Origin of the sequence: Bacillus daqingensis, assembly GCF_042654445.1 — a bacterium.
In the GTDB taxonomy this organism is placed as follows: Bacteria; Bacillota; Bacilli; order Bacillales; family Salisediminibacteriaceae; genus Alkalicoccus; species Alkalicoccus luteus.
The window spans coordinates 1-57085 of sequence record NZ_JBHSGK010000021.1; the positions used below are offsets into that span (position 1 = coordinate 1).

The window sequence follows — 57085 nt, forward strand, 5'->3', positions numbered from 1 at the left end:
TGAGAACCCTTGTCTTAGTAGGGTTCCCAGGCATTTCGTTTACCTAGTAACTGTCGAACTCGGGTTTATCAAAGCCGCTCTTCGTAAATGAGCAGAGCGGACAGTTCAAAAAAACCGGCATGAGCTGGAAGCCCACACCGGAACCTTGTTCTCTTATTAGTTTTTATACTTTTTCAGCTGATCCCCGATCATGTCACCGAGTGAGAATCCGCCGTCATCTTCTTTCTTATACTCCTGCTTTCGCGCACTTTCTTCTTTTTCCTGCTTATCCTCATCAAGTACGCGAATACTGAGGGAGATTCGTTTTTCGCCAACGTTCACATCGAGAACTTTTGCCTGCACCGTATCGCCTTCCGTAAGCACTTCACCTGGAGTAGCGATGTGACGGTTTGCGATTTGAGAAATGTGAACAAGGCCTTCCACTCCTGGGGCGACTTCAATAAAGGCACCGAATGAAACGAGTCGCTTGACCGTGCCTTCGATGACATCATCCTGCTTAATCTCATTTGCAATGGACTCCCACGGTCCCGGCAGCGTATCTTTAATGGAAAGAGAGATTCGCTCATTGTCCGGGTCGACAGACAGCACTTTAACGTTTACTTGATCGCCTTCTGAAACGACATCAGACGGCTTTTCAACATGCTGATGCGCCATTTGTGAAATGTGAACCAGTCCATCCACTCCGCCTACATCGACAAAAGCGCCGAAATCAGTCAGCCTCTGAACAGTACCTGCAATCACATCGCCTTCCTTAATCTGTTCAAGTGTGTCTTTCTTACGTTCACTTGCTTCTTCATCCAGTACTGCTCGTTGGGAAAGAATCAGCTTATTGCGCTCGCGGTCCATTTCCACCGCTTTCAATCGAAGTGTACGTCCCTTGTAGTCAGAAAAGTCTTCTACATAGTGACGCTCTACCAGAGATGCGGGAATAAATCCGCGGACGCCTACATCCACGACAAGTCCGCCTTTTACGACATCTGCAACTTCAGCCTCAAAGATCTCTCCGCTTTCGAGGCGGCGTTCCATTTCTTCCCAAGCTTTTTCAGCTACGACTGCTTTTTTGGAAAGGACAAGTTCATCCTCTGTAAGCTTCGTTACTTTAAATTCGTACTCTTCACCCTCTTGGAGCACGTCTCCGACTTTCTCGACGTGGAGACTGGACAATTCGCTGATAGGCAGAACACCGTCCATCTTGTAGCCGACGTTTACATACGCCTGCTTGTCTTCCACTTTAGCGACAGTACCTTTGACAAGATCTCCGACCGATAACGACCGGAAATCTGTCATTTCATTGTTCATTTCTTCTACCATTGACAATTACCTCCCTATATCCCGTCAGAAAATCCGGGCCCTAAAACTTCTTCGTTACTAGCACTTCTCTGTCTCCGGTATAGATTCCTGCTTATTTTTTATTTTTATCTAAAAGTTCTTGAATAGATGCCATAATTTCTGCTGTTGCTTCTTCAGGTGATGCCTTTCGATCCCGAAGCGGCTGCATATCAATCGGCTTTCCATAAACCAGCTTGATTTTTGAAAACGGCTTATACGACCCGATAACCGCACATGGAACAATTGCTGCATCAGAGCGGAGAGCAAAGAATCCTACACCTGCGAGACCTTTCCCGAGCGTACCAGTCTTGCTCCGGGTACCTTCCGGAAATACACCTACCAATTCCCCTTCCTTCAGGAGCTTTAAACCTGCACGCATTGCCTGACGGTCGCTTGTCCCGCGTTTAATGGGGAATGCACCAAGGGCCGGAAGCAGTTTTTTTAATATTGGAAGCTGAAACAGCTCATACTTCGCCATAAACCGCGTCTGACGCTTTAAAAACGCCCCGACAAGCGGAGGATCAAGGTTGTTGATATGATTACTGCACATCAACACCCCTTTCTTCTTAGGAATATGTTCTCTCCCGACAATTTCCGGGCGGTAAAACAGCCTGAAAAACGTTCGGCAGACGAATTGGCCTGTCGCATACAGTTTACTCATTCGGTTCCACTCCCTTTACTCTGTCGAGCAGAAAAGCTACAACCTGATCGATCGTCATCGCAGTTGTATCCACTTCGATAGCGTCATCTGCTTTCTTAAGCGGAGCTGTCTCACGCTCTGAGTCAATCCTGTCCCTTTCAGCGATTTCATATCGGAGCTTTGTCAAGTCAGAGTCCATCCCTTTTGACAGCTGCTCAGCATGCCTTCTTTTTGCCCGTTCTTCTACAGTAGCATTAAGAAAAAATTTGTAGGAGGCATCGGGAAGTACAGCCGTCCCAATATCTCTGCCATCCATCACCGTTCCTCCAGATGCGGCAAGCTCTTTTTGTTTTTCCACCATTTCCGTTCGGATCCGGGCATGCCTTGCCGTGTAGGATACGAGGGAAGTTACATCCTGTTCACGAATCGCGTCGGTCACGTCCACACGATCAACCGTTACGAAAACGCTGCTGTTTTTCATATCCAGTCCCAGCTGCATATTTTGAAGAATATCCAGCACAGCCTGCTCATTTTCCGGGTCCGCCTGTTCTTGGAGCACTTTCCATGTAAGAGCTCTGTACATAGCCCCTGTATCGATATACGTGAAGCCTAACTCGGCTGCAAGCTTTTTCGCTACTGTACTTTTGCCAGCACCAGCTGGTCCATCAATTGCAATATTTGCTCTCGTCATCGTCCAAACCTCTTCCAGCACAAAATTTTATACGACGTTATTTTAACATATGCACCGATAAAGGAGAATGTTTCTTATTGTGAACCTGAGAAAGCTGGCCGCTTGACTGCCTCAGTCCAATCCACGCTCCCTCGCTTCCTGCTGCTGTTCAAAAATAAAGCGGATGAGCAGTTCGCGCAGGGTCTCCGGGGGTTCATGAAACTCGAACGACGCTTTTGTCTGGAAGTCAGAAGGGATAATGCGAACCGTTCTGACATGTGCCTCTACGTATTTAGTTTCCCCATTTTTAAATGGCAGCGAAATACAAATGTTAGATCGTGCGTTTTCTTTTAACGGATGCTTTGCTGGCAGCACACAGGACATTCCTCCTCCAGAAATATCCAGCGTCATCGTAGTAAACGGCTCGAATTCTTTTTCATCGCTCCAAAAAGCGCAGTCTAACGAACAATCGATTCGTACATACTGCCTCCGTTGAATTCTCCGGTACTCATCAGCAGGGGGATGTTTCAGGATTAGCATCGGAAGTGTCCGCTTTACCCGTCCTGCCACCGACGAATCAAACATATATACCGCTTCATCATGCCCGACAAACGACACGGTAAATTCCGTTCCCTCCAGAAAAAACTTAGGACGACCCGTCTCGATCGAAACTGGATAGTCGATAAAAATGTATCCTTTCTGCAGGTCCAGCACCTTGCTTCTTAGCTTACTGACATCTTCTGAAGCGGATCTCAGTTCCATTTCAACCGGCGTTCCCGCTTTGATCATGGTCCCATCTCCCTGGTTAAATAGTTTTATTTATTATACCAGAATATCCCTCAATCTCCTACTGCCATTCCTGTCAGGCGTAAGCTCGATGGAGAGCTTTTCTTATATGCGTGCAAGTTCAGCATTAAAAAACACTGGAAAGGCGAGGATCACCATTACCAGTGTTCTATCAAGGTTATTCTCATTCAACTGCATAACGCTAAACAAAACGATATAAACAAACGCCAGCTTTCAGCCTGTCTTTATTCCGGTGCTACGTCTATATCAAAGCGGTATTCATTTCCACAGACACACCGTTTAAACCCGGTGTCAAATCCTCCATTTTCATTAGGACGTCCTCGGAGGATATACTTTTCACCACAATCCTGACAACGAATCACGACTTTAAAGCGTTGTTTTGTATCAGGCAAAAAAACACGTCCCTTCCATCTCGGTTTAAGGTTCGACCATATCTGCTCCCTACTATACAATGCACGCGCTGTTTATTCAAGAAATGTGCAAAGCTGAATGCTGAAGCCGGTTTGCCTTTTTCACCTTCCAGATTGCAAGAATCCAAAGTCCGATCATAAATGGAACTGCTGCAGAAGCAGCTGTATCCCTGGAAATAACGAGGAAATTATAGCTGAAGTGTAGCAGAACCGGAATAAGCAAAGCGAGAAAAAGGTTGAGGTTCCTGTGTCCGCCAAACTTTGCTCTGCCAATATAATAGCCCATTACAACAGCAAACAACGCATGACCGGAGACGGGGAACACTGCTCGAATAAACGCATAATCCAGTCCATACTCCAGTAAGTAAAAGACGTTTTCTACGGAAGCAAAACCTAGTCCGACTGCGCAGGCATAAACAATTCCGTCATACCGCTGATTAAAGTGAATATGCGTATATACAGCAGCCATTACCGTAAACCATTTAAACAGTTCCTCAAGGAGTGCCGGAACTGCTGCAGTTCCGGCAAGTGTAGTAGTCCAAGCTGTTTCTGCACCAATGATGTACTGGGCAAACATGACAGGAAGGACTAAAAAAGCTCCAAAAAGGAAACAGCGGATGACCATGTGAACAGGCTCCTGCTCAAATTCATCTTTCAAATAAAAATAAAATAACAGCGCCAGTGCCGGAGCCACCGCAGCCGCCAGTAAACTGAGCATTTCCGACACCTCCTGCTTGTATCACGGTACCTGCTGCAGCTGTCAGAGCGCCGGATGATCAATTGGACCGAAATAATCGGCCGGGTTAAGTCCGGCTTTCAGGCAGGCAGTTAAGCGAATTCGGGCTTTTTTACTGTCGGCATCCCTTCCAAGAAGCACACCTTTCTTCACCAAGTCATACGCGCTTCCTTCATAGTCATACGTCGTATAGACGTGGCCTTCTTCAGAAGCTGTCGTAAGCACGATTGGTATCCCTGCTTTTACAGCACGTCCGCATGCTGAAGCCATCTTTTTTGTTACCTGACCTCTGCCAAGCCCTTCTAAAATGATGCCGTCTACCCCAGTATCGATACAGGCTTGCAGCAGCAGATCATCTGCCTCCAAGTGTGCTTTTATTAATATGACTCGCGGGGAAACATGGGGCTTCACCTTGAAATGCTCTCTGCGAAGCGGACGCTGATACACGTGCACCACATCGTTATCGATGATGCCAAGATATCCAAACCCAAATGCATTGAAGCCTTGAATGTTAGAGGCATGTTCTTTTTTTACGTATTCAGCAGAGAAAATTCTCTCATTAAAAACAACAACCGTTCCAACACCGGTTAGCTGAGAGGAAGCAGCGGTATAAACTGCATGCCGGAGGTTGATAAAGGCATCACTCCCCAGCTGATCCGGTGACCGCTGCGAGCCGGTAAATACGATCGGTCGTTCACCTTTATAAGTCAAATCAATGTAATAAGCAGACTCTTCCAATGTATCCGTTCCGTGGGTCACTACAAAGCCATCTGCCCACGAGTCTTCTTCCATGTGTTTTCTCAGCTGATCCATATCAGTGAGCGTCATATGTATACTTGCTTTTTGCAAGACAGAAACAACCCTTACTTCTATATCTTCCGGAAGCCTCAGCTTAACTGCCAGCTCTTCGCCGGTATATATTCCTGCTTCCAGTTTCCCTCTTTCATTACGACTGCTCGCGATCGTTCCGCCTGTCGTCAGTACCGTAACTTTTTTCAATCACATCAGCTCCATTTCCACCTGTAATCCAAGAAACGTTTCCATGATTCTTTGTATGGATGCAGCCGTCCTCAACCGCTATTCTGAACCCATCAGCGGCGTGCATGAAGGTGTTAGAAATCAGCAGCATCGCGAACAAGCTGCCCGCAGGCTGTTAAAAAATCATTTTTCTTGCTTGTTAAGTCGTTTACATGACGTTGTTCATCATTTAGCTGGTTTTTTTGGGTCTGTCTTCCGCTATTACTTAGATTCCCCTGCGTTTATTGAAGCAGCGCCCGAGAGCGGGGCAGGGCTTCATTTAAACTCAGGCTTCTTTTGCGAAGCCTGCCAGACCCGGTCCGGCTCCGCACATGCGTTCATAACGTTCACCGTTCCGAAAGCATAGCATTTTCAGACTGTTTATTGTGTTCCTCACGTATAGGGCCAAGCACTGGCATTACCGTTTGTAAAGGAGAGGTCTCACAAAGAAGATTAATCGGCAGTTCCAAGCTCATGTTAAACGTAACCGAACGTTCCACTGCTCCTGTCCCAACAGCCAGATGTGGAGGGGGCTCAAAACGTGGCAAATATCCGGCGAACAGCAGGAGGAAAGCATATGTCGCCCTCCCCCCCCCTCTGCAAACACAGGCAGATGCACGTATCCGCATCTATGAAGACACAAGTAGCACGTTGATGAAAGCGAAAATCTTTTCCGGCTAGCGACTCGGCTGCGCTTCTTTTTCAAGAACTGCTTTTGCTATGAGCTGCCCGTGCCAGCGACCGTTTTCAATAAATATTTCGTTTGCATTATTCCCTGCCGCTATGACTCCTGCAATATAAATGTCTGCTGCGTTTGTTTCCATCGTATCCGGATCATAGAAGGGTCTGCCAGTATCGTCATCAACGTTAACCCCCATATTGCGCAAAAAGCGATGATCCGGATGATAGCCTGTCATCGCAAAGACCGCATCGCTTGCAAGATGGCTCTTTACGCCGTCTTTTTGATATACAATGCTGTCTGAATCAATTTGACAGACCTCTGCCTCAAATATCATCTTTATTTTACCGTGTCGAACCAAACTCTCAAACTCGGGGAGAATCCATGGTTTTATACTTGTGGAATAATCACTGCCTCTGTAAAGCACTGTAACCTCCGCCCCGGCTTTCTCTAATTCCAGCGCTGCATCTACAGCAGAGTTTTTACCACCGATAATCGTTACTTTTTGTTTGAAGTACGGGTGTGCTTCATGAAAATAATGATGCACGTGCGCTTGATCTTCCCCCGGAATATGCATGAAATTAGGAGATCCGTAGTATCCGGTTGCAGCTATTACATACCGGCAGTGATAATGCTTTTTTCTTCCTTTATGCACGGAAGTCAGCGTAAAACCGTTTTCCGTTTTTTCTACTGATGTAACCTCTTCATATGGGCTAATTCGTAAATTAAACTCGTCTGCTGCTCTTCTGTAGTAAACAAGCGCCTCGTTTCGCTTCGGTTTCCGCTCAGTACTGTAAAAAGGCACTTGACCAATTTCCAATTTCTCGCTTGTACTGAAGAACTGCTGATGGGTAGGGTACTGGTAAATGGCATGAACGAGGTTTCCCTTCTCAATAATGAGCGCATCTATGCCCCGTTTCTGGAGCTCGATTGCTGCAGAAAGCCCGCATGGCCCCGCTCCGATAATGATGACTGTTTCGCTTTTCAAGCCGATCGGCTCCTTTCCTGCGTATGAACTGTTCCTTATTTTATATGATCCTGACGAGAAACTCAAAAATACGGCCGTATTCCATATAAAAAAGCTTCAGGACAAGTCCTGAAGCCTCCTCTTTTTATATCCAGCCCCTAAACCGGCTAGCCTCAGCCATTTTGCGAACGCCCACCATGTAGGCGGCCAGTCTCATATCTACATTGCGCATCTGCGCAACGCGATAGACATTATCAAAGCCTTTAATCATTACTTTCTCCAATCGATCCTCAACCTCTTCTTCCGTCCAGTAATAGCCTTGGTTATTCTGCACCCATTCAAAATAGGAAACAGTTACTCCGCCAGCACTTGCAAGTACATCTGGAACGAGCAGAATTCCTCTGTTATACAGGATTTCTGTCGCAGCCATCGTGGTTGGCCCGTTTGCAGCCTCAACAATAATACTTGCCTTAATGCGATTGGCGTTTGCTTCGGTTATTTGATTTTCAATCGCTGCGGGTACAAGAATATCACATTCAAGCTCCAGCAGTTCGTCATTCGTTATCGTATTTTTAAACAAATTGGAAACTGTACCAAAGCTGTCACGGCGGTCAAGTAAATAATCGATGTCCAGCCCTTCAGGGTCATAAAGGGCGCCTTGTACATCTGAGATACCCACAACCTTGGCACCTGCTTCATGCATAAATTTAGCGAGAAAGCTTCCTGCGTTCCCGAAACCTTGAATAACAATTCTTGCGCCTTCAAGATTGATTCCACGCCGTTTTGCGGCCTCTCGAATACAGATTGTCACGCCTTTAGCTGTGGCGGATTCTCTGCCCTGCGATCCTCCAAGCACGAGCGGTTTACCTGTAATAAACCCAGGGGAATCAAACTCTTTCATTCGGCTGTATTCGTCCATCATCCAGGCCATGATTTGAGAATTTGTCTGCACATCCGGCGCAGGGATGTCCTTTGTAGGACCTACAATTTGAGAAATCGCCCTGACATACCCTCGGCTCAACCTCTCTACTTCTGGAAAGGACATTTTACGCGGATCGCAAACGATCCCGCCTTTGCCGCCTCCATATGGCAGATCAACAATACCAGCTTTGAGACTCATCCAAATTGACAGCGCTTTCACTTCTGTCTCTGTAACATCCGGATGGAAACGTACTCCACCCTTTGTCGGTCCGACAGCATCATTGTGCTGTGCCCGAAAGCCGGTGAAAATTTGAATCGATCCATCATCCATGCGTACCGGTATTCGAACTGTCATCATGCGCATCGGTTCTTTAAGCAATTCAAAAACTTCTTCTGAGTAGCCAAGCTTCCCAAGTGCTTTGTGAATAACGGTCTGGGTCGAGTCCAGTACATTATCTTTTTTGTCAGCTGCTACTGGAGCTTTAGCTTTTTCATCCATTCATTTCACCCCTGCGTGTCGTCTCTAATACTATCTGCCTTCACTACCTACTATAAAGAAGTGCACTCCATTTTTCCACACTCTTTTTCCCTATTAGCGATATATTCCATTTTGCACGCTGAAGGACAAATTTAAAAACAGCTGTGCGCTTTTCATAATCAGTCTGAACTCTTTTCCAGATGAGGCGCATGCCGCGTCATTTTGCGTATATGCATCATTCTGATGCGGTAAACATTCATTCACTCTGTTACATAAAATAATCCGGACCTGCCTGCAAATGGCGGGGTCCGGATATCCATGCTAAACGGTAATGAAATCGATGATTAGTTCTCCTTAAGCCATTCACGCCATTCCGGTTCCGAACTGCCAATCAAGTAATCTCTGCACTTCATTTTCTCTTCACGGCTCATTTGATCAACCGCGTGACCGCCAAGCCCTACTTTAATGAGGTTCGACTGATGAATATCCTCAGCCAGTTTAACAGCTTTTTCCCGATGTGCCGGGATCGTGGATGCGATAACAACCATTTTAGCATCTACTTCGGCAACCACCTTTTTAACATCTTCTCCTGGAATGCCGGCACCTAAGTAAATCGTTTCGTATCCTCTCTGCTTGAGGAAGTAAGTAAAAATTAAAAGTCCGATTTCATGCGAGTCGTCGGGACCGCACACACAGATAACTTTTGGCAGAAATCCATTAACCGGAAGTGAATGGAACACCATCCCGATTCTCGTTCTCAAAAGCGAGGTCACAAAGTGTTCGTGCGCTGTGAGAATCTCGCCGCGCTCCCACTTCAAGCCCACTTCCTGCATAATTCCGCCAAGGATATGGATCAATACTTTTTCTGTAGAGAACATACTGAAGGCCCGGTCGATTAATTCATTCGACTTGCTCTCGTGAAATTTTAGGAGCTCGAATAAAAGCTGTTCCTTCAATAAGTCCATCTGATTGGAATAACGGGGATCGTGTTCAATAAAAGCCGGTTCCTCCTGCTTGTTCAAAAGGTCAACAGCCTGGCCGATTGTGAAGCCGTTTTCGACTTTATTGACGATCCACTTTAAAATTCTTACGTGCTCATCCGTATAAAGTCTGTGGCCTGCATCGTTACGCACTGGCTCAATCATGTTGTAACGCCGCTCCCAGGCCCTGAGAGTCCCCGCGTGAATGCCTAGTAGGTTGGATACAGCTTTAATGTTATATTTGCCTTGCGGTTCACCCATACCTGCGTCACCTGCTTTTTCTATATTCGTTGTATACGTCATTAAGATTATAGCACTTTCCGACTGTTTTCAAGCAGAGCTATCGATGATTAATCATATTTAATAAGTGAATGTGGGGCGCCGCCCCAAGTCGAAACGGTATTTTTCTCGTTCCATATCCGTTTGAAATCAGCAGTGTCGAGTTAAACCGCTCTTTGATGCCCCCTGCCTCGTCGAGACCAAATGATCCTAATCGAATTTGCCCTCCATGCGTGTGACCGCTTAAAATGAGATCCGGTCTGCGGTTAACGTGCACTGTTTCCGGAGTTCTTGGATTATGACAAATCCAGACAAACGGACCGGAGGACTCACGCGGGACCGAAAGAATATGATCCGGACAGCCAGCAAGCTCATCATCACTTCCTGCCAATATTAAGCCGTTATCCAGCTGTACCCACTCATTAATGAGCAGTGTTGCCTTATATTTTTTATAAAGGCTTTCCACAAGCGGAAGCCGTCTGAAATCATGATTACCTCTCACTGCAAACAACGGTCCGAACCGGTTCAGCAGCGCCAGATTATGATCGATGACAGAAACCGGCGTTCCCAATTCAGCTAAATCACCGCCAATAATTACTGCATCAACTTTTTCCGGAAATGATTGAAGATCCGTCTCCTGAAGCTTACGTGAGTGAAGATCGCTTATAAAAAGAAGCCGGCATTCCCTGCCGGCACCAGGAACAGACACCGAATGCTCCATCGCTTTCGTAGCTTCCGCTCTCCAGCGCATGTACATTAAGCCTGCAGCAGCCGCCGCCGCAGCTCCGCATATCCGATTCATGATGCCCTCCCGAAGGTTTATACATTTGTTAGTCACATTTTATCATATACTTGTGCATAAAGGAAAAAAGAACACTTTCTTTTCGGTTCCCGTTACTTTTCATCTATATGTTTTCATTTAGATTAAGTTGTAAACAACATGCCTTTTTGCGAAAAAAAGCTGTCAATCTTTTATGATACCAGCCTGTATAACAGAAAAACTGCACTGGTATATGTACCCATCCAGTGCAGTTGCTGTTCTGTTTTAAAACAATCCCAGTGCCCTGCCATCAGAAGTTACATCCATATCTTCCGCACCAGGACGTGCCGGCAGACCGGGCATGGTCATAACATTTCCTGTCAATACAACGACGAAGCCTGCACCGGCGGAGATGCGCAGCTCACGGACCGTCACAGTAAAGTTTTTCGGCCTTCCTAAAGCAGAAGGATCATCCGAAAGAGAATATTGCGTTTTTGCCATACAAATCGGCAGATCATCCCACCCGTTATCTTTGAAAAGGGTTAACTGCTTTTGGGCATTATTAGAGAAGACAACACCCTCGCCCCCATATACTCTTTTCACAATCGTGTCTATTTTCTGCTCTAACGAATCTCCAGATTTATACAGAGGGGTAAAGGCGGATGGTTTTTCTTCAATCAGTGTAGCAGCCCGATTTGCGAGATCACGCCCGCCTTCTCCGCCTTTCTCCCAAACTTCTGCCGTTTCGACCGGAATATGGTGATCGGAGCAAATTTGTTTCAGTGCTTCCATTTCCTCATCGGTATCATGTACAAATCGATTCACTGCAACAAGAATAGGAAGTCCAAATGACCGCAGGGTCTCTGCGTGCTTCAGCAAGTTTGCACTTCCTGAACGCAGCGCTTCGACGTTCTCTTTTTTTAGATCATTTTTATTTACGCCGCCATGCATTTTAAGCGCTCTGATCGTAGCAACTACCACTACGAGGTCGGGTTTTATTCCAGAGGAAGCGGCTTTAATATGCAAAAATTTCTCTGCCCCGAGATCTGCACCAAATCCTGCTTCCGTTACAACATAATCACCGAGAGATGCAGCCATTTTTGTCGCTATCACACTGTTGCAGCCATGCGCGATGTTAGCAAACGGCCCTCCGTGAATTAAGGCGGGAGTGTTTTCGAGTGTTTGCACCAGGTTCGGCTTGATCGCGTCCTTCAACAGAAGTGTCAACGCACCTTCCACTTTAAGATCCCCGCATGTAACAGGTTTATTCTCATAGTTATAGCCAACAACCATCTGGGACAATCGGTTTTTCAGATCATCCAGACTGTCTGCAAGGCAAAGAATCGCCATTATTTCTGACGCTACTGTAATATCAAAGCCGCTCTCATGAGGGGTTCCTTGAAGCGGTCCGCCAAGTCCTGCAACAATATTTCTGAGTGAGCGGTCGTTCATATCCATCACACGTTTCCAAGTCAGCTTCCGCACATCAATATTCAGCTCGTTGCCGCGGTGAATATGGTTATCCATAATTGCCGTCAGTGCGTTATGTGCAGTCGTGATAGCATGAATATCGCCAGTAAAATGCAGGTTAATGTCTTCCATTGGAATAACCTGAGAATACCCGCCACCGCAAGCGCCACCCTTCATCCCCATTGTAGGACCAAGCGACGGTTCTCTAAGTGCTACAACTGCTTTTTTGCCTATCTTGTTTAATGCCTGTCCAAGCCCGACAGTGACCGTCGATTTTCCCTCTCCAGCCGGAGTAGGATTGACAGCTGTTACGAGGATGGTCTTTGCTTCGGGTTTGTCACTGATCAAGTCCAACGGCAGTTTTGCCTTATAATGACCGAAAGGCTCCAGTTTTTCTTCCGAAATTCCAAGCTCCTCTGCTATTTGTGTGACACGCTTGATTGACGCTTGCTGTGCTATTTCAATATCTGACGGTATTTTGCTCATAACATCACCTCTTCTGGTAATTGACAGCGCACGTTTGACACTGTCCTTCCCATCATATCCTACTTGAATCAACGTCTGCAATCCACAAAATGAAAGCGTTATCATTTTAGCTTTTAAATTTTTTTAGCCGGTGGCAGTAAAACGTCTTTCGTTACGCCAAAAGGAGTGCTATCACAGAGGCTAAATGTGCAAAGTGACTGATGAACTGAACCGAGCCGCTTCTAAACGGGCTCATGCAAGGGGATACCGTCGCAATGCGGCCTCTCCCGTCTCGCAAGTATCAGCTTAAAGCAAATAGAATAGTAAAAAAACCGCTGACACGTTGTCAGCGGATTTGCTCGATCCAGACAGGATAAGTGAACATCGCTGCTACAATCGTAAAAAACAGGACGAGCCAGATACGGACCAGCGGAAACTGCACATTTCCGGTCTTTTTTTTCTTTTTCTTTCGTTTGCGCGGAGCGCTCCTGCTGCTGTGCCTATCTCTTCTGGAAGGAAGCGGAGTTTCCTCTTGTTCTTCCGTCAGCGCTTCTGCCCTCTGTTCACTCATGTTCCCACCACCTTTTTTATACCTGCCTATACCTTACCACCTAATGACAGGAAAAACTATAGTCCCTTATCGAATTACGTTTATTTTGAGGGAAAGCCTGATGCCTGGTTTCCGCTTTATGTTAATATCCGGTAGCGGATTAACAGACCAAGAATAAAATCGATGAGAAAGTGTGCAATGATGACGCTCACCAAGGTACCAGTCCACTCATATACAACTCCGAGACCAACGCTCATAAGTACAACAAAGGAAAATAAAAACATGTTTTTTAAATACCGTACATGAATCAGAGCAAACAATATAGAAGCCGCAAGGAGCCCGAAATGCTCCTGTATGACACCTCTGAACAGTACCTCTTCACAGATTGCTACGACAAGGCTTACAACAGCTATGTGCGCAGGATGCATATGCTGAAAAATACGCTCGTTAACACCCCCGTCATCAAACCAGCTGGAAGGTACTGCCTTGTAAAGGATTATTTCCAATACGATAACGGCTGCTGCAAATATAATTCCTGCATTCACAGCCGCAGATGACCAGTCAAGACCGATAAAGGGCGTAAAGACAGATCCGCTGAGAAAATAAGAAACGATCAAGGCAGCGGCGAGCATAAATCCTTGCGTTGCATACAAATTGGCATAGAGTTCCCTATCCGTAAACTGATCCAGCACCTCACGTTTCATTCTGCTCTGCTCCTACGTGCAGCTTTTGCTTCAAAAGCGCTTGCCAGCCGACAGTCGATTCAAGCTTTACAAGTGCTGATGACAGCTTAGGGACAGGATGACAGTTGGAGCAGCACCATTTGTCAGCGGCAAACGGCTCTTCTTCAAAATAAGCCAATACTTGTTTTCGAAAGCATGAGGGTGCATGAACAAAATCAGTCATTTTTTGAATCTGCTGTGACCGCTCACGGCGGCGTTGTTCAAAATGTGTCATCAGACGTTCTATCCGCTTTCGTTCAGACCCCTTTGCCTTCGCTTTAATCAAATGGCTGCGTAACAGCGAAGTCGTGTGTTCGGCAAACGGAGCTCCTTCTATTAGCTCTTCCAGTTTGCCTGGAGTCTCTGATGCGGGAAGAAGTTCTTCCTGAAGCCATTTTTGACCTGGTATCTCCATCTCAACAAAATGCCAGGGCAGGACGAAGTCACTTTCAGCAAGCACTGCATAAGCAATGGCCCTTTCCCCGTCCCTTCCCGCTCTGCCAATTTCCTGTACATATTGCTCAATAGATGGCGGCATATAGCCGTGAATGACCGAACGGACGTCCGGCTTGTTGATTCCCATCCCGAACGCACTGGTTGCAAAAAGCACATCGATCTCATTATACAGAAACTGCCCTTGAATGCTGTTTCTGTCTTCGGCGTGCATGCCGCCGTGATAGTAAGCAGACGCACCTTTATAAAGGCTGCTCCACACTTCCGCGTCTCTTCTAGTACCCGTATAAATAATGCATGGTTTGGCAGCGGATGTCACCAGCTCCATTAATCGCTGCTGACGGCTTTGTGGATCATGCTGTGTCTCTATAGCAAGAAAGATATTCTCTCTGTTTACTGAATGCGCTTCAATAACAGGGTTTTGCAGATTAAGGGATGACATGATATCAGATCTCACACGTTCCGACGCTGTAGCTGTTAAGGCCAGCAGTACCGGCTCTCCCAGCTCCTTCCTGAATCGTCCGAGATTTTGATAGTCAGGCCGAAATTCGTGCCCCCATTGCGAAATGCAGTGCGCTTCATCGACAACAAGCAGGGGCACGTTTATTTTCTTAAACTGACTGCGTATTTTTTCAACGGCAAGCATTTCCGGGGAAACATATAAGAGCTTCAACAGATGGAGCTTCTGCCAGATCCGCTTTTTTTCAGCTGGCGGTTTATTTCCGTGTAAAGCAGCGACTCGTTGAAATCCGTTCATTTTCAACTGGGTCACTTGATCATCCATCAGGGAGACGAGCGGAGATACGACAATAGTCAGGCCAGGCATGATTCCTGCCGGCAGCTGATAGCATAATGTTTTCCCGGAACCGGTTGGCAGTACTGCGAGCGTATCCCGGCCGCTAAGAATTGCTGAAATCACTTCTTCCTGTCCTGGGCGAAACGTATCAAAAGGAGTATCCTGCAGTAAATTAGTAACTGTCACGATTCTGCCCCCTTGCGATTCTTTAATAACGCTCCTGCGAGCCGAATATCAAAATAGCTTCCCTTATCGCCGGCTTTTTCTTTTAACTCTTTTAAGGTCTCTTGCTGATCGGATGATTGAAGAATAATCGAGAGATCCTTCAGCCTTTTTTCAGAGATGTAGTTATGTGCAGGAAAATCCGGGTCGAACATAGCGAGCTCGACAAGGTGGTCTTCTACTGTACTGGATTTCAGTCCCCGCAAAGCAGCGATCTCAGCTTTTGTCTTTCCTTCATACACGAAACGTTTTGTTTTTTCTGCACTGTTTGTCAAACGGGACTTTTGTTTTTCAATGTGCGAAATGAGCGGCTGGAGTTCAGCCGGCCATTCCGATTTCATCAGCCAATGAAGTACGCTGCGCCAACGCAGAAAAACCTCTTCTTCCGATAATCTGCCGGCAAGCTGTTTTACCGTTTTACCCTGGGAGGCGTTGCCTGCGAGTCTGGAAACGAAAATATCGGCGCTTCGCTCAGACAGGAGACTCAATTCGCCTTCCAGCTTGTTGTAAAGCAGCCGGTTTACATGTCTGCTTCCAGCGCTTTTTATAATCTTACGTACTGCGTCACGTTCCTCCGCCTCTGCATAAACAGGTAAAAATCCTTTATTTTTAGATGCGAGTGATCCTGCCGCCTGCACGGTTAAATTCAGCTTCCTCCAAAACGCTTCGGCAAATCCATTCCATTCATATTCCCGCCCCTGAAAATACAATTGCTGCAGCCATTCAGCTTGCTTCAGCTGCTCAAATCCCTTGTTTGTAAGGGCCGCGCGGCGCCCGGCGCCAGTAATCAACTGCTGGTTGAAAAGCTCTTCTGCCAGCGCAGACGGATCGGTTCCTTTCCAAAATCTTGCGGCACCAGCCCATTTGCTCAAGTGAAACAGCTGAATATCCTGAATCGTCTGCGCAGACCGCTTGCCTTTTATAATATGCACCGCTCCAGAGGCAGACCTGCTCTCCTGCAATTCTGAAAGTACGTGCAGCAGTATCGTTTTCATGATGTCCCTCTCTTTCTGCCGGTGATATAGATTAGTAGCTTCGGCTTCTATTCTAAAGAAAAATAGCATGCTGCGCCAGCCACCTGGTGCAGTGTATTCTCTTTGCCTGTTGAAATCTTCATGGAGAACCTTTACAATTAAACATCGTAGGAAGTACGAATCGTTATGAATTCCAGCCGACACGGCTTTTGGAAGATACTTATATAGGAGGTAGGAAAATGGCTAAATACACGATTGTCGATAAAGACACCTGTATTGCATGTGGCGCCTGCGGTGCAGCCGCTCCAGATATTTACGATTATGATGATGAAGGAATCGCTTACGTTATCCTCGATGATAACCAGGGTACAGAAGCTGTGCCTGAAGATCTCTACGAAGATCTTGAGGACGCGTTTGATGGCTGTCCAACTGATTCCATTAAGATTGCCGATGAACCGTTTGACGGCGATGCGCTGAAATTTGAATAGATGTTCGTTCCCCCTGTATCTGTTTATGATGCAGGGGGTTTTCTTTGGCTTGCTAAAGAACATGCTTACTCAGCCGCTGTAAACTGTGAATTATTACTTTACATGTTCATGAACGTTTCAGCCTGATCTCTTTGCCAAAAGATAGCCCTCTGCATATGATAGCGCTACCATTGGTCCGACTTCTCGTCTTCCCCGAAAAAACTTTTGTTTTTTGAGCGTGAACGTCCAAATTATCAGAATTTCATGTTAGTATAAGACAATCAGTTGAGTACCTTAAATGGAGGATGATGTGCAGTGAACGTGAAACAAGCAATTAAGCTGGACCAAAACTTGTATACAGTTCTGGTTTCAGACACAATGAGCGAGGACGGTCTCCGCCCGATCCTGGACAGCAGTTCTGTTAATGTGGTACAGGAAAACGTACTCGAAACAGAAATTCCGCTGGATCAGGTAGACGCTCTTCTCATACGCAGTGCTACAAAAGTGACAGCCGACCTGCTTCGCAGCATGCCGAACTTGAAAATAATCGGCCGCGCCGGGGTTGGCGTTGATAACGTGGATCTCGATGCCGCAACAAATCACGGGGTCGTTGTCGTCAACGCTCCGGACGGCAATACGATTTCAACGGCTGAACATACATTTGCGATGATGGCTTCACTTGTTCGCAATATACCGCAAGCAAACCGTTCTATGGAGGAAGGCCGCTGGGACCGTAAAAAGTATCAGGGGGCTGAGCTTTACGGCAAAACGCTCGGCATTATCGGCTTTGGCCGCATCGGAGCAGAACTCGCTCAGCGTGCCCGTGCTTTCCGCATGAACGTACTGGCCTATGATCCATTTCTGACAAAATCCCGGGCAGAAAAAAATCATGTGACGGCGGTTACGCTTGAAGAAGCACTCAGCCAAAGTGATGTTTTAACCGTGCATACCCCGCTCACAAAAGAGACACGCCATCTGCTAAACGATGAGACGCTCGCTTCGACAAAACCAGGAGTCTTCATTTTAAACTGTGCGCGCGGAGGCATTATCGACGAGGAAGCACTTTACAGAGCTGTCTCAAGCGGTCACGTTCGCGGTGCGGCAGTAGATGTTTTCGCTGAAGAACCAGCTATTAGTCACCCTCTCTCCTCCCTTGAACAGGTGATAACGACACCGCACATTGCCGCTTCCACGACAGAAGCCCAGCAGAATGTAGCAGAGTCGGTTTCTCAGGAAGTTCTTGGATATCTGGAAGGGAGACCTGCTCCTCACGCGCTTAATCTGCCATACTTGGATCAGGACGCATTTGAAAAGTTTTCACCTTTCACAAAACTAACAAAAACAGTCGGCGAAACGGCTTCTCAGTTGTTTAAAGAGCCTGTAAAACAAATTAATATCAGCTACGCAGGAGAGATTTCACATCAGGAAACCGGACTGTTCAGCCGCAGCTTTTTGGCTGGTTTTTTCCGCCACCGTATGGATGACTATGTAAACGAAGTGAATGCTTCTGTGATAGCCAAGGAGCGGGAGGTGGAGGTTTCCGAAATACACGAGAATGATGCTAACGGCTATAAGAATTTCTTTAAAGCCGAGGTTTTGGGTGAAACGAACAAGCTGATCATTCACGGCACTCACAGCTCCGAAATTGGACCTCGGATCGTGCAGCTGGACCAATTCCAACTCGACTTTCAGCCGGCAAAGCACACGCTCTATGTCCGCCACAACGACCGTCCAGGCGTTATCGGAAAAGTAGGTCAGCTGCTCGGCACCCACGATGTCAACATTGCAACGATGCAGGTGGGCCGGAAGGAAGAAGGCGGACAGGCCATTATGCTTCTGACGACAGATAAAGAATGCCAGGAAGACGTTCTTGAGGCATTTTCACGTATTGAAGAAATTCAGTTTGTCACTTCGATTGAATTATAGTACAGGCTGCCGTCCGCCTTACCGGGCGGCTTTTTTATGCCGATTCGTTTCGTCTGAAACAATCAGGTTGCCCCCCTTTTTTAACAGTTGCTTCGCATTGCCAAGAGCTGATCGTCGGTCAGCCGGAACAATTCGTTATTTTTATAGAATCGCTAAATTGCCTCTTATCTTTTATTTATGATACAGTTGTTGTAGCAATGGGACATATACAGAAAGGTTGATTAATCAAATGAAAAAGACAACTAGAAACGGCATGCTTGCACTCTCTCTTTCCACACTGCTATTTGCGGCAGCCTGCGGGAATGAAAGTAATGCTGACAATGCTGAGAACAATGGAAATGCTGAAAACAACATTGAAGAGTCGATTGATAACGAAGACGATAACGCTGACGCACCAGATGACCAGAATGGCATGAATGATGCGATGAACGGCGAAGAAAACGGCATGGATGAAGAGGCCGTCGAAGACATGGACCCGGAAGAGGCTGCTGAATTCATGGACCGTGATCCGGAAGAACCGGTTGCAGTTGTGAATGGTGAAGAAATTCAAAGCGGCGAACTCCAGGCTCAGCTGGCCCAGTTTGAACAGATCTTTGCGGAGCAGGAAATGGAAGATGAAGAATCTTCCATGATGATGATGCAGTTCCAGCAGCAGTTCCTGGACCAGCTCATTAATCAGCGCGTTATGGCACAGGAAGCAGAAGAGCAGGGTCTTGAAGCAGACGAAGATGCTGTTGAGTCTGAGTATGAAGAAATTCAAAGCGCATTCGGGTCCGATGAAGAATTTCAGGAAGCACTCGAATCACAGGGGTATACAGAAGAAGAGCTTGAAAATGAGATTCGTGAAATGAACCTCGTTGAACAGCTTCTTTCAATGGACCATGTGGAAGAAGAGTACGAAGTAGACGAAGAAGAAGCGCGTGAAGCGTTTGAAATGCAGGCTATGAGCGATCCACAGATGGCTGAGGCTGAATTTGAAGATGTGCAGGAAGAAATTGAAATGCAGATTCGTCAAAATCAGTATGTTCAGGATCTCCGCGATCAGGCTGACATCGAGATTTTACTTTAATTAAGGCATAAAGAGAGACCTGCTCCGGATTGGGGCAGGTCTCTTTCCTCTTGAACGGGCCTACGATTCTGTTCCGTCAGCACATATTTATCTTCCGGTTCAAGCGTACAGCCTTATTTAAATACTGTTTTACCTCTTGCATAAGCAATATCCAGGACGTCGTTACGATGATTGACCGCTCTCGCTGCTGCAAAGAAATAATCCGACAGCCGATTTAAATACGGCAGGGCTTCAGGCGGCATTGGATCGTCATCGCTAATTGCAGCAGTCATCCGCTCTGCCCGGCGCGCGACCGTTCGGCAAACGTGCATATCGGCAGCAGCTTTCGTGCCACCTGGCAAAATAAATGTTTTAATCTCAGGCGCTTCTTCCCAGTACCGGTCAATAGCACCTTCCAGTCTTGTTACGGCTTTAGCAGACAAAGCCCAATCGCTTCGTCCGGTCACATTCGCTAAATCTCCGCCAATATCAAACAGCTCATGCTGAATCTCAAGGAGTTCCTGTTGAATGTCCTTACAGTTCTCCGGCAGAGAAGCCGCTGCAACCCCGATAAAGCTGTTTAGTTCGTCTACAGTGCCGTATGCATTTACTCGTTCATTTGTTTTAGGGACTTTGCGGCCGATCAGCTGCGTTTCGCCTTTATCCCCTTTTTTCGTATATATTTTCATGTCTCTTCTCCTCCTTCTCCTGATGGCAGCTCCACCCTGAATGTCGTTCCTTCATTTAATTTACTTCTAGCCGTTACTTTCCCACCGTGAGCGTCCACAATATTCTTGACGATCGCAAGACCAAGTCCAGTTCCGGCTCTTCCCCTCGTCCTCGCTTTGTCAGCCTTATAAAACCGCTCAAAAATGAACGGAAGATCCTCCTCGGGAATTCCTGCTCCGGTATCGTTCACTTCCATAACAATATCGTGATGATCCTTAAAAACGGTGACCGCTACGCTTCCCCTCTCTGAGGTATGCCGAATAGCATTATCAATTAAATTCGTCAATACCTGCTCAATTCGGTCCGGGTCTGCATATACTTGAGCATACTCCGTTTGAATCGAGGCAGACAGCGACAGCTGCTGCTCATTTGCAACCACCTGGAATTTACGAATCATTTTCTCAGCAATCATCCCGATATCGACTATTTCGCGCTGAAGCGACAAATATCCTGCCTCCATTCGTGCAAGATCAAGAAGTTCATTTACCAGCCGCCCGATTCGAAGCGATTCATCATAGATAATTCCGGCCATTTCCTTTTTTTCTTCAGCACTCTCAGCAATGTCATCAACGATCGCTTCACTATAGCCTTGCAGCATTGAAATAGGGGTGCGGAGCTCATGAGAGACATTGGCGATAAAATCCTTTCGCAGCTTATCGTGCTGTCTTTCTTCGGTCATATCTCTTAAAACAGCAACTGCTCCGCGAATCGTATCATCATCATAAAGGGGCGTCATAAGAATGACCCAGCTTCTGCCTTGAACTGTAAACTCTGCATCGACCTCTTTTTCTTCCGTCACTACTCTTCTGAACAAACGGTACAGTTCGATCGGCTGACCGTCCCCGGCAATCTGCTGCTCATATTTCCATGTTTCCATGAAGGAGGAAGCGGGCGGATTCATCACCACGACTTGCCCTTCTTTATTAAGCGTAAGGACTCCGTCTGCCATCGAAGCTAAAATGCGGGATAACTGCTCCTTTTCCCTGTTCAAAGCGGTTAAGTTCGTGTTGAGTGCTCTGCCCATCCGATTAAATGCCATTGCAAGCAGACCGATCTCATCCTTTGTTTGAATGGGAATTTTCGTGTCAAAATTCCCTTTAGCCACCTCAAGTGATGCTGTACGCATTTGTCTGAGCGGGGCGGTGATACGCGATGAGAGAAAAAAGGCAAACACGGTAGTCAGAATAATTGCGATAGCGGCAGAGAAGAAGATAATCTGTTTTGTCTGATCTGATGCCTCATCAATAACATCCAGAGGCTGATACAGATAAAGACTGCCGTCTTCCCCGTCTTCAAATGCAAACGGAACGCCGACAATCATAATTTCTCTTTCATCCTCCGGCGTGTTCATGAACTCCCCTTGTGTCACAACAGTTTCATCCGACTCTAATACCCTCGCAAGCGTTCCGTCTTCGGAAAACAGTGCTATCGGGAGCGTCTCTTCTTCTGCCGTATACCAGTAGTCCGATTCACCAAACACTACGGCCTGAGCGGCGTACGAAGAAGAAATCGTACTGGTCAATTCTACCGCCTCTTCGCCGCTTTCCGATTCCTCAAGAAACTCAACGATCAAATTGGCGTGATTAAGCAGCTCCTGTTCAGCCTGCTCTGTATGAAAGCGCTCAAAATATTCAAGCAGCAGAACCGTTAATACCAGGAGAACGACTGAAACCAAGAGAAGAATAGTAAACCAGAGCTTCCCTACGACGCTTCTCCAAAACATCAGCCGGCGTCTCCTGCTTCGAACTTATACCCGACGCCCCAGACTGTTTTGATCATGTCTGCAGCTTTTGGTTCAACCTGGCTGAGCTTCTCACGCAGCCGCTTCACATGTGTATCCACCGTTCGAAGATCCCCGAAAAACTCATAATTCCAAACATCCTTTAACAGCTGTTCTCTGGCAAATACTTTATCCGGCGCTTGAGCTAGATAAAGCAGCAGCTCGTACTCTTTCGGCGTCAGGCTGATCAGCTCTCCTTCAACCGTGACGCGGTGCGCATCGTCGTCAATCGTCAAGTAAGGAAATTCAAACAGTTCTTTCGTTTTCGTTTCAGTTTGCAGAAACTTTGTCGAAGAAGCTCTGCGCAGCAGTGCTTTAACACGCAGCACTACTTCACGGGGACTAAATGGCTTTACAATGTAATCATCCGTACCTGCTTCAAAGCCTTGAACCCGGTTCACTTCTTCCCCTTTTGCAGTCAGCATAATAATCGGGGTTGCCTTTTGCTTACGAATTTCCTCGCAGACTTCAATGCCGTCCATCCCGGGCATCATCAGGTCGAGCACAATCAAATCATAGTCAGTTTCAAGCGCCATCGTGAGAGCGCTTTCTCCATTCTCCGCATCTTCTACTGTATATGCCTCCTTTTCCAAATACATTCTGAGCAGTCTGCGGATGCGTTCTTCATCGTCTACAATTAATATTTTCGTATGTTCTGCAGTTTCCATAGCACTGACCTCCATTTAAAGGGCTGTCCGTATCCGCGGACAGCCCTTTGATCCTGTATTCACATTGTATCGAAGTTACGCGTAAGAGTGAAGTCCGGCGATTACGAGGTTGACAAAGATCAGATTAAACATGATCAGCGCAAATCCGATCACGCACAACCAGGCACTCTTCTCCCCATGCCACCCTCTGGAAAGTCTTAAATGCAGATATGCAGCATAAAAGAGGAACGTAATCAGCGCCCAAACTTCTTTTGGATCCCATCCCCAGAACCTTGTCCACGCGATTTGTGCCCATATCATAGCGAAAATGAGACCACCAAGTGTAAAAATAGGAAATCCGATCGCAATGGCACGATAGCTGATTTCATCTACCGTCTGCAGGTTCACCCGGCTGACCAGCGGCTGAATCGTTCCAGCAACCGGTTTACGGAAGCCTGCACGTAGTCCGCCATATAACACGATTCCTCCGAGGAACGACCAGAGAAGCGTGTTTACATCGTCACTGCGTAAATAATCAGGTAGATTAACGACAGGACTGAAGCCTTGCTCGGAGATCAATTCTCCTTCATTCGGTCCGACAATCGGCGGCAGATAGTACTCTATTGTCGATTCATCTCCAAATTCATTGACATAAGAGAATTCAGCTGTGTAATCAGCGGCACCAAATCCTGTGCCGATCGCAATATAAGCAACCGTTGCCAGAAGTCCGAACATAATAAATTCAATTGCCTTTACTTTTTTCGAAGCCTTTGAAAAGTCAATCGAGCGGATAAGATATAATACACCCGCAGCGAAACCAATGGCTAAAATCCCCTGACCGATCGCTGTCGTAATAACATGGATAAAGAGCCAGTTCGTCTGCAGCGCCGGAATCAATGGCTGTGCTTCACCGGGAAACATGGAAGCGTACGCGATGATCAGCATCACGATCGGCATCGTAACAAATCCCAAATATCTGTTATGATAAATCGGATAAATAATCACAAACGCGAGTGCCATTGCAATTCCAAGGGCGGTCGTGTACTCAAACATATTGCTGACAGGTGCATAGCCGACAGCGATCCAGCGGAGCACGAAATAGGCAATGGAAGCACAAAGTGCCAGAATCGCGGAAAGATAACCTAACAAAGCTGATTTATTTTTTTCTTCCCCGCTGCGGTTTTTAAATTTCCGGCCTGTGATCGACACGGCAAAAAAGACAGTAGAGGCCAGGTAAAGACCAAATGCGACATAGAGCATATTACTGCTGAGCTCGAACATGACTGGAAGTCCCTCCTTCTTCCGTTTCAGCTGCTTTATCTTCTTCCAGCTGATCTCTTATTTCAGGAAGATCCGAATAGTCATTTAAATATTCGAGATCTTTCTTTAACGCATGCCAGTTTTTGTTGGCATGCCCGGCAACAAACAGCTTGCCGTCTTTCTGCTGAATCCAGATACGCCGATGATGCCAGTAAGAACCCTGCACAAGTCCGACCATAAAGATGGCACCGCCGACCATGATAATCGGAAGTGTATGATCGCGGCGGATAACAAGACCGGTCACGTTTACCATATCCGCGTCCAGCATGCGGATCGTATGATCATTTTCTCCATTCAGTTCTTCGTTTACCTGGATCCCTATCAGGCTGATTTCACCCTGATCGGTTTCAGGATCTGCCTCCGGAGGAAACAGTTCAAAAATGATCCGCGGATTATCCGGAACTCTGTTTTCCGTTGTCGGCTCTCCAGCATCGTTCACATAAAAATTAGGAAAGTATTCAATGATTTCAATTTGATAGCCATTATCAAATTCATAAAACATCTGCGGATCGTTTAAATCCACGGTAAATACCACATCTTCCAACGCTTCTGTTTCCCCTTCTGCATCTGTTTCGACTCCGAATGTGAAACTGGAAAGCTCATTCATCTTATAATCCGTCTGATACAGGGAGATTCCTTCGAACGTCAGTGGATCGTTTACGATGATTTCATGATCCTTTACGTGTTCAAGTTCTGTGCCGCTGCCGATGGATCCTTCCGAAGATCGTTTGTACAAGGAAGCACTGGTTTGAAAGTTTGACACTACCGGCGCATCAGCACGCATAAGGGCAGGCTGCAGAATGTCATTCTCTTCTTCGTCGTAAAATTCTACGACGAACTGATTGTTTTCAACGAAGTATTCTCCATCTGTGCCGCTGATGACTTCCGTTTCCCCATCACGAATCCAGACGTAATCGTCCAGGTACATTCCCGGGAAAAAGCGGAGCATTCCTCCAATAAGGAAGATAATCAGCCCGACGTGGTTAACGTAAGGGCCCCATCTTGCGAACCGTCCTTTTTCCGCAAGCAGGTTTCCGTTTTCCTCTCTCACTTTGTAGCGGCGTTTGATTAAAGCCGTTTTCAGCTGATCAATATCCACTTCGCCTGATTCTTTTTCTCCGTACAGTCTCTGTTTTTTCATGAAGGCTGTGTGCCGGGTTACGCGCTGCTTTTTGAGTGCTCTGTAGAGCGGCACGAAACGGTCGAGACTTGCGATGACGAGTGATATTCCAAGAGCTGCAACGAGCAGCATATACCACCATGAGCTGTAGAGATTATGAAAGCCCAAGTCGTAATACAGCTGCCCTGCAAGTCCGTATTCAGCCGCATAATACTCAGTCGGGCTTTCTCCGGGCGGAATGTACATTTCCTGAGGGAAAAGCGTTCCTATAGAGGAAGTAACGAGCAAAAGCACGATTATCCAAATTCCGACCTTGACCGACGAGAAGAAATTCCAGACTTTATCAACAGGTGACTTTTTATAAGTCTGTGATCGTCTTGCCACTCCTTCATACCGCATGTTCGCGAGACGGCCTTCATCCTGAAGCGGCTTCCCGCATGATTCACATAAGTACGTCCCGTACGGATTTTCATGTCCGCACTCACATGTTACTTTGTTCATGTAAATCCCCCGTTACTGAGCAGGCACAAGTGAATCAAGTGCTGCAAGAACCTGCTCTTCAGTTTTTCCACCGACTTGTCTCTCGACCACATCTCCGTGTTCATCGATTAAAAAGACCGACGGCAGCACACCTACACCGTAAGCATTGCTTACCAGCATATTGCGGTCGATATACAAGTCATAGGCAAGGTTAAACCGCTGTTTATGTCGCTCAACCTGAAGTGTCGTTTCGTCCACGTTTACATTGACGACACGTACGCCTTTATCTTCGTACTCTTCATAATGCTCCTGCAAGTATCCCATTTTTGAGCGGCAGTAAGTGCAGTATGTAGCCCAAAAGTTGAGATACACGCCCTCTCCCCTCAATTCAGAAAGCTCGATCGGTTCACCTTCCAAGTTTTCCAGCACAAAGTTCGGTGCCGTATCTCCGGCGTCCACCAGGCCGCGTTCCTCGGAAAAATGATTAAAGAACGTATAGCCGATAGCCGCAATCATCACAAAAAGGATTGCCGACCTCATCCAGAGCCGCTTTTTTTTCATGGCCATCCTTCCTTTACTGAAAACATTTTCACATCTCTATCTTATCATGCAGTGCCTTTATTATCATGAAATGCACGAAAGTCTTTTTCGAACGTTATGTGACAGCCGAATCACGAAGCTTTTTCACCTCGTGCGGCTTTAACTCTCTATATTCACCTGCATTAAGTCCAGAAGTGTCCAATACGCCGTACCGCTCACGGCGCAGTTTAAGAACAGGGTGCCCTATTGCATCAAACATTTTACGGACCTGGCGGTTGCGCCCCTCATGGATGACGATTTCAACAAGCGACGTCCCCTTGCGCTGATCGGTTTTACGAACCTTAACGAAGGCCGGCGCCGTCTTTTTTCCTTCAATAGGAATACCGTTCTGAAGTTTTTTTAACAGCTGCCTGGAAGGAATCCCTTCTACTTTAGCCAAATAGGCTTTTTCAATCTGATATTTTGGATGCATGAGCGTATTAGCAAATTCCCCATCATTCGTCAGGATAATGATGCCGGAAGTATCGTAATCAAGACGACCGACGGGATAGATGCGTTTATCCGTATCGATGTAATCGACAACCGTTTTCCTGCCAGCTTCATCTTTTGCGCTCGAAATCACGCCCGAAGGCTTGTAAAGAACATAATAGACCGGAGATTCTTTTTGCAGAGGTACTCCGTCTACAAGAATCGTATCTCTCGCTGCATCTGCCTTTCGCCCGAGCTCGGTAACCTTTTCTCCATTTACCTGTACTTTCCCATCCTCGATCAGTTTTTCTGCTTTCCTTCGCGACGAAATTCCTGCTGCCGCAATAATCTTCTGTAATCGTTCCATATTTACACCTTTCCTTTCCGTTGTCATCCCGACAGCGGTTCATGATACAATTTATCTGCCAGTACTCTATTGTACTCTGAAACGCACGGTTTCGCAAAAGAAGAGAGGTGTTGGGCTTTTGCTTCAAACTGGAATGCTTTTTACCATCCTTTGCGGTCAGCTGCTGCTGCTGATCCTTTTTTATCGAACAAACCGTTCAAGGTCTCCTCATTCTGCAGAGAGCTTCAAAAGTACCGCAGATGAGGAGAAAAAGCGACTTGTCGAGCTCCAGCTTCTGGCTATGCATAATGCCTGTGCCAGGCAGCGCGATAAACTTCACATGCTTGAGATTCAAGTCACGGATCCCAAACTTCCCTTTGCCCTTTCAAAAGTTCCGCTCCATCCGCTGCAGCTTCGTGCCGCTGAAGAAAGTTACCAGCTTTATGCGGAATATGTACATACATACTGGAAAACAGAGCAAGGAAACTGGAAGACAGCTTTCCGGGGACGCTTTGATGAACCTGATACAGAGGCGGGAAACGTTCGGGCAGCCTCTATTCAACTCGAAGATCAGCTGCAAAAGCGGCTTCAGATTTGGTATGAAGAAGAAAGGAACGATCGTGGATGAAAGGAATATTTGCAGCAATAGCTGGTGTATGCCTGCTGTTTTACGGACTTCATTTTTATCAGGCAATTGTGAACCAGGAAGATAATTTGTTTCAGGGAGCTACTCTTTCAGAAGAACGAGTAAACCAGGTAAATGAGGCGTTCCCTTCATCAGAGGAAATTAGAATCGAGGCGGACGGAGCTGAACTGCACGGATGGTTTTTGCCCTCCTCTCTCGATGGACAGGCCCCTCTGTTTATCTACTTTGGCGGGAACGCTGAGGAGGCTTCCCGGGCGATGGAATCCCTTCCTCTACCGGATGAGTGGCACGGTTTATTTGTCAATTACCGCGGCTATGGAAAAAGTACCGGCGAGCCATCTCAGGAAGCTTTTTATTCTGATGCCGAAGCGCTCTTTGACTTCGGAGCTTCCCATCATGCAGTAGATGAATCGATGATCGTATCAGCTGGAAGAAGTATGGGCACTGGCACCGCAGCGTATCTGGCTGCTGAAAAGCCGGTGGCCGCATCCATTTTAATTTCGCCTTATGATTCCAGAAAAGAGCTTCAGCAGCATCGGCACCCTTGGCTTCCCGTAGGGACGTTTATCCGTCATCCTTTTCCGGTTAGTACGATGGCCGAAACGGTAGAAACCCCGCTGCTCGTCTTCACAGGGTCGGAAGATATGGTCATTCCGCCGGAGCACTCACTTGTAACTGCAGATGCATGGGCCGGCGAGACCGACCATATACAGCTCTCCGGCTACGACCACAACAACTTAACACAGGCGGAAGATTTTCACTCTGCGTTTTCGCGCTATCTGCAAGATCTCCGTGAAGACAACGGTTAGTTTCATCCTTATCCCTCAGGGGTATCTGAATGATGTACATAGCTGCCTGCTGCAGATGTGACAAGATACGAGAGGGGATGGCATCGTGAAAATAAAATACCCTGTACCGAAAGCAAAAGGGCTCGATAATACAGTAAACCTGTTAAATGAGGGATTTATGTTTATTACGTCCCGCCGGCTTGAGCTGGAGTCTGATGTATTCGAGACTAGACTCCTGGGCAAAAAAGCGGTGTGCATGGCAGGTGAAGAGGCTGTTGAGAAGTTTTACGACAATGAGCTGTTCGTCCGAAAAAATGCCGTACCCGGAGTGATAGCTAAATCACTGTTGGGAGAGGGCGTACACGGAATGGACGGTGAAGCTCACCGGCACCGCAAGCGCATGTTTCTTTCGATGATGACACCAGAGCGCATTGAAGATATGAAAGATATTGCGCTGCAGGAGCTTGATAAGAAAGCGAAGCTTTGGGAAAAACGGAGCAGAACCGTTATTTATGATGATATTCGGGAAGTTCTCGTTCGAAGCGGCTGCCGCTGGGCCGGCGTACCGCTCAAGGAGGAAGAAGCCTCACAGCGTACACGTGAAATGGGCATGATGGTCGATTCATTCGGTTCGCTCTCACGAATGAAAGAGGGGAAAAAAGCTAGAAAAAGTCAGGAAGAATGGCTAGCGGGCATTGTCCGCCAGGTCCGCAAAGGAAAGCTCCAGCCTGCAGAACATACAGCCCTTTATATTATCTCCCATTTCCGTGATGAGAACGGAAAGCGACTATCTGCTTCGGAAGCAGCCGTAGAAGTCAACAATGCTGTGCGTCCACTGCTAGCTACTGGATACTTCATCGTTTTCGGATGTCTTGCTCTGCATGAGTTCCCCGAGATTCGGGAGAAACTGGCTGCCGACGAGAACGGTTTCAGCCAAATGTTCGCACAGGAAGTCCGCCGCTATTACCCGTTCGCCCCTGCAATGGCAGCTAAGGTTAAAAAAACTTTTACGTGGCACGATTATCATTTCAAAAAGGATCAGCTTGTCGTGTTGGATTTCTTCGGCACAAATCGTCATCCAGACAGCTGGAGCAACCCGGATACATTTTATCCGGAACGATTTATAGACTGGAAAGGGAGCCCGTTTTCCTTCGTTCCTCAAGGTGGAGGCGATCACTACGCTGGACACCGGTGTGCCGGAGAATGGCTGACCGTCATCGTGATGCGGGCTTTTTTCAAATACTTTACAACCCATCTTTCGTATGAAGTACCTGAACAAAATTTAGCCTGGTCACTCTCCAGAGTTCCGACTATTCCAAAAAGCGGTTTTGTCATCACAAATGTAAAACGGCTCCACGCTTCTCCAGAGAAGCTGGAAAAGGATGAAGCCAGCCAGACCGTTATTAAATCGTAATAAAGTGAATCGCAAGGGCGCTCACATTCTGTGAGCGCCCTTTCACCTTGCAGATATCCTGCTTATTCTATTAGTTAATAGGTGCTCAGCCCAGAAATTTTTTGAAATCGGTAGATCCACTCCCGCCAGCTCGAATGCGGGTTCAAATAATGTTCGTAGGGCAGTGTATAATCCGACTCTTCATTCGTCCACATTTCGTTAAAAAAGGTTTCAATCTCGTCAAACGTATCGCTGCCTTCATCCATTTCTGCGTATAAATTTGTATCAAGGTTGTTATCACGCATATTCCGGCTTGTGAAATTGGCTGATCCTGCTATCACTGATAGGCCTGAATCGTTGAAAACAGCCATCATTTTCGGGTGGAACTGCTCGTCGCCAGTATTGTACCAGCGTACTTGAAGATTTGACATGCCAAGATTCATCAAATCCTCTGCAACGGGTCTATTCGGCATGCCAAAAACGTCCATGCCAAATGCACTTTCATTTGGATCCAGGATAAGCCGAATATCGGTCCCGCGTTCTGCTGCTGCTTCGATACTGTCCACAATTTCAGTGTCCGCTAAAAAATAAAGAGCCGCATACACAGTGTCTTCCGGAGCTGCGTCATCCAGCATTTCCTGAACCCGGTTGAAGTTCTCTCCTTCCGTTAATACCTGGACCGCATATTCTCCGTCAGTTTGATCCACCGAAGGTTCTGCCTCAAGATCTGGACCGTCAGAGAAATCAGAAACGGCCTGAACTGTTTCCAGAAGGTCGTATAAAACAGGGCCAGATGTCTGAAATGCTGTGTTCGTATAAAAATAGCTCTCATCATGAAAATTAGCGGACATGACGAAACCAGTTTCCTCTGTGATAACCACTTTCCGGTGATTAGCCCGGCCGTTCATTAGTTTCAGAAATGATCGTACCGTCATCTGAGGAGCTTCCGGCTCAAACACATTTTCGATCCATCCGTTTCCACCCTGCCCGAACCACTGCAGGTATGCTCGCCATATTCCGGAATAGAGCGGGTTGGAATCCTGCAGCCTGGTGATATCCGTCATAATTGTTTGAACACCTGCATCATCGAGCATGTTGATCATCGTAGATTCATGGGAAAAATAGCTCGTATTGATTGGATCTGTCAAAACGTACACGTTCACTCCTCTTTTTGAAGCATCAATCAGCGCTTCTGTTAATGTCAGACTCAACGGAGGAAAATCTCCGTCGGTTTTATCATTAAGCAGAAACATTTCCACTGCAACAAAAGACTCCGCTTCTTCTACCGCTTCCAATACTGCTGAATAGATCTCTTCATTGAATACCCTGTCTCCGTCCTGTTCCGAAGAGCGGTTCAGTAAAAATCGCAGATCATCTGTATAATGAACTTCTCCTTTATAAGAGGTGCCGGCTGGTACGGGTTTAAATAAGCCGTATATAGTGGCAGCGAGTGTGATGAAAAGCAGGATCGCGACAGCCCATTTCCATTTGCTTCTTGTTATGTACATGTATGGGCTCCTCTCTTATGAAAAACATAGGCTTTCGTTTCCTCTTTCCCTTTTGAGGGTAATTGTAGACAAGTATCCCGCACTAAATAGTCCGGGAATATTGAAGAGGAGGAATTCATGAATGAGTATGTTTCACTCATCAGCATTTAAAGGTGCTCACATTCTAATAACTGGAGCAACAGGCGGAATTGGAAAAGTTCTTGCACTCGATCTACTTAAGCTCGGTGCACAAGTTACAGCAGCCGGAAGAAATGAGGAAAAACTTCGTTCGCTGAGTCAGCAGGCTCATTACCACGCAGACGCTTCAAACCTTCTGACGATCCAGGCCGATTTAACGGAGGCACGCGACCGGGAAAGACTCGTATATGAAGCGGAAGAATCATTCGGACCTGTCACCGGTCTCGTCAATGGAGCCGGGATTGCAGGAGGAGACGTAGTGGAATTTATAAAGGAAGAGGATCTGGAATCCATAATGCAGATTAACTTCATCTCTGCTGTGATGCTGAGTCAGCTTGTATTTAAAAGCATGAAAGAACGGGGCAAGGGAGCTGTCGTCAATATATCTTCTTTGTCCGGTCTTCGCGGCACGCACGGGAGCACTGCATATGCAGGATCGAAGTTTGCCATGATCGGCTTCACTCACTCTTTTGCTCTTGAAGCGATCGAACACGGCGTGCGGGTAAACGCTGTCTGTCCCGGGTTCGTTGATACTGATATGGCTCGACAGATACTTGAAAAGAAAGCGTCAGCCAGTGGGATCTCTTATGAAGAGCAGCGAGAACAAACCGAAAAAGCCCTTCCCTCCGGCCGCATGACAACGCCGGAAGAAACGGCCAGAACAATCATGTTTCTACTCTCAGATGCCGCAGAAAACATTGTCGGTGAATCCGTGAAACTATCCGGCGGAAGCGTCATGCGCTAGCTTTCCTCTTCGACTGCCTCCTGAAAACGATCGAAAAAGAGATCAAAATCTTCTCTACCTTCCTCTGCTTCTTCAAGCGGGGGAAGGTCGCTTAACGTTTGCAAACCGAATTGTTCAAGAAAGTACCTGGTAGTTCCATACAGGATGGCTCTGCCGGCTCCTTCTTTCCTGCCGGCCTCTTCAATCAAACCTCGATTTTGCAGCGTTCGAAGCGGCCGGTCGGTTTTAACTCCGCGAATATCCTCGATCTCCATGCGTGATACAGGCTGTCGATAAGCAACAACCGCAAGGCATTCAAGTGCTGCCTGAGAAAGCGTTGTATTAACTGGTGAAGAAACGAGCTTCTTGTACATAGCTGCGTGCTCCTGTCTTGTTGTGAGTTGATACCCACCGGCAACTTCCTGGAGGGCTATTCCTCTGCCGCCGCTTTCATAAAGGTCATGTAATGCTTCAGCGTGCAGCTCCAGTTCTTCTTTAGTACACTCCAGAGCATTCAACAGCTGTGCTTTTTCCATGCCTTCGTCTCCTGCGACGAAGAGCAGGCCCTCCAGCTTCCCTTTGATTTCTTCATTTATCACGCCGAATCCGCACCCTTCATCACAATCATAATATCTGCAAAGTGCCGAGCCTGCTCGCACGTCACTTTTTTATTTTTCATAAGCTCCAGCAGTGCCAAAAACGTCATCACCGGTGACTCCTCCTCGTCATCCGCAAAAAGCGTTCGAAACGTTGTCTTTCCATGATATGTCTTAAGTGTCGCAACAATCGCTTCCATTTTGGAATCGATGGATATCTCTTCTCGAGCCACACTTCGATAAGGCTTGTCGGCTTTTTCCCGTTTTTTTATATCCTGATAAGCACCGATCAGATCAAACAATGATACATCCAGCTCAGGTGCTGGATCATCCGTGCCTGCAAAAGCAGACAAATCTTCAGCCGGTCTTGTAAAATATAAACTCCGTTCAGCTTCCTTTTGTTTTAAGTCAGAAGCAGCCTCTTTAAAGGCTTTATACTGGACAAGCTTCTCCATTAACGATTGCTTTGTCCATTCTTCCTCTGCTTCCAACTCATCATACAGCTCTTCCGGTTCTTCTGATGGCAGCAGCAGCCGGCTTTTCATATACAAAAGCGTAGAGGCCATCACGAGATATTCGCCCGCTACATTCAGCTCCAGTACCTGCATTGTTCGGATATAATCGACGTATTGATCGGTAATATCTTTTAAATTTATATCGTATAAATCTAAATCATTTTTTTGTATTAGATGAAGGAGCAGATCAAGAGGGCCTTCAAACCCATTCAGTTTCACATGATATGTCATCGGTTCCCACTCCATTTCATGCGATATTATATCATATCCAAGAGGTTCAGACGGTAATAGTTTTCTAATTAAGGAAGATGATTTATACTGGAACAGATAACGATTCGAGAGGTTTACGGATAAAGGAGAGTAGCACATGCAGCACGTAACAGTTGATTATCCGCAGGCGTATGTCAATTATTTAGTTGAATTTCATGCCACTCGGGATTTTTTCGAGTGCCATGAAATATTAGAGGAATATTGGATCGAGAACGGCAGGGAAAAAACCTGGCTTCTGCTGATTCAGCTTGCAGTTGGCTTATACCATCAGCGAAGAGGAAACCTGCGCGGAAGTCTGAAGCTTTTTGATAAGGTTTTTAAGCTGCTCGACAGGGACGAGCACAGGCTGCATGCGCTGGGAATTTACGAGGGCCAGCTTCGAAAGGCGCTGGAAGAACGCTATGAAGAGGCCGCAAATGGATGGCCCTACCGGCCGTTTGCCATTCCGCTCGTTGAACAGGTGGAGCACATATGTCGGCAGCAGGCGTCTGAACATGGTCTGGAATGGAATCTTGATGACCGGAGTATAGACCGTTCCGTGCTGCACCGCCATCTGCTTAGAGACAGATCGGAAGTCGAAGCTGCCCGCGCTGAAGCCCTTAACAAAAGACAGCAGGTTTCATTAGACCGGTCTAACGAGACAAAGTAAGTGCTTATGCTTTAACAAAGCGTCGCCTGCTAAAAAGCCGCATCGAATCTTCATTCGATGCGGCTTCATCTGTAAAGTCTTATATAAGCTTGTTTAAGTTCGCCATTTCAATCGCAGCAGCTGCAGCTTCAGCACCTTTATTTCCAGCTTTTGTACCTGCACGCTCAATCGCCTGTTCAATCGTGTTGGTCGTAATGACACCAAATATAACAGGAACTCCACTGGAAAGCCCTGCCTGAGATACCCCTTTTGCTGCTTCACCGCAGACATAATCAAAGTGAGGCGTGGACCCTCTGATGACGGTTCCAAGTGTGATAACTGCATCGTATTTTCCGGAATCTGCAAGCTTTTTAGCAGCGAATGGAATTTCAAATGCTCCCGGCACCCATACAATATCGATGTTTTCCTCAGATACGCCGTGTCTCAAACAGGTACCCTCCGCACCTTCCATCAGGCTTTTTGTAATAAAATCATTAAATCGTCCAACTACGATCGCAACTTTCAAATCATTTCCTGTAAGTTTTCCTTCAAGTACGTTTCCCATAGTAATGACATCCCTTCTTCGTTATAAACGGATTATTTTCAGTAATTGTGTGCCGTTCGGTCATGAAGCTCATGTAACACAGGTTTACAGATGCAGCATATGACCCAGCTTGTCTTTTTTCGTTTTTAGGTAGTTCTCATTGTCGCGGGAATGCGGCAGCTGAATAGGTACTCGCTCCACTATTTCTAAATCGTATCCATTTAATCCGGTAATTTTTCGAGGATTGTTCGTCAGCAGTTTCATCTTGCGAATGCCGAGATCCCGCAGGATTTGCGCGCCGATTCCATAGTCGCGAAGATCCGGGCCAAAGCCAAGCTTTTCGTTGGCTTCCACGGTATCCAAGCCTTCTTCTTGAAGCTTGTACGCCTTCATTTTATTCAGCAGACCAATCCCCCTGCCTTCCTGGCGCATATAAAGTACGACACCGGAGCCATTCGCCTCAATCTGCGCGAGGGCAGCGTGAAGCTGCGGTCCGCAGTCACAGCGTCTCGAACCGAATACGTCTCCTGTGAGGCACTCTGAATGGACACGGACAAGTGTCGGTTTAGATCCGCCAATATCTCCTTTTACGATGGCAACGTGCTCTTTTCCATCCACGACGTTTGAGTACCCGATCGCGCGAAATTCGCCGTAATCGGTTGGAAGCTTAATTTCAATTTCCTTGGAAACGAGCTTATCTTTACGGTTTCGATACTTGATTAAATCCTTAATTGTGACCATTTTTAACTCGTGCCGGTCAGCAATTTCCCGAAGTTCAGGCACTCTGGCCATCGTTCCGTCATCGTTCATTATTTCGCAAATGACACCTGCCGGGGCAGATCCCGCCATTCGGGCAAGATCAACAGCTGCCTCGGTATGGCCAGCTCTTCTCAGCACTCCTCCATCCTTTGCAATCAATGGGAAAATATGACCCGGGCGCTGAAAATCAGCCGGTTTTGAATCGCCATCAATTAAGGCTTGAATTGTCATAGATCGTTCCTGGGCAGAAATGCCTGTCGTCGTATGCTTATGATCTACACTCACCGTAAACGCGGTACCGTGAGGATCTGAATTTCGGTCCACCATAGGTACAAGCCCTAATTTCTCAGCCCGCTCTTCTGTAATCGGGGTACAGACCAATCCCCGGCCGTACGTAATCATGAAGTTAATGACATCAGGAGTTGTCTTTTCAGCCAGTGATACGAAATCCCCTTCATTCTCACGGTCTTCATCGTCACAGACGATGACTACTTCTCCTTGTGCCAGTGCATAGATCGCATCTTCAATTGGATCAAACATGGACATGCTTCCCGCCTCCTTTATCTGCCGCTCAAACCGGCATTATTATTGAAATCCGTGCTCTTTTAAAAATGATTCGCTTACCGCTTCTGGTTTTTCTTGCGTTCGAAAGCGGACAGCAAGCAGCTCTTCTACATACTTTGCGAGCATGTCGCATTCCACGTTAACTGGATCTCCGACTTGCCGGCTTCCCATCACTGTTTCTTTTAACGTATGCGGAATTAACGAAAGAGTGAAGCTTGTGTCGGTTAATCCAAAAATAGTCAAGCTCGTCCCATCGACGGCGACACTTCCTTTCATCGTCAAATATTGACGGAGTTTGGGCTCTACTTCAATTTCTACATACACCGCGTTCTGGTCTGCTTCTTTCTTTTTTATAATGCCGGTGCCGTCAACATGGCCGCTGACAAAGTGACCGCCAAATCTGCCGCCCGCGGCCATTGCTCGCTCCAAATTCACTTCAGAACCTTCGCTGACAAGCCTCAGACTCGTTGCTCTGACTGTTTCGGGCATAAGATCTACCGTAAACTGGCTGCCTTCAAATGATGCAACGGTCAGGCAGACCCCGTTTACGGCGATACTGTCTCCCAGTTTGACATCCGATAAAATTTCCGGAGCTTCTACGGTCATGACGATCGCTTCACCCGTTTCGTTCATTGAGACAATTTTACCTTTTTCTTCTATAATTCCGGTGAACATTCGTTCTGCACCTCATTTCGATAGGTTAATTTTACATCCTGCTCCAGCTGCTCTACCTGTTTTAATATCAGGCGGGGACAGTCGGACAGCCTTTCTATACCGCTGCCGCCGATAGCAGAAACTGCGTCCCGGCCGCCAATTAAGATCGGCGCTTGATACAGCACAGCTTCTTGAAAGAAGCCTGTTCGGACAAAGCTGTCTAACACGGTACCGCCCCCCTCAATCAGGAGAGAGCCGATGCCTTCAGAACCTAGTTTTTCAAGTACAGTTTCTGGCTCGACGCGAAATGTTGAAAGCCGAATGACTTCCGCACCGGCTGCTTTAAGCGCCTTTTCTTTATCTTTGTCTCCCCGTTCAGAAGTGAAAATTATCGTTCTTCCGGAAGCTTGCAGCATGTTTGCACGAAGAGGGAAGCGGAGTTCATTATCAAGGACAACGCGTATAGGATCAATGCCGCCTTCCGGCAAACGAACCGTCAGTTCAGGATCATCTGCTAATACTGTTTCGATACCGACTAAAATTGCATCGTGTTCGTGCCGAAGCCGGTGCCCATCCAGCCTCGACGCAGGTCCTGTTATCCATTTACTTTCCCCGGAAATCGTTGCTGTTTTGCCATCAATCGAGGCAGCCATTTTAAGCGTGACGTAAGGATGACGCGTTGTGACATAGTGAAAAAAACGACGGTTAAGCTCATCTGCTTTTTCTTTCATGATGCCGGTTTCTACATAAATGCCTGCTTCAAGCAGTTTTTTGATTCCTCTTCCCGATACACGGGGGTCCGGATCGCTGGATGCAGTAAATACTCGGCTGATGCCTGCTTCAATCACAGCGTCCGCACATGGCGGCGTCCTGCCGTGATGAGAACAGGGCTCAAGCGTTACATACATGTCAGCGCCAGAAGCTTGCGCACCCGCCATTTCCAGGGCATATCGTTCGGCATGCTTATCTCCGGCTTTTAAGTGTGTTCCTACTCCTGCTACGCGTCCGTCTTTGACAATGACACACCCTACTTGCGGGTTCGGAGAGGTCTGCCCTCCCGCAGCAGAAGCAAGCTCAACCGCAAGCTTCATATAGTCTCTTTTTGTCATGGTGACCCCTCCCATCTATTCACAAAACACATGCTGGAAGCACTCTTTATTCAACACATTTCGCAGCGCTTCCGCGGTACTCAGAAGGGCCTATAAACTTTCAGTTCCCTTTTAATAAGTACTCAGCTGAAATGACTGGTTATTGGCTTCTATCCGAAAAACAAATAAGCCCTGAACGACATACATCATTCAGGGCATACGTGCAGAATATTTTTTATGAAAAAAGGTAGACCGGTCCCCCGGAATAGACACCTTTTTCGTAAAAAGCTGCTGCGAAATCCTTCTCCCATCCAGACTATACTGTCGGCTCCGGAATTACACCGGATCCACCGGGCCGGAAAAACGGACCGGGTCACGGACTGAAAGAACCAGGTTCTTATCACCGCCGGTAGGGAATTTCACCCTGCCCCGAAGGATCGGACGAACGTAAAACATTCGTCCTTTATTCATTTGTTATGCACTAACTATAGCATTCCTGTTACCGGAGCGCTAGTTTCAGGCATCAAAAACTGTAACTTCTTGCATCGTGTCATTCGGACGGATCCGATCCATCGTATCCAGGCCTTCTGTGATCTGTCCAAACACCGTATGCACACCGTCCAGATGAGGCTGAGGTTCAAGTACGAGGAAAAACTGGCTCCCGCCTGTATCTTTGCCTGCGTGCGCCATAGACAGGCTGCCTTTTTGATGACGATGCGGGTTGCCTTCTGTTTCGCATTTGATGGTGTAGCCTGGTCCACCTGTGCCGGTTCCGTTAGGGCAGCCGCCTTGAGCTACAAAGCCAGGAATAACACGGTGGAATGTCAGTCCGTTATAAAAGCCGTCATTTGCAAGCTTCTCAAAGTTAGCAACCGTACCTGGAGCATCCTCTTCAAAAAAATCAATTTTAATTACTTCGCCATTTTCAAAACGAATTTCACCTTTTTTCATTATGTAAAACCTCCGTGTTAATAAAGTAAGGAACAAAAACAGTTTATCAGATTTTACACAGCTTGGCGAATGCCAAACCTTTTACTGGTCCATTTGTGAACGTCCATCTATTTTTTGCAGGCTCCCTGTCGAATAAAACAGGACCGTCAGAAAACGCATATCTGACGGCCCTCTGTTCTTCTCTGTTAACTTGTGCGGCTGCTTTCTTTCTGGAGGAGGCTGTACCTTTCTTCCAATTTAACGAGATCTTCAAGGCTTTCTCTGCGAATAACGCATTCATGTCGTCCATTTTCGACGAACACAACAGCCGGACGTAAAATCCGGTTATAATTGTTAGCCATGGAATATCCGTAGGCTCCGGTTGAAAACACGGCCAAAAGATCCCCGCTGCCTGCTTTAGGAAGGTCCAAATCCCAGATCAGCATATCGCCGCTTTCGCAGCACTTGCCAGCGATGGAAACCTGTTCTTCAATCGGATCATTAGCACGGTTTGCCAGCAGTGCGGAATATTCTGCCTGATAAAGAGCCGGACGAATGTTGTCGGTCATGCCACCATCAACAGACAGGTACGTCCGGACGTCCGGAATTTCTTTTCGTGCTCCAAGCGAATAAATAGTCGTTCCGGCTTCACCGACAAGTGCCCTGCCCGGCTCGATCCATATTTCCGGAACCGGCTTATTCATGGAAGCTGCTTCGTTTTTCACTTCTTTGACCATACGGGTAATATAATCACCGAGCGGAAGCGGCTTATCACCTTCTGCATAGCGGATTCCAAAGCCACCGCCCACGTTAAGCACCTGTGGATAAAATCCAAACTCATGATTCCACTTGCGAATCGAATGAAAGACTGCACGAACTGCTTCTTCAAATCCTTCCGCCCGGAAAATTTGAGAACCGATATGGGAATGCACGCCCTGCAGACGAAGCCACTTGTGATCCTTCAGCATGTTGACTGCCTTGTCCGCCTGACCACTGTTCAAATCGAATCCGAATTTTGAATCTTCCTGTCCGGTTGAAATATATTCATGCGTATGGGCTTCTACTCCTGGAGTAATCCGGATCAGCACGTCCATCTGCTGCTTCTTTGATTCTGTCAAGGCCATGAGCCAGCTCAATTCCGTAAAGTTATCGACGACAATGCAGCCGATTCCATGTTCAACAGCCATCTCCAGCTCCTGCGGAGTCTTATTGTTGCCGTGGAAATGAATATTTTCCATCGGAAAACCGGCTTTTGCAGCGGTATACAGTTCTCCCTCAGAACACACGTCCAAGCTCAGGTCCAGATCAGCAGCCAGCTCCAGCATGGCGATACAGCTGAAGGCTTTGGATGCGTATGCAATTTGATAGTTTACCTGTTCATTCTGAAAAGCTTGATGGAACGCAGCTGCACGCCTGCGGATATCCTCCACATCATAAACAAATAAAGGCGTTCCATATGCTTCTGTCAAAACAGCAGCATCTACTCCTCCAATTTCCAGTCTTCCTGCCTCGTTGATCCGCTGAGTTCCATATTGAACCAATTCAAATCTCTCCTTTACAAACATTATCCCGGCTGCCGCCCCTAAATAAAAGAGGAATGATGGCAGCTGCATCCATCATTCCTCTCGTCTAACAACGATCGGAAAGATAGTTCTCCACAACTTCCTGTGACAGTGCTGCACTTCTTCAGTGCAGCCCCAGAAATGCACGGCTGGACATCCGTGTTTTTCTTCGGCCGGCGGGCCTTTCTGCTGCTCGTACCACTTGTCCTTATCCCACAGCATACTGATCCCTTTACCGGCACCTCTATCTTTCTTCTATTCAGTTCTGGCTAATATAGCACAGGTTAGCAGGCTTTGCAACTCCGAGCTTCAGCGGATTACTTCATAAATTAATGTTGGCGAGGACACACGCTCCGCACGTATTTCATAGGCTTCTCTTACTAGACTGCGCGCATCTTCCTGTGATTCGGTATCAGAGTGCAGTACAGCTAGCGATTCTCCAGCTTCAACATAATCACCAATTTTTTTACGCAGCGAGATGCCGACCCCGTGTTTAATCTTACTTTCTTTCGTTTCTCTGCCGGCACCTAAGTACATCGCGGCAGTCCCAATGGAATGAGCTTCAATTGCTGTTATATACCCGGCAGTTTTTGCAGGGACGTCAATGGAATGAGAAGCGCCAGGGAGAAGATCTGTATTTTCTACCATAGACACATCGCCACCCTGGGCAGCGACAAACGTTTTCATGACTTCAAAGGCTTCTCCGTTGTCAAGATTCGCAGCGAGTTTCTCATACGCTTGCTCATAGCTGTCGAATACCCCTGCAAGCAGAGCCATATGACTTCCAATTTCAAGTGAAAGCTCACGGAGATCCTCAACGTTTTTCCCTCGAAGAACATCTACTGCTTCTCGAATCTCGTTTGCATTTCCTATTTCGTAGCCGAGCGGCTGATTCATATCACTAATCACAGCAACTGTATTTCTACCGAGATTTGTACCGATGGTCACCATTTCCTGAGCCAGTTTTTTCGACTCTTCCAACGTTTTCATAAATGCTCCGGAGCCTGTCTTCACATCCAGCACGATGCTGTCAGCGCCTGAGGCAATTTTTTTACTCATAATCGATCCGGCAATGAGAGGAATTGAATCGACTGTCGCCGTTACATCACGAAGTGCATACAACTTCTTATCGGCCGGTGCCAGGTTGCCGGTCTGGCCTGCCACGGCAAGTTTATTCTCATTTACAAGCCGGATAAAATCCTCTTTGCTTACTTCTACATTAAATCCATTGATTGACTCCAGCTTATCAATCGTACCTCCCGTGTGGCCAAGCCCTCTGCCGCTCATTTTAGCCACCGGCACCCCCACCGACGCTACAAGCGGACCGATGATAAAACTGATCTTATCTCCAACTCCTCCAGTAGAATGCTTGTCTACCTTATGGCCGTGAATCGAAGACAGGTCGATCGTTTCACCGGAATCAACCATCGCCTGAGTCAGGACGGCTGTTTCTCTGGCGCTCATTCCTTGGAAGTAAACCGCCATTAAAAGAGCTGACACTTGATAATCAGGAATGGAATCGTTCGTGTAGCCCTCAATGACGTAGGCAATTTCCTCATCGGTCAATTCCTGTCCGGAACGCTTTTTTTCAATTACATCTACCATTCGCATCTTCCAGCACACCTTCCCTGTGCGGCAACTCAATCCGAAATCAAGTGCCTCACGTTTATTTTTATCCGTTCAGCTTGTGCACAATAGCCTTAACGAGCTGTATGAAATCCTGCTTAACGGCTTCCGTCGTTTCCATTACTTCATCGTGGGTAAGCGGCTGATCAAGAATCCCCGCTGCCATATTTGAAATACAGGAAATTCCGAGAACCCGCATTCCGCAGTGGCCGGCAGTGATGACCTCTGGAACGGTAGACATACCGACCGCATCTGCACCAAGCACTCGCAGCATACGAACCTCTGCCGGTGTTTCGTAGGACGGTCCAGTCGTTCCGGCATATACGCCTCTTTTAATGTCAATTCCATGTTCTGAAGCTGCATCTGCAGCAAGACGGATCATGTCCGGGTTATAGGGCTTGGACATATCCGGAAAACGCGGCCCCTGCGCTTCTACATTTTCCCCAATGAGCGGATTGGTCCCAAACATGTTAAGATGGTCCTCAATCAGCATCAAATTGCCAGCATCAAACGATTCGTTGATGCCGCCCGCAGCATTTGTCACGATCAGCTCGGTTACCCCAGCTGCTTGCATAGCTCTCACAGGCAGCGTAACGAGCTCCATTGGATAGCCTTCATAGAAATGGAAGCGGCCCTGCATCGCGACGACATCTCTTCCCTCGAGCTTCCCTGCGACAAGCTGACCTTTATGGCCTGCAACTGTAGAAGCTGGAAAGCCGGGAATATCCTGATATGGAATAGCTACAGGATTTTCAATCTCATCTGCTAAGACACCCAGACCGGAGCCGAGGATTAAGCCAGTCTCCGGCTTCAGGCTGCCAAGCTTTTCGTTGATATAAGCTGCTGCTTCGTTGATATGATTCATGCTTTTTTTCCTCCTGTCAGTTCGTTTAAAAAGCTGGTGCCGTATTCCGGCATTGTAACCTTAAAGTTATCCGCAACAGTCGCTCCAATGTCAGCGAAAGTACTGCGTCTTCCTAAATCAACGGATCGATTAGAAGAAGGACTGTATGCTAAAAGCGGCACGATCTCCCGTGTGTGATCAGTTCCATGATGAACCGGATCGTTTCCATGATCCGCGGTGATAAGCAGGAGATCATCTTCTCGAAGTCTGCTAATGATTTCCGGCAGTCTTGCATCAAATTCCTCCAGCGCCTTTCCGTATCCGATCGGATCTCGCCGGTGGCCAAACTTTGCATCAAAATCAACAAGGTTTAAGAAGCTGAGGCCGGTAAACTCACGGTCTACTGTTTGCACAAGTTTATCCATACCGTCCATATTCGACGTTGTACGGAGCGAATCGGTCACGCCTTCATTATCGTAAATATCCGCAATTTTACCGATGGAAATAGAATCGAAGCCTCCATCTTCCAACGCGTTCATAACCGTTTCGCCAAAAGGCTTCAGTGCGTAGTCGTGACGATTGGACGTACGTTCCCACGCTCCATCTGAACCAACAAACGGCCTCGCAATGACACGACCGATCATGTAAGGATCTTCCAGCGTCATTTCCCGGACCGCTTCACAAATGCTCCAGAGCTCCTCCGGAGGAACAACTTCTTCATGAGCAGCAATCTGCAGAACGGAATCTGCAGATGTATACACAATCAAGTCTCCTGTCCGGACGTGTTCGGCTCCCAGTTCATCAAGAATATCGGTCCCCGAAGCCGGTTTGTTTCCGAGAATGCCTCTCCCGGTGTGTGCTTTAATCTGATCGATCAAAGCGCTTGGAAAACCTTCAGGAAACGTGCGAAACGGCTGATCAATGTAAAGACCCATGATTTCCCAGTGCCCGGTCATCGTATCTTTGCCGGCTGACTTCTCTATCATCGTTCCATAAGACCCAATTGTTTGTTTCGGCTGCGACACCCCTTTATATGTCTTGATAGAGCTAAGTCCAAGCTGATCCAAATGAGGCATTTGCAAGCCGTTCATTTTTTCAGCGATATGACCAAGTGTATCAGCGCCCGTGTCACCAAATGCCGCTGCATCCGGTGCTTCACCTATCCCTACAGAATCCATTACGACGAGAAAAATCCGCTTATAAGCTCTCATGTTTGTCACTCCTAACTAAATAATGAAGAAATCTTTGTTCTGTTGTCAGAAGTCAGACCTCTATTCAAAAAGCATCACGCACGAGGATGATGCTGTGTATACACTTCCCTCATGCGTACTTTTGTTACGTGTGTATAGATTTGCGTGGTCGAAATATCGGCATGTCCAAGCATTTCCTGAACAGCGCGCAAATCAGCTCCATTTTCCAATAAATGTGTAGCGAATGAGTGGCGCAGCATGTGCGGAGAAAGCTCTTTTTCAATTCCCGCTTCCTGTGCCAGTTTCTTAATAATTTTCCAAAACCCTTGTCTCGTGAGAACGTTTCCGTGATGATTTAAAAAAAGATCGTCACTCTGCTTCTTTTTCATCAATTCAGACCGTCCGTAATCCAGGTAGTTTTGCAGGGCCGTTGATGCATGGCTGCCCAGCGGAACTATTCGTTCTTTGCTCCCTTTTCCTCTGCACTGGACAAATCCCATCTGTAAATGGACATCCGATGTTTTTAACGTACAAAGCTCTGTCACCCGCATTCCTGTTGCGTACAACAATTCGAGCATGGCTTTGTTCCGCAGCTCGATCGGCTTTTTCTTTCCGGCAGGCTCATCGAGAAGCTTCTCTACTTCTGCAGCAGAAAGCACTTTTGGCAACCTGCGTTCCTGCTTCGGTGCATCAACGTCAGAGGAAGGATCCTGAGCCGACAGTTTTTCCCGCAGCATAAAGCGGTGGAAGGAGCGGACAGTAGAAAGCATCCTTGCTGTCGTAGAGGCTGCTCGTCCATTCTCAAAGAGATGCCGGAGAAAACCTGATATATGGTGACGCATGACATCGTTCCAATCCTTTAAATCAGCTGTTTGCTGGAGATATGCGGCATATGCACGCAGATCCCGTTCAGAGGCTGAAACGGAGTTGGGTGAAAGGCCTTTTTCAACCGTCAAATAGTGAATGAATGTTTCTATTTCATGGTGCACATCCTGCCACCTCCTGCTTCTTTCAGAATACCACAGGTACGTACCTTTGTGCAGTTGGCATTGAAAAAATGTCCTGAATTTTATTGACTATGCGATATATTCTTCTGAATCAATAGCTGACAACACAAAAAACCTCAGAATAGTCTGAGGCTTCCGTTCAGCGTAAGTTATAGAATGGGACTTCTTGCTGGTACAGCGACTACCTGCCGTTACACCGATGACAAATACCGTGAAACGTAAGCCGGTGATCTTTAATGTCGAACTTCCACCGCTGTTCCACGATCTTCTCCACATCACCAAGCAGATCCTCCTGAATTTCATCAACTGCTCCGCACTCCAGGCAGACTAGATGATGATGAAAGTGTGTGGCACCTTCTTTACGAAGATCATAGCGGGACACGCCGTCCCCGAAATTAATTTTGTCTACGATTTTCAATTCGGTAAGAAGTTCAAGCGTCCGGTACACTGTGGCAAGCCCAATTTCCGGATATTTTTCTTTGACCAGCATGTAAACATCTTCGGCGCTGAGGTGGTCTTCCTCATGTTCGAGCAGCACTCGAACGACAGCTTCCCGCTGCGGAGTGAGTTTATAGCTCTGGGAATGAAGTTGTTTTTTTATTCTTTCAATGCGCTGCTCCATTGACAGTCGTCCTCCATTCAGCAGCTCCTGTATGAGCGGAGCTTGCCTTCATTTCTGCTATTATTATAAGCAGTATTGAAAATGGGTGTCAAATGATAATGATTATCATAACAATATAATAATAATTATTATTTAGGTCTGCTTGATGACCGTTCTTTTTGCAGCTGCAGGTATTGAACAGCATACAGCGTTTTAGCATCATGAATGGTACCATCTTCTATAAACGCTGATGCTTCTTCTAAACTGACCTCAGCCATCTCAACAAATTCATCGTCATCTGCAGCTTTGTGTCCGGCCTTTAGATCTTCAGCAATATAAATATGTACAAGTTCATCCGCGAATCCTGGACTCGTATAGAACGAACAAAGGAATCTGCATGATCCTGCTTTTATTCCTGTTTCTTCTTCCAGCTCTCTAACTGCACAAACTTCAGGGCTTTCTCCCTCATCCAATTTCCCGGCCGGGATCTCTGCAATTACTTTACCTAATGCTTTTCTGTACTGATAAACGAGAATGAGCTTATCATTGCGGAAGCAGATGATGCCAACTGCTCCAGGATGACGGACAACCTCCCGTTTGCTTTCCTTGCCGTCCGGCAGTCTCACTGTATGATTTTCTAACTCAATTATGCGCCCTTGATAAATGCGTTCTTTATGTAAAGTTTCTTCATGCAAATGGTCCTTCATCATTATCCCTCCATGTTCTGAGCATAGAGGATTCCTTGCAAAACTGCAATTGCTCTACTAGAGTTAATTTAAAGGAGGGGTTGGATGCAGACTAGTACGATTGGCAATTCACTCATTAAAGCTTCTGTATTAGGTTTTGGATGTATGTCGCTTCCGGAAGATTATAAGGAAGCAGAACGAATTCTGCACGCCGCTGTGGACGGCGGAATTACTTATTTTGATACAGCCGATCTTTATCAATTTGGGCGCAACGAAGAAAACGTAGGCAGAGGCCTTACACCTTACAGAAACAGCGTCACAATCGCAACGAAAGGGGGAAATGACTGGAGCTCTGACCAGACAACCTGGAGCTGGAATCCGTCTAAATCTTATTTGATGGAAGCCTGTAAGCAGTCGCTGAAGCGTCTCAACACTGACAGCATTGATGTATACCAGCTTCACGGCGGTACAATCGATGACCCCTTCGATGAAACGCGGGAAGCTCTCGAATTATTAAAGCGGGACGGATTGATTCAGGCCTATGGAACCTCCTCTATACGACCGAATGTTATTAATAAATGGGCGCCTGTTACGGGTGTCGTCTCCAATATGATGCAGTACAGCATACTGGACCGCCGTCCTGAAGAACTCAGTGCCTTCCTCCAAGAGCATTCGGTTTCCATTATTGCCAGAGGTCCGCTGGCTAAGGGGCTCTTAACAGAGCGTTTCACACGTAAGCTCACAGATGAAGGGTATTTGTCCTACTCCGGCAGCGAGCTTCGTGACACACTGCATGATCTGCAAGCATATGCTTCGGACTGGGGCATGACTCTTAACAGCCTAGCTTTGCGCTACGTGCTGGCCGATCCTGCTTGTGATGTTGTTATTCCTGGAGCGAGCTCCGTTGAACAGGTTCAGGAAACGATTCTAGCAGCTGAAGCCGGTCCTCTTTCAGATCAACAGCTGAAGGACATTCGCTCGCTGACGAAAGCTGAGCACTATGAGAACCACCGAGTATAAAAAAAGCAGAAGCCATTGAACTGGCTTCTGCTTTCAGACTGTTGAAAAAGTCTTTCAACTTCCATGTTGATTCGTTTGATTGTATTTCCCCTCTGCTTACCTAGCCTGCCGTGGGCTGGCCTTCAGCTATTTCTCAGGGGCCCCTTTATGAAGGGAAAATGGCGCGGCTTCACTCGGACACAGGCTTCTCACGAGAAGCCTTCAAGACCTAGTCTGGCTCCGCTCGTACGTTGATGCCGTTGCAGATCTGAAGGGCACGGGATCTTCAGGCTGCGCGGCTTCCACGGGCACGCCGGACACATCGGGAAGGATCTATCTGTTTGGAAGCCGATCGTGCAGACCTAACCAAGTACGTGAAACAGACTGCCAGCTGCCGACATCGAAGGAGCTCGACTCCTGGAGGATCAGAACGAGGCGAAGATCCAGCGCTTCCGACGGAAGAAGGAAGCGGTTAGCTGAGCCCGTTCCCTCCGGAAAGCGAGTGTCCGCAGATACAGGCAGATGCAACGTTATTCACCTAACATGACTTCATCAACACTCTGGAAGCAGAAGCCATTGAACTGGCTTCTGCTTTTTTCATATTATGAAGGGAGGTAAATCCGTTTGGCGAATTCTGAACGATGCCCGTTATACGTGCTGCGTATGCTATGCCTCATCTTCGTATTGTTCTCTGATTGACAAGTACTGCTCTTCCAATACGTCATACGATATATAACCCGGACGGTTCATAGCCACTCTGCCGTCTGGTGTGATGATATACGTAGTCGGCATCACATATACACTGTAGAGGTCCTCTACAACGTCCTCCTCATCGATAATCACAGGGAACGGAATGCTGAAATCTTCCGCGAACTGCCTGACTGCATCTATTCCGGGTTCCGTAGCCGTTCGGTTTAGGCCAAGTACATGCACCCCATCATCTTTATAGTCTTCATAAAAAGCCGCAAAATCAGGCATTTCATCTCTGCAAGGCGGACACCAGGTCGCCCAGATGTTTAAAACGACATAATCGCCTTCCAGGTCTGCCAGGCTGAGCTGATCCTCATGGAGGGTCGGCAGAGAAAAGTCCGGTGCCTGCATGCCCGGCTCGGAGCCAACACCATCAAGCGGGTCCAGGCTGACCATTTCCTCTTCTGAAAGCGTCTCGCGTTCTATACCGCCGGCTTCCATATATGCTTCCAGCGCTTCACTGCTTTCTTCAGTGTCTTCCCCATAGTCGACAATAACGACTAAAGCCGCCCCTAAAGCTGCAGCCGCTGCTGCTAATGTAAACCACTTCCGCACGAACGATCCCTCCTCTTCTCTCAGTATAGTTTATAGGAGGGATGAACTTGAATCAATAAGGTGGCAGTTCCATGAACAATCTTTTTGTGCCTTCTCCAATACGTAACGCCACTTCCAATTTGATACCTCCGTTTGTATAAACAGGAAGAATGCAGTTTTTTCGCGAAACGCCATACTTTTCAGTCTGATTCTGGTAAACTAAATTCGTCTGTTGTTCATTTACATATTTAAGAGGAGCGTGCACGCATGTCGTTAATTGAAGCTATCATTTTTGGGATTGTTCAAGGAATTACAGAGTTTCTTCCAATCTCCAGTACAGCACATATCGTTATCACACAAATGGTATTCGGTTATTCATTTCCAGGTCTCGCATTCGAAATTTATTTGCATCTAGCCTCTGTCCTTGCCGTAATCTTTTACTTCCGCAAAGATGTGATTGAAGTAACTGCCGGCTTTCTGAACTACATCATGAAACGGTGTGCCGAGGATAAAACAATGTTCTTGTTCGGCGTTTATATTCTGGTCGCAACTGTCATCACGGGCGGGCTTGGCGTTCTCCTCTCTGATTTCTTTGGCGATGGAATGAAAACGCCTGCTATTATCGCTCTCGCCTTAACCCTCACCGGGTTTGCGCTGATTTTCATCGAGCGCTTTCATCGCTACGGCGCGCGGAAGGAAAAGGATATGACTGTCAAAGACTCCGTTATTGTAGGGCTTGGTCAAACGCTGGCGGTCTTCCCCGGTATATCCCGTTCCGGAGCTACGCTTGTGACCGGACTTTTAATAGGGCTTGATCGGGATACGGCTGTCCGCTATTCCTTTCTGCTGGCCATTCCTGTGATTTTAGGATCTACCGTTCTGGGTGTCAGAGATATCTCTGCAGATATGATCAGCTACATTGGCGGTCTTAACCTGGTTGTCTCGTTTGCCGTAACGTTTATCTTCTCTCTTCTCGGTATTATCTGGCTGATCGATTTCCTGAAGAAGAGTAAGTTGATTTATTTTGCGATTTATTGTTTTGTTGTTGCAGCTCTCGTATTCTTCCTGATTGATCCAAACACCGTTATGGATGTATAAGTGTGTTTCACTGTGGACGAAACAAGGTGCTTGCTAGAATTCACAAATAATGCCGGCGATCAGGAATCTGATCGCCGGCATTTGCTACCTCACTTATTTGCTGTGAATGGTTAGAATCGTTGTTTCGCCTGCAATGACGTTTTCGCCCTCTACTTTATCCATCGAGGCCACTGCGTCACCATTCGTAATGATTACTGGAGTAATTGTGCTCTCAGCTTTCTCATTGACGAGGTCAAGATCGAATTCGATCAGCGTATCTCCCGCCTTTACTTTATCTCCTTCGCCTACATAAGCTTTAAAGCCTTCTCCCTGCATATTGACCGTTTCAATACCGATGTGCAGTAAAATTTCGACTCCATTAACCGTTTTGATTCCTACCGCATGCTTCGTTGGGAACAGCTGCATAATTTCACCCGTTACCGGTGCAACAATTTTACCTGTTGATGGTTTTACAGCGACGCCGTCTCCCATCATTTTTTCTGCGAAAGTTGGATCCGGCACTTCGGATAACGCCACAACTTCTCCATCGGCTGGACTGACGAGAACATCTTTCCCGTCTGCTTCCGGCATCTGCACCTCTTCTTTTTTCTTATCTAGACCAAACAGTTTCTTAAACATGTAGTCAGACTCCTTTCGCGTTTCAATTGTATATACAACTACAAAATACGGTTTACAGTATACGTCGAACACGACGCTGATGCAAGCACGGGCTCATGTTACTTTCGTTCCCCGATTAGGGGTGAGCGAAACCAATTGTCAGTCATAGCGCATTTTGCGCGTCATGCCGCCGTCCACCTTAATTTCTTCACCGTTGATAAAGTTATTTTCGGGTTTCGACAAGTACCAGCATAATGAAGCGATGTCTTCTGGACGGCCGATTCGCCCTGACCAGTGCATCCGGTGGTAATAGTCATCATGTGTTGCCCCTTCGGTGTCGATCCATCCGGGACTGATGGCATTTACCGTAATGCCTTCAGACGCCAGGCTGGCAGCAAGTGCATGCGTAAGAGCCGTGACCCCGCCTTTTGAAGCAGCGTATGCTTCACTGTCCGGCTCTGACATCGTCGCCCTGGTAGATGATATATTTATAATCGCACCACCGTTCATTCTCGCTGATCCATACTGACTCATCAGCATGACCCCAGTGAGATTTGATGCAATCACTTCATTCCAGACTGAGAGCGGGAGCGTTTCAAACGGATGAAAGGTGGAAATTCCCGCGTTATTAATAATGACATGAAACGTTTCTGGAAGCTCTTCCCTGCTGAACAAGGATTTTATCTCATTCTCTTCTCCAACGTTGCATACAAAAGGCGTTGCCCTGCCTTCGATCTCTTCAGCCCGCTTCATTACGTCGGCTGATTTATCGATCATAAGCACATGAGCACCTTTTGCCGCAAAAAATGATGCACAGCTTAACCCGATTCCAGATGCTGCTCCGGTAATAAGTACATTTTTCATATTATCATCCTCCATCCTGGTTAGTATGTCCTCTCTGGTAAAACTTGTGCGGCTCCGGTATACTTTCTGCAGATAAAGGGAATAGCATCAACGGAAACCCGTTACTTAGAAAGGACGTGTCGTATGCCTCATCGTTATGATAATTACTTATTTCGTTTTTTTGTAGTCTGGTACGCAATCGGCGTTATTTTGCTCTCTTTCCATTTAGTTCCCCCTTGGCTCGAGTGGGCAAACGTCGTGTTCCTTATCAGCTCCGGCCTGTTAGGTGTCTTCTATTTTATCCGCTCTGCAGGTCCTGCAGGTGCTGCGGCTGTAATCATTATCTTTTTTGGCTCAATAGCGGTGGAAAGCTTCGGTGTACACACCGGACTGTTTTTTGGAGCGTATACATACGAAACGGACTTTGGTCCCAAACTGATTGGAGTTCCGGTTACAATCGGGTTTGCATGGGTGATGGTGCTCGCGACTACGCACGTGCTTGCTGCTCCCTTGATGAAATGGAACTTCCCTGCCGGAGGGTTTCTTTATGTCGTGTACGGTGCGCTGGCTGCTGTCATTATGGATTTAATTATCGACCCTGTAGCTTATGATGTGAAACAATATTGGGTTTGGAATGAGGGCGGATTGTATTATGATATTCCCTTCTCAAATTTTGCAGGCTGGTTTATTTTATCCGCTGTCTTCCATGCATTATTACTTCTTCTTTTTAGAAGAAACGGCAAGTGGACCAACACGCACTCTTCTTACTGGAGTATCCGGATGAAATGGCTTTATGCGATGATGACCGGTATGTTTATCATTGTCGCGTTAGCAAACGGCTTGCTGCTGGCACCAATACTGACTGCAGTGCTCGTTACTGCTGTTCTGTTGTTCTATTCCTATATGCAGCGGGCAGGTGGACGTGCATGATCGAAGCAGCTCGTTCCCCGATGTTTGTCCGTGTGTTTGATGCCTATAATGCATGGCTGATAAAAAGACATTTCAAGCGGGTGCATGTATCGTTCTCGTCGATTCCGCTCCCAAACAAGCCTTCAATTATCATTGTTAACCATAGTTCATGGTGGGATCCGCTCTTTCTTTTCTACTACAATGAACGAATTTGGCGCCGTAGCAGTCTGGCGATGATGGATGAAGAAGGATTGAACCGCTATCCTTTCTTTGCAAAGCTCGGTGCGTTTTCTATAGGAAAGCGCGCTCGGGCAATTCATGAGTCGCTGCTGTACGCGGAAAAACAGCTGCGAAATGGACACGATATCTTTTTGTTTCCGCAAGGGGGAGAAGCTCCGCTCGAAGAAGCCTATTCCTTCTTTACCGGCGCTGGTCATCTTAAACAAGCAGTTCCTGAAGCGCCTGTTGTACCCGTATGTTTTTATCACGGCTTCCGGCATCACCAACTGCCAGAGTGGACCATGATGACTGGAGCTCCTATTCAAGGAGCTCCCTCGTGGAACCGCAGGCGGTGGACCGAAGAGATGGAGCGAGGCATGGAACAAACCAGGAACATGCTGAGAAATGAGTGGAATGACTCCAAGACGTCTTTTCATACCGTCACGCATGGGCGTGCCGGAATTGGTGAATCCTGGGAGCGGTTCAAACGCCGGACAGGGCGTTTATCATGATGATCACTGCAATAACTGTTGTCCTCTCGGCCTTGCTGATTTGGACCGTTATTAACTTAATTGCGCTGCCTCTACCCTCAGTCAAAGAAACGTCTATAGAAGAGCCATTTGTCTCTATTTTAATCCCAGTCAGGAATGAAGAACGCAATATCCCTCCGCTTTTAAAAAGCTTAGAGCTGCTTTCGTATGACAACAAAGAAATTATCGTACTAAACGACAACTCGACCGACAGCACCGGTGACCTGCTCGCATCAGCATCGGAATCTGTTCAAACAATTGCCGGCGAGAAACTGCCTGATGGATGGGTAGGGAAAGTTCACGCCTGCCATCAGCTTGGCAAAAAAGCTTCCGGCGACTACTATATGTTCATTGACGCCGATGTCCGTCTTCATCCTAATGCAGTTGAAACGGCACTCGCAGCGTTCCGAAAAGATACTGGCCTGATCAGCGGCTTCCCAAAGATTCCGCTCAAAAGTTTGCTGGGCCACCTGCTCGTGCCAATGCAGCATTTTCTCGTTTATGTTCATCTGCCCGTACTGCTTGCTAACGCAACTGCTTGGCCTCCGGCTTCTGCTGCACACGGAGCTTTCATGATGTTCCGGGCAGATGCCTATGAGCAGGCAGGGGGACATGCTGCGGTCCGAAACGATATCGTGGAGGATATTTCGCTCATGCGACAGGTGAAACGATCGGGCTGGCAAGCTCTATTAATAAACCCCCGCCGCTTTGTAACATGCTACATGTATGAAACGAACGCTGAGGTGTGGAATGGTTTTTCAAAAAACATTTATAACGGCATAGGCAGAAAGCTTTTTGCTGGAGCAGGAGTGATGCTGCTTTACAGTTCTTTATTCGCAGCACCTGCCGGCATCGCTGTATACGGCGCTTTGGCTGGAGAATGGGTCTACCTGCTTCCGCTGCTGATCGGTTTCGCGATCAAGTTTCTCGTCGATTCGGCAGCAGGATATCCACGCTGGCTGTTTTTGCTTATGCCGCTGTCTGCTCTAAGTTTTATTGCACTGTTGCTGTATGCAATCTATCGGGATATGACGAAAAAAGGCGTAATTTGGAAAGGAAGAGTGTATGAGTAAACAGCATGTCGTTATTATTGGCGCAGGACTCGGCGGTCTGTCGTCAGCGATCGTCCTGCAAAGCAAAGGCTACCAAGTTACCTGCCTTGAAAAGAACAGCCGCCCTGGTGGGAAGCTGCATGAAATTAAGCTCGATACAGCTTCATTTGACTTTGGTCCAAATACGATCACGATGCCGCACGTGTTTCAGGATGTGTTGAGAGGAGCTGGTCTGGAGCCTGATGACTATTTTACCTTTACGAAGCTGCAAAAGCATACGACGAATGCGTTTCCGGACGGCTCCAGCTTCTCTTTCTCTTCCAATACAGAAGAAATGCGGGAAGAACTTTTTCAGCTTGACCCGGATGCAGCGGACAAGTACCCTGCTTACTTAAAAGAGGCGGAACGTTTGTTCAAGCTTGCGGAACGCCATTTCTTCAGCCGGACTTTCTCAAGCTTTCGGGATTACTTTTCTTTCGGACTCGCAAAGGCGCTGGCAGCTTCAAAGCCTGTTCAGACGATGGATGCCTTTCATCAGCGCTTCTTTTCCGATGAAAGGATCCGCTCTGCTTTTAACCGGTACGCTACTTATATCGGCTCCTCCCCTTTCGCATGTCCTGCGACTTTTTCGCTGATCGGCTATTTAGAGCTTGCAGATGGCGTCTACTACACGAACGGAGGAAACTTCCAAATTGCAGAAGGGATGCGGCGTGCAGCGGAAGACTTGGGGGTATCTTTCTACTTTGATGAAGAAGTAGTAAATCTTGAAGTAGTGGAAAAGCAGATTCAAACCGTACACACAACGAAACGCATGCTGCCTGCCAATGCTGTGATCATGAACGGCGATTTGCTGACCCAGTACCCATCACTCGTACTCGAAAAAAACCGCCCTTCTTTTTCAGATAAAAAGGCAGCGTCGTTTGAACCTTCTATTTCGGCGGCGGTGATGCTTTCTGCAGTCGATACTGTCTTCCCTACTACTCATCACCATGTCTTCTTCAGCGGAGACCCTGAGAAAGAGTTCAGGCAAATTTTTCACGAAAAACAGTATGGTGAAGACCCGACAATCTATTTGTGCACATCCTCGAGATCGGATGGAAAGAGAAGTCCCGATGGCGACAACATCTTCCTGCTCGTGAACGCCCCTGCTGTGTCAGGTAAGAAGACGGAATTTCCAGTTGAAAGAATCTACCGAAAACTTCGCGGATACGGCATAGATCTTCGTCATCATACGAAGGAAAAGAAAGTGATTTTGCCTGAGCATATTGAGAAGTCATTTTATGCTTTCCGCGGAGCGCTGTATGGTCTTTCTGCCAACTCTCGTAAAAATACATTTTTACGCCCTTATAATCACGCCGCAGATATTCCAAACTTATACTTTGCCGGAGGCAGCACGCATCCTGGCGGTGGCTCTCCGATGGTAACGATCAGCGGAGTCCGAACAGCTGAATTATTAATGAGCCACCGATAAAGGGCTGGGTCCGCCACGTTTTACATTCTGCTGGAAACAGTTTTCTGCAGGAACAGTATGAAGCCGTACGAACAGGCGCTACTGTTCAGAGCAGAAGCTGTCATTTTAAGCAGCCTTCATTTTCAACCAGGTTCGTATCAGGGTTCAAAACTTCTCACGAGCATTGTTGTCCGTTTGCAGCCTTGCCTTTCCCTTGTGCGGCAGGTCCACCTCGGAATAGTACGGGAAACAATCTCATCAAAGTCACAGTAAACAGAAGGACATATATCCAAACTAGTAAACAGGTTCCTTTCCGTCCGAAATCAATAAGCTGAAAAACAGGATGCGCCCGACGGCACATCCTGTTTTTCAGCTATTTACTTAAAGCGAGTCCGCTCAAAATATGCTGTTTTGTTTCTGTCGATACGACAGCCCGTTGCTTAAACACATCGTACCGGTTGTTTCTAGCTGTTTGTAAAATCTCCCGATAAAAGTAAGCGGCTGCCTGTACTGGCAGTCTGGCCGCCGGAGAGTATAAGTGAATATCCTGCAGTCCTTCTTGATAAAATGATTCCGCTAAAGTAGCAAGTCTTTCCCAAACTTGTACAAACGACTCGTTCACAATCCCGGCCTCAAGCATTTCTCGCGTATAACCGTATTCCTTCATCAGATCATCCGGCAAATACTTTCTGCCCAGTCGAATATCTTCTCCAACATCTCGAAGGATATTGGTTAATTGCATGGCATATCCAAGCTTGATCGCACTGGGGCGAAGATCGTTCTCTTTCCCTGGAGCCAGAATCGGCAGCAGCATTAAGCCGACAGTTGACGCTACATGGTAGGAATAATCAAGTACCTCTTCAACAGACGTATACGACCGGCTTCGCAGATCCATCCGCTGACCTGCAATCATGTCATAAAAGGGCTTAAGGTCGAAGTCAAACCTGCTGAACGTATCAGAGAGCGCCGTCCAAAGCAGTCTTTCCCGAGGCACCGCCCCTTGTTCAAACTGCATCAGCTCCTGTTCAAACTGATCCAGGTCCTCTTCCTGATTTGTGCCTTCATCTACGAGGTCATCAGCTGTGCGGCAGAACGCGTAAACCGCCCAGACTGCCTGCCGCTTCGCTTTTGGCAGGTGCTGAAACGCTTTTGAGAAGGTTTTGGAGTGTTTTTCGATGACCATTTTGCAGTGCTTATATGCCTGTTCTGTGTGCATAAAGTCCGCTCCTTTCTAACGTCTGCCGGACGAAGGCTGTTTGAATTATCAGCCATATTAGTAATAGAGTATCAGAAAACATCCGCCATAAACAGCTATGTGGCCGGCTGAAGGGAGGAATCACCTATTTCCTCATCTCTTAAAAGCTCATTCAGTACTTTTGCCCCCTGCATCACAATGGGGATTCCGCCTCCCGGGTGAACGGAAGCACCAACTGCATATACATTATCGATCTCAAACGGTTTAACTTGCGGTCTGAATACACCTGATTGAAACAGTGTTGGCGCTATCCCGAAGCTCCCCCCTTGGAATAGTCCATCCATTTTTGCTTCATGAGGGGTTCGGATATGAGACCATTCTGTTTTTTCCAAGAGACCGGCATCTACCCTTTC

57 protein-coding genes and 2 riboswitches (1 of these 59 cut by a window edge) are annotated in these 57085 nt (G+C 47.1%); of the genes, 15 read left to right on the forward strand and 42 right to left on the reverse strand.

All coding sequences use genetic code 11. The features are described 5' to 3' along the window. Window positions 1–156 precede the first annotated feature (156 nt). The 6 genes from rpsA to ACFO4L_RS15525 form a co-directional block, all read right to left on the reverse strand. Window positions 157–1311: a 30S ribosomal protein S1 gene (gene rpsA / locus ACFO4L_RS15500; protein ID WP_168007399.1), complete on the reverse strand. Its 1155-nt coding sequence runs from the start codon at window positions 1309–1311 to the stop codon at window positions 157–159. A 91-nt stretch (window positions 1312–1402) separates the two neighbouring features. Further along, the gene (locus ACFO4L_RS15505) at window positions 1403–1990 is read right to left on the reverse strand and encodes a lysophospholipid acyltransferase family protein (protein ID WP_377910575.1); all 588 of its coding nucleotides are present in this window, start codon (window positions 1988–1990) and stop codon (window positions 1403–1405) included. Continuing rightward, window positions 1983–2660, reverse strand: coding sequence for a (d)CMP kinase (cmk, locus tag ACFO4L_RS15510; RefSeq protein ID WP_377910576.1), 678 nt, complete (start codon window positions 2658–2660; stop codon window positions 1983–1985). The genes ACFO4L_RS15505 and cmk overlap by 8 nt, the downstream gene beginning before the upstream one ends. Window positions 2661–2771: 111 nt before the next feature. Beyond that, on the reverse strand, window positions 2772–3428 hold the full coding sequence (locus ACFO4L_RS15515) for a flagellar brake protein (protein ID WP_377910577.1): 657 nt from the start codon (window positions 3426–3428) through the stop codon (window positions 2772–2774). Between the two features lie 486 nt (window positions 3429–3914). Next, window positions 3915–4574, reverse strand: coding sequence for a glutamic-type intramembrane protease PrsW (gene prsW, locus ACFO4L_RS15520; protein WP_377910578.1), 660 nt, complete (start codon window positions 4572–4574; stop codon window positions 3915–3917). A 42-nt stretch (window positions 4575–4616) separates the two neighbouring features. Next, window positions 4617–5591: an asparaginase gene (locus tag ACFO4L_RS15525; protein WP_377910579.1), complete on the reverse strand. Its 975-nt coding sequence runs from the start codon at window positions 5589–5591 to the stop codon at window positions 4617–4619. 55 nt (window positions 5592–5646) lie between these two features. On the opposite strand from ACFO4L_RS15525, the gene ACFO4L_RS15530 reads away from it, so the two are divergent. Then, complete coding sequence (locus tag ACFO4L_RS15530) at window positions 5647–5976, forward strand: hypothetical protein (RefSeq protein ID WP_377910580.1); 330 nt, start codon at window positions 5647–5649, stop codon at window positions 5974–5976. A 310-nt stretch (window positions 5977–6286) separates the two neighbouring features. On the opposite strand, the gene ACFO4L_RS15535 is transcribed toward ACFO4L_RS15530, so the two are convergent. From ACFO4L_RS15535 to ACFO4L_RS15575, 9 genes are all read right to left on the reverse strand, one after another. Further along, the gene (locus ACFO4L_RS15535; protein WP_377910581.1) at window positions 6287–7276 is read right to left on the reverse strand and encodes a YpdA family putative bacillithiol disulfide reductase; all 990 of its coding nucleotides are present in this window, start codon (window positions 7274–7276) and stop codon (window positions 6287–6289) included. A 124-nt stretch (window positions 7277–7400) separates the two neighbouring features. After that, window positions 7401–8675 (reverse strand): Glu/Leu/Phe/Val family dehydrogenase, encoded by a 1275-nt coding sequence (locus ACFO4L_RS15540; RefSeq protein ID WP_377910582.1) that lies wholly within the window; start codon window positions 8673–8675, stop codon window positions 7401–7403. Window positions 8676–8998: 323 nt separating this feature from the next. Next, entirely contained in the window at window positions 8999–9895 is an 897-nt protein-coding gene (locus ACFO4L_RS15545; protein ID WP_377910583.1) for a MerR family transcriptional regulator, read from the reverse strand. Window positions 9896–9974: 79 nt separating this feature from the next. Beyond that, on the reverse strand, window positions 9975–10715 hold the full coding sequence (locus ACFO4L_RS15550) for a metallophosphoesterase (RefSeq protein WP_377910584.1): 741 nt from the start codon (window positions 10713–10715) through the stop codon (window positions 9975–9977). A 243-nt stretch (window positions 10716–10958) separates the two neighbouring features. After that, complete coding sequence (locus ACFO4L_RS15555) at window positions 10959–12629, reverse strand: formate--tetrahydrofolate ligase (RefSeq protein ID WP_377910585.1); 1671 nt, start codon at window positions 12627–12629, stop codon at window positions 10959–10961. A gap of 325 nt (window positions 12630–12954) precedes the next feature. Beyond that, complete coding sequence (locus ACFO4L_RS15560) at window positions 12955–13179, reverse strand: hypothetical protein (protein WP_377910586.1); 225 nt, start codon at window positions 13177–13179, stop codon at window positions 12955–12957. Window positions 13180–13295: 116 nt separating this feature from the next. Beyond that, the gene (locus ACFO4L_RS15565; protein WP_377910587.1) at window positions 13296–13862 is read right to left on the reverse strand and encodes a CPBP family intramembrane glutamic endopeptidase; all 567 of its coding nucleotides are present in this window, start codon (window positions 13860–13862) and stop codon (window positions 13296–13298) included. Further along, the gene (locus ACFO4L_RS15570) at window positions 13852–15315 is read right to left on the reverse strand and encodes a RecQ family ATP-dependent DNA helicase (protein WP_377910588.1); all 1464 of its coding nucleotides are present in this window, start codon (window positions 15313–15315) and stop codon (window positions 13852–13854) included. Before ACFO4L_RS15570 ends, ACFO4L_RS15565 begins: the two co-directional genes overlap by 11 nt. Beyond that, window positions 15312–16346 carry a helix-turn-helix domain-containing protein gene (locus ACFO4L_RS15575; protein ID WP_377910589.1) on the reverse strand — a complete coding sequence of 345 codons (1035 nt, stop codon included), beginning with the start codon at window positions 16344–16346 and terminating at the stop codon, window positions 15312–15314. The genes ACFO4L_RS15570 and ACFO4L_RS15575 overlap by 4 nt, the downstream gene beginning before the upstream one ends. Before the next feature lie 218 nt (window positions 16347–16564). On the opposite strand from ACFO4L_RS15575, the gene ACFO4L_RS15580 reads away from it, so the two are divergent. The 3 genes from ACFO4L_RS15580 (at window position 16565) to ACFO4L_RS15590 (ending at window position 19787) form a co-directional block, all read left to right on the forward strand. Beyond that, window positions 16565–16813 (forward strand): ferredoxin, encoded by a 249-nt coding sequence (locus ACFO4L_RS15580; protein WP_168007373.1) that lies wholly within the window; start codon window positions 16565–16567, stop codon window positions 16811–16813. A gap of 300 nt (window positions 16814–17113) precedes the next feature. Continuing rightward, window positions 17114–18718 (forward strand): phosphoglycerate dehydrogenase, encoded by a 1605-nt coding sequence (gene serA / locus ACFO4L_RS15585; RefSeq protein WP_377910945.1) that lies wholly within the window; start codon window positions 17114–17116, stop codon window positions 18716–18718. A 229-nt stretch (window positions 18719–18947) separates the two neighbouring features. Beyond that, complete coding sequence (locus tag ACFO4L_RS15590) at window positions 18948–19787, forward strand: SurA N-terminal domain-containing protein (RefSeq protein WP_377910590.1); 840 nt, start codon at window positions 18948–18950, stop codon at window positions 19785–19787. 113 nt (window positions 19788–19900) lie between these two features. Here ACFO4L_RS15590 and ACFO4L_RS15595 read toward each other — a convergent pair whose 3' ends face one another. From ACFO4L_RS15595 to ACFO4L_RS15625, 7 genes are all read right to left on the reverse strand, one after another. Then, window positions 19901–20455 carry a cob(I)yrinic acid a,c-diamide adenosyltransferase gene (locus ACFO4L_RS15595; RefSeq protein ID WP_377910591.1) on the reverse strand — a complete coding sequence of 185 codons (555 nt, stop codon included), beginning with the start codon at window positions 20453–20455 and terminating at the stop codon, window positions 19901–19903. After that, window positions 20452–22218 (reverse strand): ATP-binding protein, encoded by a 1767-nt coding sequence (locus ACFO4L_RS15600; RefSeq protein WP_377910592.1) that lies wholly within the window; start codon window positions 22216–22218, stop codon window positions 20452–20454. The genes ACFO4L_RS15595 and ACFO4L_RS15600 overlap by 4 nt, the downstream gene beginning before the upstream one ends. Continuing rightward, window positions 22218–22943: a response regulator transcription factor gene (locus ACFO4L_RS15605; RefSeq protein ID WP_377910593.1), complete on the reverse strand. Its 726-nt coding sequence runs from the start codon at window positions 22941–22943 to the stop codon at window positions 22218–22220. The genes ACFO4L_RS15600 and ACFO4L_RS15605 overlap by 1 nt, the downstream gene beginning before the upstream one ends. A 75-nt stretch (window positions 22944–23018) precedes the next feature. Then, window positions 23019–24203 carry a c-type cytochrome biogenesis protein CcsB gene (gene ccsB / locus ACFO4L_RS15610; RefSeq protein ID WP_168007363.1) on the reverse strand — a complete coding sequence of 395 codons (1185 nt, stop codon included), beginning with the start codon at window positions 24201–24203 and terminating at the stop codon, window positions 23019–23021. Then, window positions 24184–25863: a cytochrome c biogenesis protein ResB gene (gene resB / locus ACFO4L_RS15615; protein WP_377910594.1), complete on the reverse strand. Its 1680-nt coding sequence runs from the start codon at window positions 25861–25863 to the stop codon at window positions 24184–24186. Before resB ends, ccsB begins: the two co-directional genes overlap by 20 nt. A 12-nt stretch (window positions 25864–25875) precedes the next feature. After that, the gene (gene resA, locus ACFO4L_RS15620; RefSeq protein ID WP_377910595.1) at window positions 25876–26403 is read right to left on the reverse strand and encodes a thiol-disulfide oxidoreductase ResA; all 528 of its coding nucleotides are present in this window, start codon (window positions 26401–26403) and stop codon (window positions 25876–25878) included. Window positions 26404–26497: 94 nt separating this feature from the next. Continuing rightward, entirely contained in the window at window positions 26498–27217 is a 720-nt protein-coding gene (locus ACFO4L_RS15625; protein ID WP_377910596.1) for a pseudouridine synthase, read from the reverse strand. A gap of 118 nt (window positions 27218–27335) precedes the next feature. Here ACFO4L_RS15625 and ACFO4L_RS15630 point away from each other — a divergent pair, with 118 nt between their 5' ends. From ACFO4L_RS15630 to ACFO4L_RS15640, 3 genes are all read left to right on the forward strand, one after another. Then, the gene (locus tag ACFO4L_RS15630; protein WP_377910597.1) at window positions 27336–27824 is read left to right on the forward strand and encodes a hypothetical protein; all 489 of its coding nucleotides are present in this window, start codon (window positions 27336–27338) and stop codon (window positions 27822–27824) included. Next, window positions 27821–28651: an alpha/beta hydrolase gene (locus ACFO4L_RS15635; protein WP_377910598.1), complete on the forward strand. Its 831-nt coding sequence runs from the start codon at window positions 27821–27823 to the stop codon at window positions 28649–28651. The genes ACFO4L_RS15630 and ACFO4L_RS15635 overlap by 4 nt, the downstream gene beginning before the upstream one ends. A gap of 85 nt (window positions 28652–28736) precedes the next feature. Then, entirely contained in the window at window positions 28737–30044 is a 1308-nt protein-coding gene (locus ACFO4L_RS15640) for a cytochrome P450 (protein WP_377910600.1), read from the forward strand. A gap of 74 nt (window positions 30045–30118) precedes the next feature. Here the strand turns inward: ACFO4L_RS15640 and ACFO4L_RS15645 are convergent, their stop codons facing one another. After that, window positions 30119–31531 carry a phospholipase D-like domain-containing protein gene (locus tag ACFO4L_RS15645; protein ID WP_377910601.1) on the reverse strand — a complete coding sequence of 471 codons (1413 nt, stop codon included), beginning with the start codon at window positions 31529–31531 and terminating at the stop codon, window positions 30119–30121. Window positions 31532–31652: 121 nt separating this feature from the next. Here ACFO4L_RS15645 and ACFO4L_RS15650 point away from each other — a divergent pair, with 121 nt between their 5' ends. Further along, window positions 31653–32453: an SDR family NAD(P)-dependent oxidoreductase gene (locus tag ACFO4L_RS15650; protein ID WP_377910602.1), complete on the forward strand. Its 801-nt coding sequence runs from the start codon at window positions 31653–31655 to the stop codon at window positions 32451–32453. On the opposite strand, the gene scpB is transcribed toward ACFO4L_RS15650, so the two are convergent. After that, window positions 32450–33031: an SMC-Scp complex subunit ScpB gene (gene scpB, locus ACFO4L_RS15655; RefSeq protein ID WP_377910604.1), complete on the reverse strand. Its 582-nt coding sequence runs from the start codon at window positions 33029–33031 to the stop codon at window positions 32450–32452. The two genes, ACFO4L_RS15650 and scpB, sit on opposite strands and share 4 nt — an antisense overlap. Further along, window positions 33028–33774: a segregation and condensation protein A gene (locus tag ACFO4L_RS15660; protein ID WP_377910605.1), complete on the reverse strand. Its 747-nt coding sequence runs from the start codon at window positions 33772–33774 to the stop codon at window positions 33028–33030. Before ACFO4L_RS15660 ends, scpB begins: the two co-directional genes overlap by 4 nt. Window positions 33775–33910: 136 nt before the next feature. Here ACFO4L_RS15660 and ACFO4L_RS15665 point away from each other — a divergent pair, with 136 nt between their 5' ends. Continuing rightward, entirely contained in the window at window positions 33911–34462 is a 552-nt protein-coding gene (locus tag ACFO4L_RS15665) for a DUF309 domain-containing protein (RefSeq protein ID WP_377910606.1), read from the forward strand. A 79-nt stretch (window positions 34463–34541) separates the two neighbouring features. Here ACFO4L_RS15665 and ribH read toward each other — a convergent pair whose 3' ends face one another. The 12 genes from ribH to ACFO4L_RS15725 all read right to left on the reverse strand — a co-directional run bounded on the left by ribH (window position 34542) and on the right by ACFO4L_RS15725 (window position 46517). After that, window positions 34542–35006 carry a 6,7-dimethyl-8-ribityllumazine synthase gene (gene ribH, locus ACFO4L_RS15670; protein WP_377910607.1) on the reverse strand — a complete coding sequence of 155 codons (465 nt, stop codon included), beginning with the start codon at window positions 35004–35006 and terminating at the stop codon, window positions 34542–34544. Between the two features lie 84 nt (window positions 35007–35090). Next, window positions 35091–36284, reverse strand: a complete 1194-nt coding sequence (locus ACFO4L_RS15675) for a bifunctional 3,4-dihydroxy-2-butanone-4-phosphate synthase/GTP cyclohydrolase II (RefSeq protein ID WP_377910946.1) — start codon at window positions 36282–36284, stop codon at window positions 35091–35093. A 45-nt stretch (window positions 36285–36329) separates the two neighbouring features. Beyond that, window positions 36330–36983: a riboflavin synthase gene (gene ribE / locus ACFO4L_RS15680; protein ID WP_377910608.1), complete on the reverse strand. Its 654-nt coding sequence runs from the start codon at window positions 36981–36983 to the stop codon at window positions 36330–36332. Next, window positions 36965–38071, reverse strand: a complete 1107-nt coding sequence (gene ribD, locus ACFO4L_RS15685; RefSeq protein ID WP_377910609.1) for a bifunctional diaminohydroxyphosphoribosylaminopyrimidine deaminase/5-amino-6-(5-phosphoribosylamino)uracil reductase RibD — start codon at window positions 38069–38071, stop codon at window positions 36965–36967. Before ribD ends, ribE begins: the two co-directional genes overlap by 19 nt. A 274-nt stretch (window positions 38072–38345) precedes the next feature. Then, window positions 38346–38491: riboswitch (FMN riboswitch) on the reverse strand. Between the two features lie 75 nt (window positions 38492–38566). Continuing rightward, on the reverse strand, window positions 38567–39001 hold the full coding sequence (locus ACFO4L_RS15690; RefSeq protein ID WP_168008711.1) for a peptidylprolyl isomerase: 435 nt from the start codon (window positions 38999–39001) through the stop codon (window positions 38567–38569). A gap of 185 nt (window positions 39002–39186) precedes the next feature. Continuing rightward, window positions 39187–40521 carry a diaminopimelate decarboxylase gene (gene lysA / locus ACFO4L_RS15695; RefSeq protein WP_377910947.1) on the reverse strand — a complete coding sequence of 445 codons (1335 nt, stop codon included), beginning with the start codon at window positions 40519–40521 and terminating at the stop codon, window positions 39187–39189. Window positions 40522–40620: 99 nt separating this feature from the next. Then, window positions 40621–40797: riboswitch (Lysine riboswitch) on the reverse strand. A gap of 54 nt (window positions 40798–40851) precedes the next feature. Beyond that, a complete protein-coding gene (locus ACFO4L_RS15700; protein WP_377910610.1) occupies window positions 40852–42153 on the reverse strand; it encodes a pyrimidine-nucleoside phosphorylase in 1302 nt (433 codons plus the stop codon). A gap of 61 nt (window positions 42154–42214) precedes the next feature. Then, complete coding sequence (locus ACFO4L_RS15705) at window positions 42215–43033, reverse strand: purine-nucleoside phosphorylase (protein ID WP_377910611.1); 819 nt, start codon at window positions 43031–43033, stop codon at window positions 42215–42217. Beyond that, window positions 43030–44223: a phosphopentomutase gene (gene deoB, locus ACFO4L_RS15710; protein WP_377910612.1), complete on the reverse strand. Its 1194-nt coding sequence runs from the start codon at window positions 44221–44223 to the stop codon at window positions 43030–43032. The genes ACFO4L_RS15705 and deoB overlap by 4 nt, the downstream gene beginning before the upstream one ends. A gap of 74 nt (window positions 44224–44297) precedes the next feature. After that, window positions 44298–45191, reverse strand: coding sequence for a site-specific tyrosine recombinase XerD (gene xerD / locus ACFO4L_RS15715; RefSeq protein ID WP_377910613.1), 894 nt, complete (start codon window positions 45189–45191; stop codon window positions 44298–44300). A 199-nt stretch (window positions 45192–45390) separates the two neighbouring features. Next, window positions 45391–45831: a ferric iron uptake transcriptional regulator gene (gene fur, locus ACFO4L_RS15720; protein ID WP_168008699.1), complete on the reverse strand. Its 441-nt coding sequence runs from the start codon at window positions 45829–45831 to the stop codon at window positions 45391–45393. Between the two features lie 128 nt (window positions 45832–45959). Then, window positions 45960–46517: an NUDIX hydrolase gene (locus ACFO4L_RS15725; RefSeq protein ID WP_377910614.1), complete on the reverse strand. Its 558-nt coding sequence runs from the start codon at window positions 46515–46517 to the stop codon at window positions 45960–45962. Window positions 46518–46601: 84 nt separating this feature from the next. Here ACFO4L_RS15725 and ACFO4L_RS15730 point away from each other — a divergent pair, with 84 nt between their 5' ends. Continuing rightward, complete coding sequence (locus ACFO4L_RS15730) at window positions 46602–47516, forward strand: aldo/keto reductase (protein ID WP_377910615.1); 915 nt, start codon at window positions 46602–46604, stop codon at window positions 47514–47516. Window positions 47517–48161: 645 nt separating this feature from the next. Here the strand turns inward: ACFO4L_RS15730 and ACFO4L_RS15735 are convergent. Next, a complete protein-coding gene (locus ACFO4L_RS15735; protein WP_377910616.1) occupies window positions 48162–48800 on the reverse strand; it encodes a TlpA disulfide reductase family protein in 639 nt (212 codons plus the stop codon). Window positions 48801–49046: 246 nt separating this feature from the next. Between ACFO4L_RS15735 and uppP the strand changes: the two genes are divergently transcribed. Beyond that, the gene (gene uppP / locus ACFO4L_RS15740) at window positions 49047–49877 is read left to right on the forward strand and encodes an undecaprenyl-diphosphatase UppP (protein ID WP_377910617.1); all 831 of its coding nucleotides are present in this window, start codon (window positions 49047–49049) and stop codon (window positions 49875–49877) included. A gap of 93 nt (window positions 49878–49970) precedes the next feature. Here uppP and ACFO4L_RS15745 read toward each other — a convergent pair whose 3' ends face one another. Together ACFO4L_RS15745 and ACFO4L_RS15750 are read right to left on the reverse strand one after the other, a co-directional pair. Continuing rightward, window positions 49971–50495 carry a PTS sugar transporter subunit IIA gene (locus ACFO4L_RS15745; RefSeq protein WP_377910618.1) on the reverse strand — a complete coding sequence of 175 codons (525 nt, stop codon included), beginning with the start codon at window positions 50493–50495 and terminating at the stop codon, window positions 49971–49973. Between the two features lie 138 nt (window positions 50496–50633). Next, the gene (locus ACFO4L_RS15750; protein WP_377910620.1) at window positions 50634–51338 is read right to left on the reverse strand and encodes an SDR family NAD(P)-dependent oxidoreductase; all 705 of its coding nucleotides are present in this window, start codon (window positions 51336–51338) and stop codon (window positions 50634–50636) included. Between the two features lie 123 nt (window positions 51339–51461). On the opposite strand from ACFO4L_RS15750, the gene ACFO4L_RS15755 reads away from it, so the two are divergent. From ACFO4L_RS15755 to ACFO4L_RS15770, 4 genes are read left to right on the forward strand one after another with little or no spacing between them, the layout of a single operon-like run. Beyond that, the gene (locus ACFO4L_RS15755; RefSeq protein ID WP_377910621.1) at window positions 51462–52247 is read left to right on the forward strand and encodes a carotenoid biosynthesis protein; all 786 of its coding nucleotides are present in this window, start codon (window positions 51462–51464) and stop codon (window positions 52245–52247) included. Further along, entirely contained in the window at window positions 52244–52957 is a 714-nt protein-coding gene (locus tag ACFO4L_RS15760; RefSeq protein ID WP_377910622.1) for a lysophospholipid acyltransferase family protein, read from the forward strand. The genes ACFO4L_RS15755 and ACFO4L_RS15760 overlap by 4 nt, the downstream gene beginning before the upstream one ends. Beyond that, window positions 52954–54048: a glycosyltransferase family 2 protein gene (locus tag ACFO4L_RS15765; RefSeq protein ID WP_377910623.1), complete on the forward strand. Its 1095-nt coding sequence runs from the start codon at window positions 52954–52956 to the stop codon at window positions 54046–54048. Before ACFO4L_RS15760 ends, ACFO4L_RS15765 begins: the two co-directional genes overlap by 4 nt. Further along, window positions 54041–55498: a phytoene desaturase family protein gene (locus ACFO4L_RS15770; protein ID WP_377910624.1), complete on the forward strand. Its 1458-nt coding sequence runs from the start codon at window positions 54041–54043 to the stop codon at window positions 55496–55498. Before ACFO4L_RS15765 ends, ACFO4L_RS15770 begins: the two co-directional genes overlap by 8 nt. A 352-nt stretch (window positions 55499–55850) precedes the next feature. On the opposite strand, the gene ACFO4L_RS15775 is transcribed toward ACFO4L_RS15770, so the two are convergent. Further along, window positions 55851–56693 (reverse strand): phytoene/squalene synthase family protein, encoded by an 843-nt coding sequence (locus ACFO4L_RS15775; protein WP_377910625.1) that lies wholly within the window; start codon window positions 56691–56693, stop codon window positions 55851–55853. A 95-nt stretch (window positions 56694–56788) separates the two neighbouring features. Then, a protein-coding gene (locus tag ACFO4L_RS15780; RefSeq protein ID WP_377910626.1) for a phytoene desaturase family protein crosses the window boundary here: on the reverse strand, window positions 56789–57085 show its 3' portion. It continues 1170 nt past the right edge of the window; the window shows 297 of its 1467 coding nt (coding positions 1171–1467); its start codon lies off the right edge, out of view; the stop codon is at window positions 56789–56791.

Coding starts and splice junctions, on each gene's coding strand:
- ccsB (WP_168007363.1), bottom strand. CDS start 24,203: ATGTTCGAGCTCAGCAGTAATATGCTCTATGTCGCATTTGGTCTTTAC.
- ACFO4L_RS15530 (WP_377910580.1), top strand. CDS start 5,647: ATGGATGCAGCCGTCCTCAACCGCTATTCTGAACCCATCAGCGGCGTG.
- resA (WP_377910595.1), bottom strand. CDS start 26,403: ATGAAAAAAAAGCGGCTCTGGATGAGGTCGGCAATCCTTTTTGTGATG.
- cmk (WP_377910576.1), bottom strand. CDS start 2,660: ATGACGAGAGCAAATATTGCAATTGATGGACCAGCTGGTGCTGGCAAA.
- ACFO4L_RS15690 (WP_168008711.1), bottom strand. CDS start 39,001: ATGAAAAAAGGTGAAATTCGTTTTGAAAATGGCGAAGTAATTAAAATT.
- ribH (WP_377910607.1), bottom strand. CDS start 35,006: ATGGGAAACGTACTTGAAGGAAAACTTACAGGAAATGATTTGAAAGTT.
- prsW (WP_377910578.1), bottom strand. CDS start 4,574: ATGCTCAGTTTACTGGCGGCTGCGGTGGCTCCGGCACTGGCGCTGTTA.
- ribE (WP_377910608.1), bottom strand. CDS start 36,983: ATGTTCACCGGAATTATAGAAGAAAAAGGTAAAATTGTCTCAATGAAC.
- ACFO4L_RS15760 (WP_377910622.1), top strand. CDS start 52,244: ATGATCGAAGCAGCTCGTTCCCCGATGTTTGTCCGTGTGTTTGATGCC.
- ACFO4L_RS15730 (WP_377910615.1), top strand. CDS start 46,602: ATGCAGACTAGTACGATTGGCAATTCACTCATTAAAGCTTCTGTATTA.
- resB (WP_377910594.1), bottom strand. CDS start 25,863: ATGAACAAAGTAACATGTGAGTGCGGACATGAAAATCCGTACGGGACG.
- ACFO4L_RS15600 (WP_377910592.1), bottom strand. CDS start 22,218: ATGTTTTGGAGAAGCGTCGTAGGGAAGCTCTGGTTTACTATTCTTCTC.
- ACFO4L_RS15540 (WP_377910582.1), bottom strand. CDS start 8,675: ATGGATGAAAAAGCTAAAGCTCCAGTAGCAGCTGACAAAAAAGATAAT.
- ACFO4L_RS15750 (WP_377910620.1), bottom strand. CDS start 51,338: ATGAAAAATGTACTTATTACCGGAGCAGCATCTGGAATCGGGTTAAGC.
- ACFO4L_RS15675 (WP_377910946.1), bottom strand. CDS start 36,284: ATGTTTGATCCAATTGAAGATGCGATCTATGCACTGGCACAAGGAGAA.
- ACFO4L_RS15645 (WP_377910601.1), bottom strand. CDS start 31,531: ATGTACATAACAAGAAGCAAATGGAAATGGGCTGTCGCGATCCTGCTT.
- ACFO4L_RS15660 (WP_377910605.1), bottom strand. CDS start 33,774: ATGACATATCATGTGAAACTGAATGGGTTTGAAGGCCCTCTTGATCTG.
- ACFO4L_RS15565 (WP_377910587.1), bottom strand. CDS start 13,862: ATGAAACGTGAGGTGCTGGATCAGTTTACGGATAGGGAACTCTATGCC.
- ACFO4L_RS15765 (WP_377910623.1), top strand. CDS start 52,954: ATGATGATCACTGCAATAACTGTTGTCCTCTCGGCCTTGCTGATTTGG.
- ACFO4L_RS15700 (WP_377910610.1), bottom strand. CDS start 42,153: ATGCGAATGGTAGATGTAATTGAAAAAAAGCGTTCCGGACAGGAATTG.
- ACFO4L_RS15725 (WP_377910614.1), bottom strand. CDS start 46,517: ATGAAGGACCATTTGCATGAAGAAACTTTACATAAAGAACGCATTTAT.
- fur (WP_168008699.1), bottom strand. CDS start 45,831: ATGGAGCAGCGCATTGAAAGAATAAAAAAACAACTTCATTCCCAGAGC.
- ACFO4L_RS15650 (WP_377910602.1), top strand. CDS start 31,653: ATGAGTATGTTTCACTCATCAGCATTTAAAGGTGCTCACATTCTAATA.
- ACFO4L_RS15560 (WP_377910586.1), bottom strand. CDS start 13,179: ATGAGTGAACAGAGGGCAGAAGCGCTGACGGAAGAACAAGAGGAAACT.
- ACFO4L_RS15505 (WP_377910575.1), bottom strand. CDS start 1,990: ATGAGTAAACTGTATGCGACAGGCCAATTCGTCTGCCGAACGTTTTTC.
- ACFO4L_RS15555 (WP_377910585.1), bottom strand. CDS start 12,629: ATGAGCAAAATACCGTCAGATATTGAAATAGCACAGCAAGCGTCAATC.
- deoB (WP_377910612.1), bottom strand. CDS start 44,223: ATGAGAGCTTATAAGCGGATTTTTCTCGTCGTAATGGATTCTGTAGGG.
- ACFO4L_RS15580 (WP_168007373.1), top strand. CDS start 16,565: ATGGCTAAATACACGATTGTCGATAAAGACACCTGTATTGCATGTGGC.
- ACFO4L_RS15595 (WP_377910591.1), bottom strand. CDS start 20,455: ATGAAAATATATACGAAAAAAGGGGATAAAGGCGAAACGCAGCTGATC.
- ACFO4L_RS15515 (WP_377910577.1), bottom strand. CDS start 3,428: ATGATCAAAGCGGGAACGCCGGTTGAAATGGAACTGAGATCCGCTTCA.
- ACFO4L_RS15575 (WP_377910589.1), bottom strand. CDS start 16,346: ATGAAAACGATACTGCTGCACGTACTTTCAGAATTGCAGGAGAGCAGG.
- ACFO4L_RS15745 (WP_377910618.1), bottom strand. CDS start 50,495: ATGTTTAAGAAACTGTTTGGTCTAGATAAGAAAAAAGAAGAGGTGCAG.
- ACFO4L_RS15665 (WP_377910606.1), top strand. CDS start 33,911: ATGCAGCACGTAACAGTTGATTATCCGCAGGCGTATGTCAATTATTTA.
- ACFO4L_RS15545 (WP_377910583.1), bottom strand. CDS start 9,895: ATGGGTGAACCGCAAGGCAAATATAACATTAAAGCTGTATCCAACCTA.
- ACFO4L_RS15775 (WP_377910625.1), bottom strand. CDS start 56,693: ATGCACACAGAACAGGCATATAAGCACTGCAAAATGGTCATCGAAAAA.
- ACFO4L_RS15770 (WP_377910624.1), top strand. CDS start 54,041: ATGAGTAAACAGCATGTCGTTATTATTGGCGCAGGACTCGGCGGTCTG.
- ACFO4L_RS15635 (WP_377910598.1), top strand. CDS start 27,821: ATGAAAGGAATATTTGCAGCAATAGCTGGTGTATGCCTGCTGTTTTAC.
- ACFO4L_RS15625 (WP_377910596.1), bottom strand. CDS start 27,217: ATGGAACGATTACAGAAGATTATTGCGGCAGCAGGAATTTCGTCGCGA.
- ACFO4L_RS15605 (WP_377910593.1), bottom strand. CDS start 22,943: ATGGAAACTGCAGAACATACGAAAATATTAATTGTAGACGATGAAGAA.
- uppP (WP_377910617.1), top strand. CDS start 49,047: ATGTCGTTAATTGAAGCTATCATTTTTGGGATTGTTCAAGGAATTACA.
- ACFO4L_RS15755 (WP_377910621.1), top strand. CDS start 51,462: ATGCCTCATCGTTATGATAATTACTTATTTCGTTTTTTTGTAGTCTGG.
- ACFO4L_RS15705 (WP_377910611.1), bottom strand. CDS start 43,033: ATGAATCATATCAACGAAGCAGCAGCTTATATCAACGAAAAGCTTGGC.
- ACFO4L_RS15550 (WP_377910584.1), bottom strand. CDS start 10,715: ATGAATCGGATATGCGGAGCTGCGGCGGCGGCTGCTGCAGGCTTAATG.
- ribD (WP_377910609.1), bottom strand. CDS start 38,071: ATGACAAAAAGAGACTATATGAAGCTTGCGGTTGAGCTTGCTTCTGCT.
- rpsA (WP_168007399.1), bottom strand. CDS start 1,311: ATGGTAGAAGAAATGAACAATGAAATGACAGATTTCCGGTCGTTATCG.
- ACFO4L_RS15590 (WP_377910590.1), top strand. CDS start 18,948: ATGAAAAAGACAACTAGAAACGGCATGCTTGCACTCTCTCTTTCCACA.